Raw genomic sequence first — 54,958 nt, 5'->3', positions numbered from 1 at the left:
GAAGCAGCCCGCATCATTTCTCAAGCTAAGCAAGATGCAGATCAACAAGTAACTCGTGCTCGCGAAGTGTTACGTGCTGAAGTTGCCGTGTTGGCTGTTAAAGGTGCAGAGCAAATTTTGCGTCGTGAAGTTGATGCAAAAGCCCATGGCACATTGCTTGATCAACTAAAGGCAGAACTTTGATATGGCTGAATTAGCCACTATTGCACGCCCTTACGCTGAGGCGCTTTTCCAAAGCGCTAAGCCTGCTGAGCTTGCTACTTGTTTAGAGCAGTTAAATGAATTGGCGCAGCTAGCTGCATTGCCAGAAGTTGCTGCTTTATCAAACAATCCAAAAGTATCTGCAGATGATTTAAGCAAATTGCTTTCCGGCATGGTGAAGACAAAGCTGGACGGCAAAATCGCAAGCTTTTTAAGTCTTGTAAATCAAAACCATCGCTTATCTGCCATTCCTGAAATTGCACGTCAATTTGAGGCAATGAAGAATCAGAGCGAAGGTGCAGCAGAAGTAATGATTACTAGCGCATTCCCATTAGAGGGTTCTGCGTTAAACGATTTGTTGTCAAGTTTGAAGAAGCGCTTTGGGGGTAAAGAATTGCGCCCAACTATTCAAGTAGATCCTGCGTTGATTGGCGGAGTTCGCATTCAAGTTGGAGATGAAGTGTTGGATAGTTCAGTTAAGGCACAGTTAGCTCAAATGCAAGCAAGTCTTGGCGCATAAGTTATCCCTATTAAGAACATACGAAATAAGACCCAGGAGTAAGTAATGCAACTCAACCCTTCCGAGATCAGTGAACTGATCAAAAGCCGAATTAGCGAAATGGGTGTTGATTCCCAACTTCGCAACGAAGGCACTGTAATTTCAGTGACCGACGGTATTTGCCGCGTACATGGCTTGTCTGGTGTTATGCAGGGCGAAATGTTGGAATTCCCTAACAACACAATCGGCCTCGCGTTGAACCTTGAGCGTGATTCAGTTGGTGCTGTGGTGTTGGGTGAGTACACCCACATTAAAGAAGGCGACCCAGTTAAATGTACGGGCCGCATTTTGGAAGTTCCAGTTGGCCCAGAGTTGCTCGGTCGCGTTGTAAACGCACTTGGTCAACCGATTGATGGCAAAGGCCCAATCAACACTAAGTTGACTGACTTTATTGAAAAAGTTGCTCCAGGCGTTATCGCTCGTCAATCCGTTAGCCAGCCAGTTCAAACCGGTTTGAAGGCGATTGATGCAATGGTTCCAATCGGCCGCGGTCAGCGCGAGTTGATCATTGGTGACCGTCAAACAGGTAAGACAGCAGTTGCGGTTGACGCGATCATTAACCAAAAAGGTAAAGGCGTTTATTGCGTTTACGTTGCGATCGGTCAAAAAGCTTCTACTATTGCTAACGTTGTGCGCAAGCTCACAGAGCTAGGCGCAATGGAATACACCGTTGTTGTTGCTGCAAGTGCTTCTGAGTCTGCAGCGATGCAGTACCTCTCAGCATATGCTGGTTGCACAATGGGCGAATACTTCCGCGACCGTGGTGAAGATGCCTTGATCGTTTATGACGATTTAACAAAACAAGCCGTTGCATACCGTCAGATTTCTTTGCTCTTGCGTCGCCCACCAGGCCGCGAAGCTTACCCTGGCGACGTGTTCTACCTCCACTCACGTTTGTTAGAGCGCGCTGCTCGTGTAAACGCTGAATACGTAGAGAAATTTACAAATGGTTCAGTAAAAGGTAAGACAGGTTCTTTGACCGCATTGCCAATTATTGAAACTCAAGCTGGTGACGTTTCTGCATTCGTTCCAACCAACGTAATTTCGATTACTGACGGTCAGATCTTCTTGGAAACTGACTTGTTTAACGCGGGTGTACGTCCTGCGATTAACGCCGGTATTTCTGTGTCACGTGTTGGTGGTGCGGCTCAAACTAAAGTCATTAAGAAATTGTCTGGCGGTATTCGTACTGACTTGGCGCAGTATCGTGAATTGGCAGCGTTTGCTCAGTTCGCTTCTGACCTTGACGAAGCAACTCGTAAGCAGTTAGAGCGCGGTCGTCGTGTTACAGAATTGTGTAAGCAAGCTCAGTACAAGCCTTTGCAGGTTTGGGAAATGGCTGCTTCACTCTACGCTGTGAATAACGGCTACTTTGATGACCTCGAAGTAAAGAACGTATTGCCATTCGAAAAAGGTTTGCAAGATCATTTGAAATCTAAATACGCTGATTTAGTTGGCCGTATCGAAGATACAAAAGATTTGAGCAAAGATGACGAAGCTGCTTTGCGCGCTGCTATTGAGGATTACAAGCGTTCAGCCTCTTTCTAAGAGGGCTCGCATAAATCATGGCAAGCACAAAAGAGATACGATCTAAGATCAAGAGCGTGCAAAACACGCGCAAGATCACGAAGGCAATGGAAATGGTCGCCGCATCCAAGATGCGTCGCGCCCAAGAGCGCATGCGTAATGCGCGTCCATATGCTGAAAAAATTCGTGAGATTGTTGCCAATCTTTCTAAAGCAAATCCAGAGTTCCGCCCAGCATATATGGCAACTCGTGAAGTGAAGAAAATTGGCACGATCTTGGTTACAACAGACAAAGGTTTGTGCGGCGGTTTGAATACCAACGTATTGCGTCTGATTGCAAACCAAGTGCGCGATATGGAAGGTAGCAATGTTGGTATTGAATACACTGCCATCGGCTCAAAAGGCCTCCAGTTTTTAAATCGCTCTAAAGCAAAACTCATTTCTCAAACAATTCAGATTGGCGACACGCCACATATGGATGTTTTGATTGGTGCAATTACTGCCCAATTGGAAGCGTTTGAGCGCGGCGAGATTGATGCTGTTTATTTGGCATACACCCGCTTTGTTAACGCAATGAAACAAGAGCCTGTTTTAGAAAAACTCTTACCTTTGGAGCCAGCTGCATTAACTCCAGAAGAGAAGGCAGGAAATTCTTGGGATTACATCTACGAGCCAGATGCAGAGTCGATTTTGAATGGCTTGCTCAAGCGTTACGTAGAGGCAATGATTTATCAAGCTGTTGCTGAGAATATGGCTTCAGAACAATCTGCGCGTATGGTCTCTATGAAGGCCGCTTCAGATAATGCGAAGAATGTGATCGGTGAATTGCAATTGGAATACAACAAGACACGACAGGCTGCTATTACTAAAGAGTTGTCAGAGATTGTTGGCGGAGCGGCTGCGGTTTAAGCGGTCAGCGTTTAGGAATACGAAAGAATTCAGGAATTAAAAGCGGAGAAATGCGATGAGTAACGGAAATATCGTGCAGTGTATCGGTCCAGTGGTGGACATTCAGTTCCCACGCGACAAAATGCCAAACATTTATGATGCGTTGACATTAGTTGATAGCGGCGAAAAATCATTTGCTGAAAAAGGTTTGACCTTTGAGGTGCAGCAACAGATTGGCGACGGCGTAGTTCGCGCGATTGCCATGGGTGCTAGTGATGGTTTGCGTCGCGGCATGGAAGTGAAATCTACTGGTGGTCCAATTTCTGTTCCTGTTGGTCCAGCAACATTGGGACGCATCATGGACGTTTTAGGCCGCCCAATTGATGATGCAGGTCCGATTGCTACTGAAGAGCGTCGCGCTATTCACCAGCCAGCACCAAAGTTTGATGAACTCTCGCCTTCTGTTGACTTGTTAGAAACCGGTATTAAGGTTATTGACTTAGTTTGCCCGTTTGCTAAAGGCGGTAAGGTTGGCTTGTTCGGTGGTGCGGGTGTTGGTAAGACCGTGAACATGATGGAATTGATTAACAACATCGCTAAGCAACACTCAGGTTTGTCTGTGTTTGCTGGTGTTGGTGAGCGTACTCGTGAAGGTAATGACTTCTACCACGAGATGAAAGAATCTAACGTTATCGACAAAGTGGCGATGGTGTTTGGTCAGATGAACGAGCCTCCTGGCAACCGTTTGCGCGTAGCGTTGACTGGTTTGACAATGGCTGAAGCTTTCCGTGATGAAGGCCGTGACATTTTGTTCTTCGTTGACAATATTTATCGCTACACACTCGCAGGTACTGAGGTATCAGCGTTGTTGGGTCGTATGCCTTCAGCTGTGGGTTATCAACCTACTTTGGCTGAAGAAATGGGTAAGTTGCAAGAGCGTATTACTTCAACTAAGACTGGTTCTGTTACATCCATTCAGGCCGTTTACGTTCCTGCGGATGACTTGACCGATCCGTCACCAGCTACAACCTTCTTACACTTAGACTCCACAGTTGTGTTGTCACGTGACATTGCTGCTTTGGGTATTTACCCAGCGGTTGATCCATTGGACTCAACTAGCCGCCAGCTTGATCCACAAGTGGTTGGTCAAGAGCATTATGAAGTTGCTCGTGAAGTTCAAATGACATTGCAACGCTACAAAGAGTTGCGCGACATTATTGCTATTTTGGGTATGGACGAGCTGTCACCAGAAGACAAATTAGCTGTGTCACGTGCACGTAAGATTCAACGTTTCTTGTCCCAGCCTTTCCACGTTGCTGAAGTGTTTACTGGTTCACCAGGCAAATACGTTCCATTGAAAGAAACTATCCGTGGTTTCAAAATGATTTGCAGCGGTGAATTGGATCACTTGCCTGAGCAAGCGTTCTACATGGTGGGTTCAATTGATGAAGCCATCGAGAAAGCTAAGAAGCTTTAATCGAACTCATCTAGGGAAATTATGTCAACCATACGCGTCGATGTAGTAAGTGCTGAGCAATCTATTTTCAGCGGTGAAGCCAAGTTTGTTGCGCTTCCTGGTGAGAATGGTGAGCTCGGTATTTTGCGCGGCCACACTCCTTTGATTACACGCATTCGTCCAGGTTCAGTTCGCATTGAAAAAGCTGACGGTGATGAAGAGTTTGTATTCGTTGCGGGTGGCTATTTAGAAGTTCAGCCGGATCATGTCACTGTATTGGCAGACACTGCTATTCGCGGTCATGATTTAGATGAAGCAAAAGCTAACGAAGCGAAGAAGCGCGCTGAAGAAGCAATGCAAAATCGTGGCACTGACTTTGATCTGGCATTGGCTCAATCAGAGTTTGCAATGGCAGCAGCACAGCTTGCAGCTATTGCTCGTTTCCGTCGTAAAAAGTAAGAGCCGGTCATCTCCTTGTTGTTAAATGATCGGTTTTTAAAAGCCTGCTTGGGCGAAGCGGTTGATCAAACACCGCTTTGGCTCATGCGCCAGGCGGGCCGCTATCTACCTGAGTACAACGCTACTCGTGCAAGAGCTGGAAGTTTTCTCGGCCTCGCTAAAAATCCTGCATACGCAACTGAAGTAACGCTCCAGCCATTGGATCGCTACCCATTGGATGCGGCAATTTTGTTCTCCGATATTTTGACTATTCCAGATGCAATGGGATTGGGCTTGAAATTTACTGCAGGTGAAGGTCCTAGCTTTGATCATCCACTTCGCACAGAAGAGGCTGTTAAGAAATTACGTGTTGCAGATATGGATCAGCTCAAATATGTTTTTGATGCCGTATCTGAAATTCGTAAAGCTTTGATTCAGGATGGCAAGCAGCGCGTTCCTTTAATTGGTTTCTCTGGAAGCCCGTGGACATTAGCTTGTTACATGATTGATGGTTCGGGCTCCGACGATTTCCGTCACGCCAAGACGATGATGTTTAGTCGCCCTGATTTGCTTGAACATATTCTGGAAATTAATGTGCAGTCTGTTGCCGCATATTTAATTGAGCAGGTAAAGGCTGGCGCGCAAGCGCTAATGATTTTTGATACTTGGGGAGGTTTACTTCCTGATGGATGGTATCAGCGCATGTCTTTGGCGGCGATGCAAAAAGTGATTGCACTATTGCCGCGCGAACATGAGGGACGCAAGATCCCAATCATCATGTTTACTAAAGGCGGCGGAATTTGGTTGAATGATATGGCGCAAGTTGGGGCAGATGTCATTGCGATTGACTGGACTATGCGCTTAAGCCGTGCCCGTAAGCAGCTTTTAGAGATTAACAAGCCACTATCTTTACAGGGTAACTTAGACCCGCTGATCTTGTTTTCGGAGCCAAAGCAGATCGCATCCGCTGCTGCTGGGCTCTTAGATGATCTGGCTGGCGCCCCAGCTTTAAAGCCGGGCTTACATTCGCTAGATGGCCATATCTTTAATCTTGGTCACGGCATAAATCAATTCACGCCCCCTGAGAGCGTAGCCGCCCTCTCTGAAACTGTAATATCGCGGTCAAAAGCCCTGCGGGCAACAAAATAAGCACAAGTAATTACTAACTTTAGCCAGTATTTAGGCGAAAGTTATGCACAGAAATGTGCAGAATCATAAATACAGTGAGATTCGTGATAATTATGAACTTTCACCTTTAGTAATCAATGTAACTTATTGATCTATATAGATAATAAATATAATGCTGATTTTCTATGCAAAATAGCATTCCTATAAAATAAGCATATAAATCTAAAACAGCGAATGATATCCACAGACTTATCCACAGGATAAGGCGGAAAAATTAAGTAAATGATGCCCAAGCCCATCGTTGTACAGGTAGTAATAGATAAGCCATTGGCTCAGGGCTTTGACTATCTGTGGGATGCTGAAAAATTAGGCAAATTACCAGAGGTTGGCAATGTAGTAGAGGTGTCTTTTGCTAGATCTAAGGTGGTTGCCATTGTGATTAAAGTGAGCGATCACTCCGAATATGAGTTAGCTAAACTCAAACCCGTTGAGCGCCTAGCGCCACTCCCGGCTTTTGATCCAGCCCTCTTGCGGCTAATGAATTTTGCAAGCCAATATTACGTCCATGCTTTAGGAGAAACCATATTGCCCGTTATTCCACAGATGTGGAAAAAAGCTGATGAATGGGAAAAGATTCCAGAGAAACTGGAGTCGGCAGAAAAGAAAAGCAAAAAAAGGATAGAAGTAAAGCCAGAAGGATTAATCACTCTGGATCAACTGAACGACGAGCAAAAAAAGGCGTTACAAGAATTATTAGTTGGCAGTTCAAAAGAAAATCAATTTAGAGCAATCTTGTTGCAGGGGCAAACGGGTAGCGGTAAGACAGCAGTTTTTTTGAATTGGCTGGCAAGTATTCTGAAAGATGAAAGCGCTCAGGTCTTATTGCTAGTGCCAGAAATCAATTTAACGCCGCAATTAGAGAGGCGCGTGAATGCCTACTTCCCAGATAAAACAATGGCTGTACTGCATAGCGGTGTCAGTGAAAAGAAAAGGGGCATTGCTTGGTATGAGGCAATGACAGGCAAAGCGCAAATTATTTTAGGAACGAGATTGGCGGCTTTAACGCCAATGCCAAACTTACGCGCTATTGTGGTGGATGAAGAGCATGACACATCGTACAAACAACAAGACGGGACGCGTTACTCCGCAAGGGATTTGGCAATCTGGCGCGCTCACGATCAGAAAATTCCTATTCTCTTATCTTCGGCTACGCCATCGTTAGAGACTTGGCTGGCGGCTAAATCTGGTCGCTATGAATATATTCGACTCGATGAACGAGCGCAGGGCGCAAGCTTGCCAAGCGTACATCTCATCAACACACGAGATCCACAAAATCAATTTAGCCCAGGTGATGTAGGCGTTCCAAAAGAAAAAAGCCTCATCACCAAAACACTTGCAAATGCCATTAGCAAGTCACTTGCAGAAAAAAAGCAATGTCTGATTTTAATTAATCGACGCGGCTATGCTCCTGTGCTTAGTTGCTCGGCATGCAATTGGTTGTCAAAATGTACCCAGTGCTCTACCTATACCGTAATGCATAAGGCTGGAGCATTAGGAAGGCGGTCGGTGTTGAGTTGCCATCACTGTGGCTTGGTAAAACCAATTCCTCAGTTTTGCCCAGACTGTGGCAATGCTGATTTAAAAACTTTAGGCCATGGCACACAAAAGCTAGAAGATGCTATTGAAGAAATGTGGCCACAAGCAAGGGTGCTGCGGGTTGATACGGACTCAAGCAGAAAGAGCAAGGGAGCGGAAGCGCTCTTTCAGGAAATACATGATGGGAATGTAGATATTGTCGTTGGTACTCAAATGATTGCTAAGGGGCATGACTATCAAAACATCGGATTAGTTGCAGTCTTAGATGCAGATAGTCGGCTTTACTCAGCCGACTTCAGGGCAGCTGAAAGATTATTTGCACAGTTGGTACAGGTGGCTGGACGCGCTGGAAGGTCTGGTACTAGCGGTCAAGCTGGTGGCGAAATTTATATTGAGACTCAATATCCAGAATCACCAGTTTTTCAGTACTTGCTTAGACATGACGTAGATGGATTTTTAGCATTTACTGCGGGAGAGCGTGAAGAGGCAAAATTACCGCCCTACTCATATCAAGCCCTTATTCATGCAGAAGGTAAAAGCCTAGATAAGGCAATTCAGTTTTTGAATGAGCTAAAAACGCGCATGAAAAGCGGGGGCATAATTACTAGAGAATTGAAGGTCTATGACCCTGTGCCCAAGCCAGTCATGCGGGTGGCGGGCTCAGAGCGCGCCCAACTACTGATTGAGTCAGGTAATCGTAAGGCCCTACAAGAAGCGCTTGAAATGATTGACCAAGAATTACGTCAAGATTCCACTGGAAGAATTAGTAAAACATCACGCATTCGTTGGTTGGTCGAGCGGGACCCAATTTCTATTTAAGCGCCTGGTCCAGATTCATATTGCGCAAGAGACATTAAAGCATTGAGATCTGCAGCTAGAGATGCAGTTGATGTCGGTTTAATTTTAAAAAGCCAAACTGCATAGGGATTTGCATTTACTGCCTCAGGACTTGCATCCATCTCTTCATTGAGAGCAACGATCTCACCATTAATGGGCGCATGAATATCGCTTGCCGCTTTAACGGACTCAATTGCAGCAATAGCCTCACCCTGCTTTACTAGCTGCCCAACTTTCGGCGCCTGAAAAAACATCACATCACCCAAAGCTTCTTGCGCGTGATTGCTAATGCCGACCCACACCAGTCCATCATCTTCGATGCTGGCCCACTCATGCGTTTCTGCGAATTTAAATGTGTCTGGAGTTTTCATTGTGTATCCTGTGAGATATATTCTAGCGTCTTTGCCATAAGCTAGTGGCCAATCAATTTAAGTGTTTTTATTTATGCCGATCAAATTAGGAATTGTTCCCGTTACCCCATTTGAGCAAAACTGTTCTATCTTGGTTTGCCAAGAAACTGGGGATGCGGCAGTGGTTGATCCTGGTGGAGATATCGAGAAGATTTTGGCTGGTGTTAAACAACTAGGCGGTACAGTTAAAAAGATTTTATTAACCCATGGGCACCTGGATCATTGCGCTGCAGCCAAAGACTTATCAGATCAACTGGGCGTGCCTATTGAGGGTCCGCAAATCGATGAGCAATTTTGGTTGGATCAATTGCCCGAGCAAACTATACGTTTTGGATTTGGTCATGCAAAAGCATTTGTGCCTACTCGCTGGTTAGAGGATGGCGATCACGTACAAGTTGGTAATGTTGATTTAGAAGTTTTGCATTGTCCTGGCCATACACCGGGACATGTTGTCTTCTTTGATAAAGAAGATCGTTTGGCTTTAGTGGGCGATGTCCTTTTTGCGGGCTCAATTGGAAGAACGGATTTTCCGCGCGGTAATCATGCCGACTTAATTAATGCCATTAAGACAAAATTATGGCCGCTAGGTGATGACGTGCAATTTGTTCCGGGACACGGGCCTATGTCGACATTTGGCAAAGAGCGCCAAACAAATCCCTACGTAGGGGATTAATCAAACCTGAAGTGGTGGGGCCTAATTAGGAATTAGGCTTTTGCTGAGCCGGTGCGGTGTGTTCGGTTATACAAACAGCTAGCGCAAATCCAGCGTTGCTTACGATTGCTTGTCGGAATCCAGGTGCCGCCTTCCAGGCGCTTTTCGCGACTGCATGAAGAGCAAAACTTAAGGCTCTGTGAGGTTTCTTGGGTAGCAGCTGGAGTCGAGGTAGTCATGGGCAATCCGGGTAAGCCAAATCTTGTACAGAGGATCTATTTTACCCGTTTTGTCCCGCTGGGGCTGGGCTTAGGACGACTCTGACGGAATCAGCAGTTTTATTGCCATCAAAATCCAGCCAAGCCTTGTTTTCGAAGTCATAGAGCTTGCATTTGCGCGCGGTATCGAAATACCAGGCCCAGGAGAACTTTTGCACAAAAATACGCTCCGGAAGGATAGTTTCGAGGGTATTTTGGGCTTCTTGCAGGCGATATAGGGGTACGCTCATATCCACGTGATGGGCTGTGTGCTCCATGATGTGGTGCATTAAAGAGCCCCAAATCCAGTTAAAGGTCAAGTGAACTGTGGTTGAAACAAATGGCTGGGCGCGTAACCACTCGGACTTCTTGTCGTACCAAGAAACATTTGGATGGGTATGGTGAACGTAGACTACAAAGCCAATCATGCCGTTCCAGAATAGGAATGGGATGGCGAAGCCAGTAATTAATCCAAGCCAGACAGATTGCCCTGTAGCAATCGCACCAGCAATCAGGCAGCCAATCCAAATAATGGCAAAGCCAGTCACCAACAAGTTGTCTTTTAGGAAGATTGGGCGATCGCCAGGTTTGTTCTTCGCATTAGGGAAGTACTCACGTCTCCACCAGATTTCAATAAGGTAGTAGAAAACCGGACCCCAACCACTTCGATAAAGACGCTCTAAGGCTTTGCGCCATGCTGGCAGAGCATCAAATTCCGCCTTGGACAGGGGAGCCCAAACAAAGTCAAAGCCTTTAAGGTTGGTTTGGCCATGATGAACCACGTTGTGGCCTACATCCCATAGGCTATATGGAGTTAGGGATGGCAAGAATGCGATGCGACCCAAAACTTTATTCAGTTCACGGTGAGGTGTATAGCTTTGGTGGCACGCATCATGACCAAGAATAAAGATGCGACCTGTAACAAAACCAGCAACTACGCCCAAGATGATCTTGATGAGAATGCTTTCAACAAAAATAGTTCCAGCAATACAGGCAAGCCACAAAACGGCATCAAGCACTAAAAGCGCGATGGCTTTTGCGGTTTCTCCTTCAGCCATTGGGATCAGCCAGCTGCGAATGACTTTTCGATGCGGCAATGGAAGGTCTGGAGCCAAAGGATTGGCAATAGATGGCTCAGAGAGTGCGGAATTTAGATGATTTGACATGATAAGAATCAATAAGTTAGGTGCAAATGATAGTCTTTTTCACGAATTTACGCATGATGTAGGTCAAAAAACCCCCTGTTTTGGTGCGCCCGGCAGGAATCGAACCTGCGACCCTTGGCTTCGGAGGCCAATACTCTATCCACTGAGCTACGGGCGCCAGTAGGAAATTCGCTAACTACGCTATTGTAAGTGCCTATATCCCCCGCAGTCTCGTTATAATCACGGCAAAGTAACCCTTAAACCCGTCAAACGATAAAAGTCCTATGAGCGAAGCGCACGGCAGCCTAATTAAGTCCCCCAAACAACTCATCATCATGGTGTTTCTCAGCTTTTTTGTACCCTTGATTGTTATTTTGTTGTTAATGGTGTTTGTAAATAATGGCAAGCGCACAGATGCTGCCGCATCAGCTGAGCAACTCATTAAGCCGGTGGCTCAGTTGAATGTTCAAGAGAGCCCAGCGCCCAGCGATGCGCAAGCTGCCAAGTAAATATTTGGCATAACTTTGAACCTGGCTATACGCCAGGTTTTTTATTGCTCCTCGTTTTGCTCTTTTGCATCTAGCGCTATTTGATAGGCCTCTTTTTTGCTGAGTCCAAGTGCTTGAGCAAGTACGGCGGCAATTTCTTTGCTGCCCAAGTAGGGGCTCAATGCATTAGCCCACAGCAACAAGGTTGCATGCTCTGGAGCCTCGTCAGCATTAGCTTGGCGACCAGCTACCAAAATAATAAATTCACCTTTGAGACTCTCCGCCCTCTCAAGCCACTCTGGAATATCGGCAGCCGTCAGCGTTACTAGTTGCTCAAATTTTTTAGTGAGCTCTCTACCAACCAGAACTTGTCGCTCTGACTCAAGCTCCTTGTTAAGTGTTGCGAGCGTCTCACGTATCTGATGGGGTGATTCAAAAAAGATACTCGTTTTTGAATTACTGCGAATATCTTGAATCAGCGCGTGACGTTCCTTGGCCTTATTTGGCCAAAAGCCAAGAAACTGAAAGCGCCCCTCTGATGGCAACATCACTGAGCCGCTAGCAGAAATGGCGGAAGACACTGCGCTAGCGCCAGGAATGGGAATAATGCGAAAGCCTGCTTTTTGAACGGCGTTGACTAGTCGTGCGCCCGGATCGGAAACGCCTGGCGTGCCTGCATCTGAGATATAGGCCCAGCGTTCGTTTTGGGAGAGATGCTGAATGATGTTTTGTGCGCCTGCAATTTCATTGTGCTCATGCAAGGCGACACATTTTTTATGAATTCCAAAGTGTTGAAGCAGGGGCGCGCTATGTCTAGTGTCTTCACAGGCTATCCCATCTACGCTGTTGAGGACATGCAGCGCGCGCAAGGTGATATCCCCCATATTGCCAATTGGGGTGGCAACCATATATAGGGCTCCAGTAGGCAGATCCTGCTGTTTCAAAAAGTCAAAGGAGCTTAATTCCATGGGGGCAATCTTTTGTGAAAGAGATGTTAATAAGCAAGAGAATACGTCCCTTTTGAATTCATGGACAGCGCAGCCATTCCGTCTGTAGTTTGGCGCATAATAATGCGATGGATAAAGATACCCTCGAACGTTTGCGCGCTCGCGCATCCCAACATTTCTTGGATAGCATTGCTGTAAAGCAAGAGGCTGAAAAAATATTGCCTGAGCAAGTTGCTCGTGGCATCGTTGCTATGACGGATTGTTTGCGCTCTGGTGGAAAAGTGATGGCCTGCGGCAATGGCGGATCTGCTGCTGATGCACAACATTTTGCCGCCGAGCTTATTGGACGTTTTGAAAGAGAGCGCCAAGAGTTGGCTGCAATTGCATTAACAACAGATACCTCAATCTTGACTGCCGTGGGAAATGACTACAGCTATGACGAGATCTTTAGCAAGCAAGTGCGGGGCCTTGGAAAAAAAGGCGACATCTTGATTGGCATCTCCACTTCAGGAAATTCAAAAAATGTGGTGAAGGCAATCGAAGCTGCAAAAAAAATGGGGATCAAAATTATTGCTCTCACCGGTAATGGCGGCGGAAAAATTGCAAGCCTTCTAGACGCAGATGACATTCATCTATGCGCACCCTCCACTCGCACTGCTCGCATTCAAGAAACGCATTTAGTTTTGCTTCATGCCCTATGTGATGGTGTGGATCATCTTTTGCTTGATTAATAGCCTTACTAATTAGAAAGTTCGTATATGCGAAATGCACTCACCACCAAACTATTTGCTGCGATTTTGATTTCATCATCGTTATCAGGCTGCGGAGTGTTGGCCGTTGGTGGCGTTGTGGCGGGCACAAGCATAATGGCCGATCGTCGCACACCAGCCGTACAGTCTATCGACAAGGGTATTGAGCTCGAAGCTGGAAATGCTCTCGCCAAGCGCTATGGCGATAATGCACACATTAACGTGACATCATTTAACCAAAAAGTACTGTTAACTGGTGAAGTGAAGGACGCTGACATTAAAGGCCAGGCTGGCGCCTATGTAAAAGCAAATAAGAATGTTCGCTCTGTATTTAATGAATTAGTTGTTGGGCCAAACAGCACTTACACTGCTCGCGCCAATGATTCTTATCTTGAATCTAAAATCAAAACACAAATGATTTTTACAGACAAGTTGCCATCCAATTCGATGGCAATTGTTGCCGAAGGTAGCAGCGTTTACTTGATGGGAATTCTGACTCAAAATGAAGCGGCGATTGCTAAGAAAGTGGCGAGCAATGCTGACGGCGTAAAAGATGTTTACGCCTACTTCGATATTATTTCCGAGGCAGAAAAAATACGGCTAGAAAAAGAAGGCAAGGCAGACGAATCGCAGCCGAACACAATGCCTAAGCAGTAAATTTATTTGATGGGAAGCGAGCAATGAATTTTTTTGCACAACAACTGAAATATTTTTTGCTTGTCGCCCTCTTCTCACTTTGCTCCTTAAGCGCGCGGGCTGCTATTGATGATGCAAAGGCTGCCGCTCTTGCAAAACAAAATGCTTGCCTGGGGTGCCATGCTGTTGATAAGAAAGTTGTGGGGCCTAGCTTTCAAGCTGTTGCAAAAAAATATGCAACGGATCCTGCCGCAAGCGTATTTCTAAAAAATAAAATTTTAAAAGGTGGTGCTGGGTCTTGGGGGGTTGTACCAATGCCAGCAAACGCAAAGTTAAGCGACGAAGACGTGTCTTTACTTACAGGCTGGATTTTGCGCGGAGCGCCTAGTACAAATTAAGTTGGACGAACGACTGGTTTGCCAAGCAACCAAGACCACGCATCGCTTGAGCGCTTGAAGTTTTCTTTAAGCGCATAGTCAAAGTCAGCCCATTGTTCATTGGCTGCTTCCTCCACAATCGTGGCAGGATTTGCGGGCGGCAATTTTAAGTACGCATCCGCATCACCATAAGCGTATTCAACACGCATGCCAGCCCTTTGGGCTAGATGCATCATGGCTCTATTGTTTGCCAAGCAATGAACAAATAGGGTTTCAATGCGAGTATTGCGTGAGTGCACTGAAGCGCGCGCTAATAGAGCCGTACCAATGCCCTGCCCACGGCCATCAGGAAGTACGGAAACCCCAAATTCGGCAGCCAGTGGCTGACCCTTAGTTTTTGGCAAATATGCCAAGTGCGCCATACCAATAAGCTTTAGTTGGGAGTCAAAGCTGCCAAAAACCTTATCCCTATTGAAATCTAGGCCTTCTACATAGTGATGAATGACCTCATCTGGTGTTTGTGTGCCAAAACGCAGACGACGATCTTCATCATTTAAGAGTAAAAGGTGGCTCAGGATCTCGTCCCTATGCCCGGCATGCAATTCACGTACAGGGACAGCCAGGCTGGCCATATATGGCTTGCTAGGTAAGTGACTATTCGCTAATTTATTGTGCATAGCAATATATTAGCAGAAATTAGAAGAATTTACAGGGTTTTCCCTAGGTTTATAACTAGGGCGGAAGAAAAGCAACACATGGGGGCTTAAAAAGCAGAATGTAGCGCCTAAATTTCTGACTTATCCATAAAAACCCCTAAAATTTGAAAAAAAGTTAAAAATATTTTCAAACTACATCCTATTGTTTTTAAAGGGTTTATTTGAAACGTAAGAAAAAAATTAGCTTTTTAAGAGAAAAAGACTACGAAAGGTGTTGACAGACCCAAATGAGTAGGATAAAGTCTCATCTCTCTGCTGAATGTTTTTAAGAAATACGAAACAAGTCAGCCCTCTTTAAAAATTAGTCAACCGATAATTGTGGGTACTAAGTGAAAGCATCAAGTCCTTCGGGACAGATGTAAATAAATAGTACTCATAGACAGTAAAAAGATTTGGTTTTATTACCAAGTCAATTTCTTGAATGAGTGCGACGATCCGCAAGGATCACAGGAATTGAACTGAAGAGTTTGATCCTGGCTCAGATTGAACGCTGGCGGCATGCCTTACACATGCAAGTCGAACGGCAGCACGGGTGCTTGCACCTGGTGGCGAGTGGCGAACGGGTGAGTAATACATCGGAACGTACCTTATCGTGGGGGATAACGCAGCGAAAGCTGTGCTAATACCGCATACGCCCTGAGGGGGAAAGCGGGGGATCGAAAGACCTCGCGCGATTAGAGCGGCCGATGCCTGATTAGCTTGTTGGTGGGGTAAAAGCCCACCAAGGCGACGATCAGTAGCTGGTCTGAGAGGACGATCAGCCACACTGGGACTGAGACACGGCCCAGACTCCTACGGGAGGCAGCAGTGGGGAATTTTGGACAATGGGGGAAACCCTGATCCAGCAATGCCGCGTGAGTGAAGAAGGCCTTCGGGTTGTAAAGCTCTTTTGTCAGGGAAGAAACACCGGCTCTAACACAGTCCGGGAATGACGGTACCTGAAGAATAAGCACCGGCTAACTACGTGCCAGCAGCCGCGGTAATACGTAGGGTGCGAGCGTTAATCGGAATTACTGGGCGTAAAGCGTGCGCAGGCGGTTATACAAGACAGGCGTGAAATCCCCGGGCTTAACCTGGGAATGGCGCCTGTGACTGTATAGCTAGAGTGTGTCAGAGGGGGGTAGAATTCCACGTGTAGCAGTGAAATGCGTAGATATGTGGAGGAATACCAATGGCGAAGGCAGCCCCCTGGGATAACACTGACGCTCATGCACGAAAGCGTGGGGAGCAAACAGGATTAGATACCCTGGTAGTCCACGCCCTAAACGATGCTGACTAGTTGTTCGGGATTTACATCCTGAGTAACGTAGCTAACGCGTGAAGTCAGCCGCCTGGGGAGTACGGTCGCAAGATTAAAACTCAAAGGAATTGACGGGGACCCGCACAAGCGGTGGATGATGTGGATTAATTCGATGCAACGCGAAAAACCTTACCTACCCTTGACATGTCACTAACGAAGTAGAGATACATTAGGTGCTCGTAAGAGAAAGTGAACACAGGTGCTGCATGGCTGTCGTCAGCTCGTGTCGTGAGATGTTGGGTTAAGTCCCGCAACGAGCGCAACCCTTGTCTTTAGTTGCTACGCAAGAGCACTCTAAAGAGACTGCCGGTGACAAACCGGAGGAAGGTGGGGATGACGTCAAGTCCTCATGGCCCTTATGGGTAGGGCTTCACACGTCATACAATGGTGCATACAGAGGGTTGCCAACCCGCGAGGGGGAGCTAATCTCAGAAAATGCATCGTAGTCCGGATCGTAGTCTGCAACTCGACTACGTGAAGCTGGAATCGCTAGTAATCGCGGATCAGAATGTCGCGGTGAATACGTTCCCGGGTCTTGTACACACCGCCCGTCATACCATGGGAGTGGGTTTTGCCAGAAGCCGTTAGCCTAACCGCAAGGAGGGCGACTGCCACGGCAGGGTTCATGACTGGGGTAAAGTCGTAACAAGGTAGCCGTATCGGAAGGTGCGGCTGGATCACCTCCTTTCTAGAGAAAGATGCTGGAGCTATAGTGCCCACACTTATCGGTTGACAATAAAAGCCACGGGTCTGTAGCTCAGCTGGTTAGAGCACTGTGTTGATAACGCAGGGGTCGTAGGTTCAAGTCCTACCAGACCCACCACCAGCCAGAAACAAGACTTAGTGGGACGTTGGGGGATTAGCTCAGCTGGGAGAGCACCTGCTTTGCAAGCAGGGGGTCGTCGGTTCGATCCCGTCATCCTCCACCATCATCTAAATGTCAAAACTAAGCGAATATTTAATCGTTTAGTTTTGCCATTTATGGCTGTTCTTTAAAAATTTGAGTAAGCAAAGTGTCAAATGTTTCTTTGAGAGGACATTTGACAATGTAATAAGGGTAAAGATTGAATCATCAATCAGTAATACAAACGAGTTTTACCAAGTTCTTAACAAAGTACTTACAGTTTGGATTACGGCAAACATGTCAGAAGTAGAAGTAAACCTGTAACAGGTGCTAGCAATGGTGCTCGTTATAGGATCAAGTGAATAAGTGCACATGATGGATGCCTTGGCGATTACAGGCGACGAAAGACGTTATAACCTGCGATAAGCCCCGGGGAGCTGGTAAATAAGCTTTGATCCGGGGATTTCTGAATGGGGAAACCCACCACTTTTGTGGTATCCATACCTGAATACATAGGGTATGAGAAGCGAACCTTGTGAACTGAAACATCTAAGTAGCAAGAGGAAAAGACATCAACCGAGATTCCCAGAGTAGTGGCGAGCGAAATGGGAACAGCCTTCTAGTGATAGCTCAGTAATTAACAGAACGGAATGGAAAGTCCGACAATAAAGGGTGATAGTCCCGTATGTGAAAATTATTGGGTGGTACTAGGCTAGAGACAAGTAGGGCGGGACACGTGAAATCCTGTCTGAATATGGGGGGACCATCCTCCAAGGCTAAATACTCGTAATCGACCGATAGTGAACAAGTACCGTGAGGGAAAGGCGAAAAGAACCCCGGGAGGGGAGTGAAATAGATCCTGAAATTGTGTGCATACAAACAGTAGGAGCCTCGTAAGGGGTGACTGCGTACCTTTTGTATAATGGGTCAGCGACTTACATTCAGTAGCAAGCTTAACCGAATAGGGAAGGCGTAGCGAAAGCGAGTCCGAATAGGGCGCTAGTTGCTGGGTGTAGACCCGAAACCAGTTGATCTATCCATGGCCAGGTTGAAGGTGCGGTAACACGTACTGGAGGACCGAACCCACTAACGTTGAAAAGTTAGGGGATGAGCTGTGGATAGGGGTGAAAGGCTAAACAAAACTGGAAATAGCTGGTTCTCTCCGAAAACTATTTAGGTAGTGCCTCGTGTATCACTGTAGGGGGTAGAGCACTGTCATGGTAGTGGGGTCCATTGCGGATTACTGCGCCATAGCAAACTCCGAATACCTACAAGTGCAAGCACGGGAGACAGACATCGGGTGCTAACGTCCGGTGTCAAGAGGGAAACAACCCAGACCGCCAGCTAAGGTCCCTAATATATGCTAAGTGGGAAACGAAGTGGGAAGGCTAAAACAGTCAGGAGGTTGGCTTAGAAGCAGCCATCCTTTAAAGAAAGCGTAATAGCTCACTGATCGAGTCGTCCTGCGCGGAAGATGTAACGGGGCTAAGCATATAACCGAAGCTGCGGATCACAGTAATGTGATGGTAGGAGAGCGTTCTGTAAGCCTGTGAAGGTGTCTTGTAAAGGATGCTGGAGGTATCAGAAGTGCGAATGCTGACATGAGTAGCGATAAAGGGGGTGAAAAGCCCCCTCGCCGTAAGCCCAAGGTTTCCTGTTCAACGTTCATCGGAACAGGGTGAGTCGGCCCCTAAGGCGAGGCAGAGATGCGTAGCTGATGGGAACAAGGTTAATATTCCTTGACCATTGTTAGATGCGATGGGGGGACGGATCGCGGAAAGTTGTCCGGGTGTTGGAAGTCCCGGTTCTTGCGTTGGAGATGGCTATTAGGTAAATCCGGTAGCGTAATTCAAGGGCGTGAGACGAGCGAATTTATTCGCGAAGCAATTGGAAGTGGTTCCAAGAAAAGCCTCTAAGCTTCAGTCTAACAAGACCGTACCGCAAACCGACACAGGTGGGCGAGATGAGTATTCTAAGGCGCTTGAGAGAACTCAGGAGAAGGAACTCGGCAAATTTGTACCGTAACTTCGGGATAAGGTACGCCCTGGTAGTTTGACCCTGTACAAGGGGAGGACGAAAGGGTTGCAATAAAAAGGTGGCTGCGACTGTTTAATAAAAACACAGCACTCTGCAAACACGAAAGTGGACGTATAGGGTGTGACGCCTGCCCGGTGCTGGAAGATTAAATGATGGGGTGCAAGCTCTTGATTGAAGTCCCAGTAAACGGCGGCCGTAACTATAACGGTCCTAAGGTAGCGAAATTCCTTGTCGGGTAAGTTCCGACCTGCACGAATGGCGTAACGATGGCCACACTGTCTCCTCCTGAGACTCAGCGAAGTTGAAATGTTTGTGATGATGCAATCTACCCGTGGCTAGACGGAAAGACCCCATGAACCTTTACTGTAGCTTTGCATTGGACTTTGAACCGGTCTGTGTAGGATAGGTGGGAGGCGTTGAAAGCGGGATGCTAGTTCCGCTGGAGCCAACCTTGAAATACCACCCTGGTTTGTTTGAGGTTCTAACCTTGGCCCATTATCTGGGTCGGGAACAGTGCATGGTAGGCAGTTTGACTGGGGCGGTCTCCTCCCAAAGTGTAACGGAGGAGTACGAAGGTACGCTTGGTACGGTCGGACATCGTACCTAAAGTGCAATGGCAAAAGCGTGCTTAACTGCGAGACCGACAAGTCGAGCAGGTGCGAAAGCAGGTCATAGTGATCCGGTGGTTCTGTATGGAAGGGCCATCGCTCAACGGATAAAAGGTACTCTGGGGATAACAGGCTGATACCGCCCAAGAGTTCATATCGACGGCGGTGTTTGGCACCTCGATGTCGGCTCATCTCATCCTGGGGCTGTAGCCGGTCCCAAGGGTATGGCTGTTCGCCATTTAAAGAGGTACGTGAGCTGGGTTTAAAACGTCGTGAGACAGTTTGGTCCCTATCTGCCATGGGCGTTGGAGATTTGACGGGGGCTGCTCCTAGTACGAGAGGACCGGAGTGGACGTACCGCTGGTGTACCTGTTGTTTCGCCAGAAGCATCGCAGGGTAGCTATGTACGGAAGAGATAACCGCTGAAAGCATCTAAGCGGGAAACTTGCCTGAAGATGAGATCTCCCGTAGGTTTAACCTACATAAAGGGTCGTTGAAGACCACAACGTTGATAGGTCAGGTGTGGAAGCGCAGTAATGCGTTAAGCTAACTGATACTAATTGCCCGTTAGGCTTGATCCTATAACCAGCACTATTGTGTTGGATGTTTGCCAGATTTAATCTGCATCCTTAATTACATGCTTACTCAAATAGAGTTGTTGATGAATTATCAGCAACTCGACCCTCTACGCCCGGTGACCATAGCAAGTTGGAACCACTCCTTCCCATCCCGAACAGGACAGTGAAACGACTTTACGCCGATGATAGTGCGGATTACCCGTGTGAAAGTAGGTAACTGCCGGGCACCAATGCGACGCCCAGACCCTCTTAGGTCTGGGCGTTTTTACTTGTGCAAAGCGTTTTGAGGTTTTAGAGATTGACAGAAACTCCATTTGGAGTCAGAATATTGGGTTCGCGGAGGGGTGTCCGAGCGGCTAAAGGAGGCAGACTGTAAATCTGTTGGCTATGCCTACGTAGGTTCGAATCCTACCCCCTCCACCAGATGTGCGGGATTAGTTTAATGGTAAAACAGCAGATTTCCAATCTTCGGTCAAGAGTTCGATTCTCTTATCCCGCTCCAGTATTAACAGTATTTGTATTTGCCCATGTGGCTCAGTGGTAGAGCACTCCCTTGGTAAGGGAGAGGTCGGCAGTTCGATCCTGCCCATGGGCACCATGGCTTAGTAGTAAGAATTTTAATTTCGTGTGTTGGTTTAAGAGTTAACTAAAGGCAGACAAAAAAATGGCAAAAGAAAAGTTTGAGCGGACAAAACCGCACGTAAACGTTGGCACAATCGGTCACGTTGACCATGGTAAAACCACATTGACAGCAGCTATTGCAACTGTGCTTTCAAAAGCATTCGGTGGCGAAGCTAAAGCATACGATCAGATCGATGCTGCTCCAGAAGAAAAAGCACGCGGTATTACTATTAATACAGCACACGTTGAGTACGAGACTGCTAATCGTCACTACGCTCACGTTGATTGCCCAGGACATGCTGACTACGTTAAGAACATGATTACTGGTGCTGCTCAGATGGACGGCGCTATTTTGGTTTGCTCAGCAGCTGACGGCCCAATGCCACAAACTCGTGAGCACATCCTCTTGGCACGCCAAGTTGGTGTTCCATACATCATCGTATTTTTGAACAAGTGCGACATGGTTGATGACGCTGAGTTGTTAGAACTCGTAGAAATGGAAGTTCGTGAGCTTCTATCTAAGTACGACTTCCCAGGCGATGACACACCAATCGTTCAAGGTTCTGCTAAGTTAGCTCTTGAAGGCGACGAAGGCCCATTGGGTAAAGAAGCCATCATGAAGTTGGCCGAAGCACTTGACTCCTACATCCCAACTCCAGAGCGTGCTGTTGACGGTGCGTTCTTGATGCCAGTAGAGGACGTGTTCTCTATCTCCGGTCGCGGTACTGTTGTTACAGGCCGTATCGAGCGCGGTATCGTTAAAGTTGGTGAAGAGATTGAAATCATTGGTATCAAGCCAACACTCAAGACAACTTGTACTGGTGTTGAAATGTTCCGCAAATTGCTCGACCAAGGTCAAGCAGGCGATAACGTTGGTATCTTGTTACGCGGTACAAAACGTGAAGAAGTTGAGCGCGGCCAAGTATTGGCTAAGCCAGGTTCAATCACCCCACATACTCACTTTACAGCCGAGGTTTACATCTTGGGTAAAGATGAAGGTGGTCGTCATACTCCATTCTTTAACAACTATCGTCCACAGTTTTACTTCCGTACAACGGACGTAACTGGTTCAATCGAGTTGCCAAAAGACAAAGAAATGGTTATGCCTGGTGATAACGTCACGATTACCGTAAAACTCATCGCTCCTATCGCGATGGAAGAAGGTTTACGTTTTGCGATCCGTGAAGGTGGCCGTACTGTTGGCGCCGGCGTGGTTGCAAAGATTTTGGCTTAATAGTTTTAATAAAGGGGTGTAGCTCAATTGGCAGAGCGTTGGTCTCCAAAACCAAAGGTTGGGGGTTCGATGCCCTCCGCCCCTGCCACGATTTGAACTGAAAGTAATATGTCTCAACATACAGCAGGTCACTCTGAAGAAAAGAGCAGCTGGGTCTCCGGACTCGCTGCTTTAATCGTCGTTGCAGCGTTAGTTCTTTACTACACGCTGGCAGATCAATCTTTATTGATCCGTTTAGCTGTTTTGTTTGGCGGCATTGCTGCTGCAGTTTTGATTGTGGCTCTTTCACCTGATGGGCGTCGTTTTATCGCCTACGCAAAAGATTCTTGGTATGAAGTAAAAAAGGTTGTTTGGCCGACTCGTAAAGAGACGACTCAAATGACTCTAGTCGTATTTGGCTTTGTTCTGATCATGTCCCTCTTTTTATGGATTGCAGACAAATTAATTGAATGGCTAGTTTTTTCAGTCTTCCTAGGCTGGAAGTGAGTAAAAAATGATTGATTCTGAATTGGCCTCAAATCCACAAGCTACTGGCAATATGCGCTGGTACGTTATTCATGCGTATTCAGGCATGGAGAAAAGCGTTAAAAGAGGCTTGGAAGAGCGTATTGCACGCTCTGGAATGCCAGAAAAATTTGGCCGCATCTTGGTTCCCTCCGAAGAGGTTGTAGAAATCAAGTCTGGCGCCAAATCTGTATCTGAGCGTCGTTTCTTCCCAGGATATGTCCTGATTGAGATGGAAATGACCGATGAGAGCTGGCATTTGGTGAAAAACACACCAAAAGTGACTGGATTCGTTGGTGGCGTTCGTAACCGCCCAAGCCCGATTTCAACAGCAGAAGTATCCAAAATCATGGATCAAATGCAGGCTGGGGTTGATAAGCCGAAGCCTAAGACCTTATTTGAGGTTGGTGAGATTGTGCGCGTTAAAGAAGGCCCATTTGTTGACTTCAACGGAAATATTGAGGAAGTCAATTATGAGAAGTCAAGATTGCGCGTTTCTGTTACAATTTTTGGCCGCGGTACCCCAGTTGAGCTGGAGTTCGGCCAGGTAGAAAAGATGTAAAAACACCCAATTTAAGGGGGTTTTGTAGCAAAAAGTAGTAGTTTTAAGTGGTTAGCAATAACCGAGGAGCGGATCTAGAAAGCCAAAAACTAGTGAAGCGTTTACTCAACAGCGGTCTTTCCTAATGAGGTTAGGCGCGCTTTTAGGAGCAATCAATGGCAAAGAAGATCATTGGCTTTATCAAGCTGCAGATCCCTGCAGGTAAAGCAAATCCATCACCTCCCGTAGGTCCAGCATTGGGTCAACGCGGCCTCAATATTATGGAATTCTGTAAGGCGTTTAATGCTCAAACTCAGAGCATGGAACCTGGCCTTCCAATTCCAGTCGTGATTACAGCGTTTGCTGATAAGAGCTTCACTTTCATCATGAAGACTCCTCCAGCAACCATCATGATTAAGAAGGCTGCAAAGATCGAAAAAGGATCACCACGTCCGCATACCGATAAGGTAGGAAAAATTACACGTGCTCAAGCAGAAGAAATTGCTAAAGCAAAAATGCCAGATTTGACAGCTGCTGATATGGATGCTGCTGTAAGAACAATCGCTGGTAGCGCCCGCTCAATGGGCATCACAGTGGAAGGTCTCTAATCATGACTAAGTTATCTAAGCGTTTAAAAGCAATCGAATCTAAAGTAGATCGCAATAAGTTTTATGCATTAGAAGATGCATTGAACCTCGTTAAAGAGTGTGCAACTGCAAAGTTTGATGAGTCTATCGACGTGGCAGTTCAGTTGGGTATTGATGCTAAGAAATCTGACCAAGTTGTGCGTGGCGCAGTTGTGCTCCCAGCTGGTACAGGTAAGCATGTTCGTGTAGCGGTATTTGCACAAGGCGAAAAAGCTGAACAAGCTAAAGCTGCTGGTGCTGAGATCGTTGGCATGGAAGACCTTGCTGACCAAATTAAAGGTGGCAAAATCGATTTCGATATCTTGATCGCATCTCCAGACACAATGAAGATTGTTGGTACTTTAGGTCAAGTATTGGGCCCACGTGGTTTGATGCCGAATCCAAAAGTTGGAACTGTTACTCCTGACGTTGCTACTGCAGTTAAGAATGCAAAAGCAGGTCAAGTGCAATTCCGTGTGGACAAAGCCGGTATCGTGCATGCAAGCATTGGCCGTCGTTCATTCGAGCCAGCTGCATTGAAATCAAACTTGCTCGCATTGCTTGAGGCTTTGAATAAAGCTAAGCCACCTGCATCTAAGGGTGTTTATTTAAAGAAGGTTGCCGTAAGCAGCACCATGGGTGCTGGCGTACGTGTAGACCAAGCATCGATACAGGCTGCTCAGTAATTAGCCTGTAGCAAAAAGAACTTTGGGTCGACTCCTACTCTTTGAGTGAGAGTCGAACATCAAAGACCGTTGGTGAATTATTTGCTTACTCAGAACTAATTCTTAATCGTTACGAAAGTAATAGCCAGCGCAGATGGCGACCCTGAAAAGATTTCACAAGATTCTCTTGTGACAAATGATCAGACGCTGGTGTGTAACCCCAACTGGGAACAGTTGGTTTTTTAGGAGTTAAACCGTGCCTTTGAATGTACAAGACAAAAAAGCGATTGTTGCTGATGTCGGCGCTCAATTGGCTGGAGCTCAAACAGTCGTGCTCGCTGAATACCGCGGTATTCCAGTAGAGCAGTTGACAAAGCTACGTGCTAGCGCACGTGACCAAGGTGTATATCTTCGCGTTTTGAAGAACACATTGGCACGCCGTGCTGCACAAGGCACACAGTTTGAGCCTCTTGCTGATTCGATGGTTGGCCCCTTGATCTACGGCATCTCTGCTGATCCGATTGCTTCGGCAAAAGTATTGCAGAACTTTGCTAAGACTCAAGACAAGCTAGTCATTACTGCTGGCTTATATAACGGCAAGTTGTTAGATGTTGCGGGCGTTAAAGCTCTTGCAACAATTCCAAGCCGCGACGAGTTGTTATCTCAGTTGTTAGGTGTGATGTTGGCACCAGTATCTGCGATGGCTCGCGTATTGGGCGCAGTAGCAGCGCAAAAATCAGCCGGAGCACCTGCTCCAGTTGCAGCACCTGTAGCAGAAGTTACTGAAGTGGCAGCAGCACCAGCAGTAGTTGCTGAAGCCGCCGCTCCAGAAGCAAGTGCTGAGCCTGCAGCCGCAGCCCCAGAAGCTGGAACAGAAGCACCGCAAACCCCTGCCGCTGAATAAGCGCAGATTAACTATTAAGTATTAGGAGCTAAAAATGGCGATTACCAAAGAAGAAATCATTGATGCAGTAGGCAGCATGTCCGTAATGGATTTGAACGACTTGGTTAAGGCGTTCGAAGAGAAGTTTGGCGTTTCAGCTGCAGCGATGGCTGTTGCTGGTCCTGCTGGCGGTGGCGCAGCTGCTGCTGGTGAAGAGCAAACAGAATTCACTGTTAACTTGCTCGAGGCTGGTGCAAACAAAGTTTCAGTAATTAAGGCTGTTCGCGAAATCACTGGCCTTGGCTTGAAAGAAGCTAAAGACTTAGTTGATGGCGCACCAAAGCCAATCAAAGAAGCTGTTGATAAGAAGACAGCTGAAGAAGCTAAGAAGAAGCTTGAAGAAGCTGGCGCTAAAGCAGAACTCAAGTAATACAAACTCAGTTAGTGCCCCTCAAAAAGGGGTGCTAGCCCTGTTGGGTTTGACCATTAGTGGTCAAACCCGATTTCATTTCTGATTGAAATCGGGTTTGCCTTCTGATACGACTGCAGAATGCAAGTTTGGTCGGACACTGGATCTTTCGATTTAGTGTTGTCCGCCAGTGATTGGTAGTGGCCAATCGCCAAATCTTTGTACAGTCGCTGAATTCGGAGATGAAATGAACTACAGCTTCACCGAACGCAAGCGAGTCCGTAAAAGCTTTGCTAAGCGAGTAAATAATCATCAGGTTCCATACCTGATCGCAACGCAGCTGGAATCCTACGCTAAATTTTTACAGGCTGAAAAGCCAGCAATGTCTCGTCTTACAGAGGGACTTCAAGCTGCCTTTACATCAGCATTCCCAATTGTGTCCAACAATGGCTACGCACGTATGGAATACGTGTCATACCAGTTGTCACAGCCACCGTTTGACGTTAAAGAATGTCAACAGCGTGGTTACACATACCACTCAGCCTTACGTGCAAAAGTTCGCTTGATTATTTATGATCGCGAAGCGCCTACTAAGGTTAAAGAGGTAAAAGAGAGCGAAGTCTACATGGGTGAAATTCCACTCATGACTGATAACGGCTCTTTTGTGATCAACGGTACTGAGCGCGTGATCGTTTCTCAGTTGCACCGTTCCCCAGGCGTGTTCTTTGAACACGATAAGGGCAAGACACACAGCTCAGGTAAGTTGCTGTTCTCAGCACGCATCATTCCTTACCGTGGTTCATGGCTCGATTTCGAGTTTGATCCAAAAGATATTCTCTATTTCCGCGTTGACCGTCGTCGCAAGATGCCTGTCACCATTTTGCTCAAAGCAATTGGTTTAAACAACGAACAGATCCTTGCAAACTTCTTTAACTTTGATCATTTCTCATTGAGCGCAAATGGCGCCTCTATGGAATTTGTGCCAGAGCGTTTGCGTGGTCAGTTAGCTAGTTTTGATGTGCTTGATAAGAATGGCGTTGTTGTCATTCAAAAAGACAAGCGTATCAATGCAAAACATATTCGTGAACTCGAAGCCGCTAAGACTAAAAACATCGTTGTTCCAGATGACTATTTAGTTGGTCGCGTAGTTGCACGCAACATCATTGATCCAGACTCTGGTGAAATCTTGGCGTACGCTAATGATGAAATCACTGAGGAGTTGTTGGCTACATTGCGCGATGCAGGCATCAAGCAATTGGAAACCATTTACACCAATGATTTAGATTCTGGTGCGTTCATTTCACAGACATTGCGTACTGATGAAACTGCCGATCAAATGGCTGCTCGTATTGCCATCTATCGCATGATGCGTCCTGGTGAGCCTCCAACAGAAGATGCTGTTGAAGCTTTGTTCCAGCGCTTGTTCTACAACGAAGATAGCTACGATTTATCCCGCGTTGGTCGTATGAAAGTAAATAGCCGTCTCGGTCGTTCAGAGATGGAAGGCAAAATGGTTTTGTCGGATGAAGATATCCTCGACACCATTAAGTCACTCGTTGACTTGCGTAACGGCAAAGGCGAAGTCGATGACATCGATCACTTAGGTAATCGTCGTGTACGTTGCGTAGGTGAGTTGGCAGAGAATCAATTCCGTGCAGGTTTATCACGTGTTGAGCGTGCGGTTAAAGAACGTCTCGGCCAAGCCGAAACAGAAAACCTCATGCCGCATGATTTGATTAACAGCAAGCCAATCTCTTCAGCGATTCGTGAATTCTTCGGTTCTTCACAGTTGTCCCAGTTTATGGACCAAACAAACCCATTGTCAGAGATCACGCACAAGCGTCGTATTTCTGCATTGGGACCTGGTGGTTTGACACGTGAGCGCGCAGGTTTCGAAGTGCGTGACGTGCATCCAACCCACTACGGTCGTGTTTGCCCAATTGAAACTCCAGAAGGACCAAACATTGGTCTGATCAACTCACTCGCGTTATTTGCGCGCTTGAATGAACATGGTTTCTTAGAAACGCCATATCGTAAAGTTGCTAATAGCAAAGTGAGCGATGAAGTAATTTATCTCTCCGCTATTGAAGAGGCAAAGTACATCATTGCTCAGGCTAACGCAACAATCGACAAAACTGGTAAGTTGGCCGACGAATTGGTTTCAGCGCGTCAAGCTGGCGAAACCATCATGGTAAGCCCAGAGCGCATTGATTTCATCGACGTTGCTCCAAGTCAAATTGTTTCTGCTGCCGCGTCGCTCGTTCCGTTCTTGGAGCACGATGATGCGAACCGTGCGTTGATGGGTGCGAATATGTCACGTCAAGCGGTTCCTTGCTTGCGTCCTGATAAGCCATTGGTTGGAACTGGTTTAGAGCGTATTGTTGCGGTTGACTCCGGTACGGTTATTTTGGCTTCCCGTGGCGGTATTGTTGATTACGTTGATGCAAATCGTATCGTGATTCGTGTGAACGATGATGAGACTGCGGCTGGTGAAGTTGGTGTGGATATTTATAACCTCATCAAGTACACCCGTTCAAATCAAAATACCAATATCAACCAACGTCCAATCGTTCAGGCTGGTGATCGCGTAGTGCGTGGCGACGTAGTTGCTGATGGTGCTTCTACCGATTTAGGTGAATTGGCTTTGGGTCAAAACATGACCGTGGCATTTATGCCATGGAACGGTTACAACTTCGAAGATTCAATCTTGATCTCCGAGAAGGTGGTTGCCGAAGACCGTTACACCTCTATTCATATTGAGGAGTTGTCGGTTGTTGCGCGTGATACCAAGTTGGGCTCAGAAGAAATTACACGCGATATTTCCAACTTGGCTGAGTCACAACTCTCCCGTTTGGATGAGAGCGGTATTGTTTACATCGGTGCTGAAGTAGAAGCTGGCGACGTTTTAGTCGGTAAGGTAACTCCAAAGGGCGAGACCACTCTCACTCCAGAAGAGAAATTGCTACGTGCGATCTTCGGTGAAAAAGCATCTGACGTTAAAGATACTTCTTTGCGCGTTCCATCTGGAATGATCGGTACCGTTATTGACGTTCAAGTCTTCACCCGTGAAGGCATTGAGCGCGATGCACGCGCACAAGCCATTATTCAAGAAGAATTACAACGTTATCGTTTGGACTTAAACGACCAGCTGCGTATTGTTGAAGGCGATGCCTTCATGCGTTTAGAAAAACTGTTGATTGGCAAGGTTGCCAATGGTGGTCCTCAGAAATTAGCTAAAGGCACTAAGATCGACAAGGAATACCTTGCCAGCTTAGATAAATATCATTGGTTCGATGTTCGTCCAGCGGATGATGAAGTTGCTACACAAGTTGAGGCAATCAAATCGTCTATCGAAGCGAAGCGTAAGCAGTTTGATGAGGCCTTCGAAGAGAAGCGCACCAAGCTTACCCAAGGCGATGATTTGCAGGCTGGCGTAACGAAGATGGTTAAGGTCTACCTAGCTGTGAAGCGTCGCTTGCAGCCTGGTGACAAGATGGCCGGTCGTCACGGTAACAAGGGTGTGGTTTCTAAAATCGCCCCAGCAGAAGACATGCCATTTATGGCTGACGGACGCCCCGTTGATATCGTCTTGAACCCATTGGGCGTTCCTTCCCGTATGAACGTAGGTCAGATCTTGGAAACCCATTTAGGTTGGGCGGCTCAAGGTATTGGTAAGCGCATTGATGAGATGGTTCGTCAACAAGCTAAACAAGCTGAACTCCGTAAGTTCATGAAGCAGCTTTACAACGAAACCGGTCGTATCGAAGATATCGATAACTTCACTGATGAGCAGATCACAGTTTTGGCTGAGAATTTACGCCAAGGATTGCCATTCGCTACTCCAGTGTTTGACGGTGCAACCGAAGCTGAAATCGGACGCATGCTCGAGTTGGCATATCCAGAAGAAGTTGCTGCTTCTTTGAAGATGACGCCTTCACGTCAGCAAATGATTTTGTGCGACGGCCGTACTGGCGATCAGTTTGAGCGTCCTGTAACTGTTGGTGTAATGCACGTCTTGAAACTCCACCATTTGGTCGACGACAAGATGCACGCACGTTCAACCGGACCTTACTCGTTAGTAACGCAACAGCCACTGGGCGGTAAAGCTCAGTTTGGTGGTCAGCGCTTTGGTGAGATGGAAGTTTGGGCCCTCGAAGCATACGGTGCGTCATATGTCTTGCAGGAAATGCTGACAGTGAAGTCCGATGACGTCGCAGGCCGTACCAAGGTTTACGAAAACATCGTCAAGGGCGAGCACACAATTGATGCTGGCATGCCCGAATCCTTCAACGTGTTGGTAAAAGAAATCCGCTCGTTGGGTATTGACATTGACATGGAGCGCAACTGATATGAAAGCATTGCTCGATTTATTTAAGCAAACGCAGGGTGATGAGCAGTTTGATGTCATCAAGATTGGTCTTGCATCCCCTGAGAAAATTCGCTCATGGTCTTTTGGTGAAGTACGCAAACCAGAAACTATCAACTACCGGACTTTTAAGCCCGAGCGTGATGGTTTGTTCTGCGCCAAGATTTTTGGACCAACCAAAGACTACGAGTGCTTATGCGGTAAGTACAAGCGTTTAAAGTTCCGTGGCGTTATCTGTGAGAAGTGTGGCGTTGAAGTTACGCTTGCTAAGGTACGTCGTGAGCGCATGGGCCACATTGAGTTGGCAGCCCCTGTAGCGCACATCTGGTTCTTGAAGTCATTGCCGTCCCGTTTGGGTATGGTTCTCGATATGACATTGCGTGATATCGAGCGCGTTCTTTACTTTGAAGCATATGTAGTTGTAGATCCTGGCATGACTCCTGAAGGCGCAATGAAGCGCGGTCAGATCATGTCTGAAGACGAGTACATTGCCAAGACTGAAGAGTATGGTGACGGTGCGTTTACTGCCATCATGGGCGCTGAAGGTATTCGTGATCTCTTGCGTTCGATTGATATCGATCGCGAAGTTGAGACTATTCGTGCTGACTTGAAAGCTACTGGTAGCGATGCCAAGATCAAGAAATACGCTAAGCGCTTAAAAGTGCTCGAAGCGTTCCAGACTTCAGGCATTAAGCCTGACTGGATGATCATGGAAGTATTGCCAGTATTGCCACCTGAATTGCGCCCATTGGTGCCGTTGGATGGCGGTCGCTTTGCTACCTCTGATTTGAACGACCTCTATCGTCGCGTGATTAACCGTAACAACCGTCTCAAGCGTTTGTTAGAGTTGCGCGCACCAGAGATCATCGTTCGCAACGAAAAACGTATGTTGCAAGAAGCGGTTGATTCATTGCTCGACAACGGTCGTCGCGGTAAGGCCATGACTGGCGCTAACAAGCGTCCTCTCAAGTCCTTGGCTGAGATGATTAAAGGTAAGAGCGGTCGTTTCCGTCAAAACTTGTTGGGTAAACGTGTTGACTACTCTGGTCGTTCAGTCATCGTGGTTGGCCCGACGTTGAAATTACATCAGTGCGGCTTGCCAAAATTGATGGCTTTGGAATTGTTCAAGCCATTTATTTTCAACAAGCTCGAGACTTTGGGAATTGCAACCACTATTAAGGCTGCGAAGAAAGAAGTTGAAAGTCAGACTCCAATCGTTTGGGACATTCTCGAAGAAGTGATTCGTGAACATCCAATCATGTTGAACCGTGCGCCTACATTGCACCGTCTTGGTATTCAGGCTTTCGAGCCAATGCTGATTGAAGGTAAAGCAATCCAATTGCACCCATTAGTCTGCGCGGCATTTAACGCCGACTTTGACGGTGACCAAATGGCGGTTCACGTTCCTTTGTCGCTCGAAGCGCAAATGGAAGCACGTACATTGATGTTGGCTTCGAACAACGTATTGTTCCCAGCTAACGGCGAACCATCTATCGTTCCTTCACAGGACGTGGTGTTGGGTCTGTACTACGCTACTCGTGACAAGATTAACGGTAAAGGCGAAGGCATGGTCTTCGCTAATATCGCTGAAGTAATTCGTGCACACGAAGCTGGCCAGGTTGAATTGGCCTCACGCGTTGCGGTGCGTATTACTGAGTTTGAGATCGTGGACAAGAAAGCAGAGGGCGACGCCCGTTTTGCTGAAAAGACTAAGATCTATCAAACTTCAGTTGGCCGTGCAATCTTGTCAGAAATCTTGCCTAAGGGCATGACTTTTGAGGAAATCAATAAGCCTCTGAAGAAAAAAGAAATCTCACGTCTGATTAACACTTCATTCCGTAAGTGCGGCCTCCGTGAAACAGTTATTTTTGCTGACCGACTCTTGCAGTCTGGTTTCCGCTTGGCAACAAATGCTGGTATCTCGGTTGCAATCGACGATATGCTGATTCCAACCTCTAAAGAGCGCATCATCACTGAAGCAACCAACAAGGTTAAAGAGTATGACAAGCAGTTCATGTCAGGCCTCGTAACCAATCAAGAGCGTTATAACAACGTGGTTGATATTTGGGGTGCAGCTGGCGACCAAGTTGGTAAAGCGATGATGGATGAGTTGTCACACGTTGACGTACTCGACCGCAACAGTAAAACTGTGCGTCAAGAATCCTTTAACTCTATCTACATGATGGCGGATTCTGGTGCGCGTGGATCTGCAGCGCAGATTCGTCAGTTGGCCGGTATGCGTGGTTTGATGGCGAAGCCTGATGGCTCCATCATTGAAACCCCAATTACAGCGAACTTCCGTGAAGGTTTGAACGTGTTGCAGTACTTCATCTCAACACACGGTGCTCGTAAAGGTTTGGCCGATACAGCATTGAAGACAGCGAACTCAGGTTACTTGACACGTCGTTTGTGCGACGTAACTCAAGACCTCGTTGTAATCGAAGATGATTGCGGCGCAACTTCCGGCGTAACAATGAAAGCCCTCGTAGAGGGTGGCGAAATTATCGAAGCATTGCGCGATCGTATTTTGGGTCGTGTATGTATCGGTGACATCGTTCATCCAGATACACAAGAGGTGATCGTTCCTAACGACACATTGCTCGATGAAGATCACGTTGATCAAATCGTTGCCTTGGGTATCGACGAGGTTAAAGTTCGTACAGTGTTGTCATGCTTAACTCGCTTTGGCTTGTGCGCGAAGTGCTACGGACGTGATTTAGGTCGCGGTGGTTTGGTCAACGTTGGTGAGGCGGTTGGTGTTATCGCTGCTCAGTCCATTGGTGAGCCAGGCACACAGTTGACTATGCGTACCTTCCACATTGGTGGCGCGGCATCACGTGCATTGGTTGCAAGCAACATCGAAGCGAAGTCTAACGGTGCTTTGAAGTTCTCCGGCACGATGCGTGTTGTGAAGAATGCCAAGGGCGAGCAGATCGTGATTTCACGTTCTGGCGAAGTCTTGATCGTTGATGATAACGGCCGTGAGCGTGAGCGTCATAAAGTGCCATACGGTGCGACTCTCTTGGTGAAAGAAGACGCAGCAGTGAAGTCTGGCGCAAGCTTGGCAACTTGGGATCCGTTAACACGTCCAATCATTTCTGAGTACGCTGGTATTGCTCGCTTCGACAACGTTGAAGAAGGCGTTACTGTAGCTAAGCAGGTTGACGAAGTAACCGGCCTCTCCACTTTGGTGGTGATTGACGGTAAGCGTCGTAGTGCTGCTAGCAAAGGCGTTCGTCCAATGATCAACTTAGTTGATGACAAGGGCGGCGAAGTGATGATTGCGGGTACAGATCACCCAGTAAACATCGGTTTGCAAGTTGGCGCTTTGATCACCGTTAAAGATGGTCAAAAAGTTGAAGTTGGTGAAGTATTGGCACGTATTCCAATCGAATCACAGAAGACTCGCGACATTACCGGTGGTTTGCCACGCGTTGCTGAATTGTTCGAAGCACGTTCACCAAAAGATGCTGCTGTATTAGCTAAAGTAACTGGAACTGTTTCCTTCGGTAAAGAAACCAAAGGCAAGCAACGTTTAGTTATTACTGATATGGATGGCGAAGCTAATGAATTCTTGATTCCTAAAGAGAAACAAGTTCTCGTTCATGACGGCCAAGTTGTGAATAAGGGCGAGATGATTGTGGAAGGCCCTGCCGATCCGCATGACATCTTGACACTCAGAGGTATTGAAGAGTTGGCGATCTACATCGTGGACGAAGTTCAAGACGTTTACCGTTTGCAAGGCGTGAAGATTAATGACAAGCACATTGAAGTAATCGTGCGTCAAATGTTGCGTCGTGTGCAAATTACTGATGGTGGCGATACTGCCTACATCACTGGTGAGCAAGTTGAGCGTTCTAAGTTATATGACGCAAACGATGCTGTGATTGCACAAGGTAAGCGCCCAGCTCAGTTCGAGAATGTGTTGCTTGGTATTACTAAGGCATCCTTGTCGACAGACAGCTTCATTTCAGCGGCTTCTTTCCAAGAAACCACCCGTGTATTGACCGAAGCTGCAATTATGGGCAAGACCGATACACTCCGTGGCCTCAAGGAAAACGTCATTATTGGTCGCTTGATCCCTGCTGGTACCGGCTTGTCTTACCGCCGTGCACGCAAGGTCAGAGAGCAATTCGAGCGTGATCGCGCTCAAATGATTGCCGCCGAAGAGGATGCAATGGCTGATATGCCTGTAGAAATAGAGGCTGAAGTGATTGCTCCTGCTGGGGAGGCTGATCCAAGCTAATTTGGTATTCCTGGCCAGAAATGGCCAGTTTTTTCCCTCGAGGTTGACGGAAAGGGCTGGCCAGGCTAGAATGCTGAGTTCTACTGATTCAGAAGAGGGTCGTTTTGACCTAGGATTTCTCTAAGTCATTGATTTTCTTGAAGAAAGCAACAAAGAAGTACTAACCGAGCTATTTTATGCCAACAATTAATCAATTATTACGTAAGCCAAGAACACGGCTGACCGTTAAAAGCAAGAGCCCTGCGCTGCAAAACAGCCCGCAGCGCCGTGGTGTATGTACACGTGTGTACACAACCACTCCTAAGAAGCCTAACTCTGCGCTACGTAAAGTAGCTAAAGTTCGCTTAACTAATGGTTTTGAAGTCATTTCATACATTGGTGGTGAAGGCCATAACCTCCAGGAACACTCAGTAGTATTGATCCGCGGTGGTCGTGTAAAGGATTTACCAGGTGTTCGTTACCACATCGTTCGTGGCTCACTTGACTTGCAAGGTGTTAAAGACCGTAAGCAGTCACGTTCCAAGTACGGTGCTAAGCGCGCTAAGAAAGCTGCTTAATAGCAACTTAAAGTATTTGCAGTAAGTCTTCGTTTGTCAGACTTTAAAGACAAGTAAGTGGCCGTTCCGTCTAGAGATTTCTTTGGATAGTAGGACGGCCGGAGCGGGTGATCCATGTGGGCCACCCCTAACTGAACTGAAGGAGTAGTTATGCCACGTCGTCGTGAAGTTCCCAAACGGGAAATCTTGCCTGATCCAAAATTCGGCAATGTAGAAGTAGCAAAATTCATGAACGTCCTCATGTTGGACGGCAAGAAATCGGTTGCAGAGCGTATCGTTTACGGTGCCTTTGATCACATCGAGAAAAAAGCAAATAAAGAACCACTCGAAGTTTTCTCAACAGCTATGGGCAACGTTAAGCCAATGGTTGAGGTGAAGAGCCGTCGTGTTGGTGGCGCTAACTACCAGGTTCCTGTTGAAGTTCGCCCATCACGCCGTTCTGCTTTGGCAATGCGCTGGGTGCGCGAAGCCGCTAAAAAGCGCGGTGAAAAATCTATGGCTCAACGTTTGGCCAACGAATTATTAGAAGCTGCAGAAGGTCGCGGCGGAGCAATGAAGAAGCGTGAAGAAGTTCACCGTATGGCAGAAGCTAACAAAGCTTTCTCACATTTCCGCTTCTAATCGCACAGTAAAGAAAAGGTACCAACAGTGGCACGTAAAACCCCTATCGACAAATACCGCAATATCGGTATTTCTGCGCATATTGACGCAGGTAAGACAACAACAACAGAACGCGTTTTGTTCTACACCGGTGTTAATCACAAAATTGGTGAAGTACATGATGGCGCTGCAACCATGGACTGGATGGAGCAAGAGCAAGAGCGTGGTATCACGATTACTTCTGCTGCTACTACAACGTTCTGGAAGGGTATGGCTGGTAATTTCCCAGAGCACCGTATCAACATTATTGATACCCCAGGACACGTAGACTTCACTATTGAAGTTGAGCGTTCAATGCGCGTTTTGGATGGCGCTTGCATGGTTTACTGTGCAGTCGGTGGTGTACAGCCACAATCTGAAACTGTTTGGCGTCAAGCTAACAAGTACCAAGTTCCACGTTTAGCATTCGTAAACAAGATGGACCGTACTGGTGCTAACTTCTTCAAGGTCTACGACCAAATGAAGATGCGTCTTAAAGCAAATCCTATCTTGATCCAGATTCCAATCGGCGCTGAAGAAAACTTCAAAGGTGTTGTGGACTTGGTGAAGATGAAGGCCATCTATTGGGATGAGGCTTCACAAGGCACTAAATTTACATACGAAGATATCCCTGCTGAATTGCAAGCTTCTGCTGAAGAGTGGCGCGAGAAAATGCTCGAAGCTGCTGCAGAGAGTTCAGAAGAGTTGATGGAAAAGTATCTCGGCGGCGAAGGCTTGACCGAGGAAGAAATCAAGGCAGCATTGCGTCAACGTACTATCGCTAATGAAATCGTTCCAATGCTGTGCGGAACAGCTTTCAAAAACAAAGGCGTTCAGGCGATGTTGGATGCGGTTGTTGAATTGTTGCCTTCACCATTAGACGTTCCACCAGTTCCATGTGAATTGGAAGATGGCACACCGACAACACGTGAAGCTTCTGATAGTGCAAAGTTCTCAGCGTTGGCATTTAAGATCATGACTGACCCATTCGTTGGCCAGCTCATCTTCTTCCGTGTTTACTCAGGTGTAATGAAATCTGGCGACACAATCTACAACCCAATCAAGGGCAAAAAAGAGCGTGTTGGTCGTTTGTTGCAAATGCATGCAAACGAACGTGAAGAAATCAAAGAAGTATTCGCTGGCGATATCGCAGCTGCAGTTGGTCTAAAAGACGCAACGACAGGCGAAACATTGTGTGATCCAGATAGCATTGTTATTTTGGAGCGCATGGTATTCCCAGAGCCAGTGATCTCTCAAGCTGTAGAGCCAAAGACAAAAGCTGACCAAGAAAAAATGGGTCTTGCTTTGAATCGCTTGGCACAAGAAGATCCTTCTTTCCGCGTAAAGACAGACGAAGAATCTGGCCAAACTATTATTTCTGGAATGGGCGAGCTCCATTTGGAAATTTTGGTTGATCGTATGCGTCGTGAGTTTGGTGTTGAGGCAACTGTTGGTAAGCCACAAGTTGCTTATCGCGAAACAATTCGCAAGGTTTGCGAAGAGATTGAAGGTAAATTCGTTAAGCAGTCTGGTGGTCGTGGTCAGTATGGTCACGTGGTATTGAAGTTAGAGCCACAAGCCCCAGGTAAAGGTTTTGAATTCGTTGATGCTATTAAAGGCGGTGTTGTTCCACGTGAATACATTCCTGCGGTAGAAAAAGGAATTATCGAAACATTGAACTCCGGTATTTTGGCTGGCTATCCAGTCGTAGATATCAAAGCAACATTGTTCTTCGGTTCATACCATGACGTTGACTCCAACGAAAACGCATTTAAGATGGCGGGCTCGATGGCATTCAAAGACGGTATGCGCAAAGCATCACCAGTATTGCTTGAGCCAATGATGGCTGTTGAAGTTGAAACACCAGAAGATTTCATGGGTAACGTAATGGGTGACCTCTCATCACGTCGCGGTATTTTGCAAGGTATGGATGACATTCCAGGGGGCGGTAAGATCGTTCGCGCTGAAGTGCCATTGGCAGAGATGTTTGGGTACTCAACTGGCTTGCGCTCGTTGACCCAAGGTCGCGCTACCTACACCATGGAATTTAAGCATTATTCCGAAGCACCTAAGAACGTTGCTGAAGCAGTTATGGCTGCTAAAGCGAAGTAATTTATCCACATTATTTTGAATATTGACTAGCTAAGAAGGCAGACAAAAAAATGGCAAAAGAAAAGTTTGAGCGGACAAAACCGCACGTAAACGTTGGCACAATCGGTCACGTTGACCATGGTAAAACCACATTGACAGCAGCTATTGCAACTGTGCTTTCAAAAGCATTCGGTGGCGAAGCTAAAGCATACGATCAGATCGATGCTGCTCCAGAAGAAAAAGCACGCGGTATTACTATTAATACAGCACACGTTGAGTACGAGACTGCTAATCGTCACTACGCTCACGTTGATTGCCCAGGACATGCTGACTACGTTAAGAACATGATTACTGGTGCTGCTCAGATGGACGGCGCTATTTTGGTTTGCTCAGCAGCTGACGGCCCAATGCCACAAACTCGTGAGCACATCCTCTTGGCACGCCAAGTTGGTGTTCCATACATCATCGTATTTTTGAACAAGTGCGACATGGTTGATGACGCTGAGTTGTTAGAACTCGTAGAAATGGAAGTTCGTGAGCTTCTATCTAAGTACGACTTCCCAGGCGATGACACACCAATCGTTCAAGGTTCTGCTAAGTTAGCTCTTGAAGGCGACGAAGGCCCATTGGGTAAAGAAGCCATCATGAAGTTGGCCGAAGCACTTGACTCCTACATCCCAACTCCAGAGCGTGCTGTTGACGGTGCGTTCTTGATGCCAGTAGAGGACGTGTTCTCTATCTCCGGTCGCGGTACTGTTGTTACAGGCCGTATCGAGCGCGGTATCGTTAAAGTTGGTGAAGAGATTGAAATCATTGGTATCAAGCCAACACTCAAGACAACTTGTACTGGTGTTGAAATGTTCCGCAAATTGCTCGACCAAGGTCAAGCAGGCGATAACGTTGGTATCTTGTTACGCGGTACAAAACGTGAAGAAGTTGAGCGCGGCCAAGTATTGGCTAAGCCAGGTTCAATCACCCCACATACTCACTTTACAGCCGAGGTTTACATCTTGGGTAAAGATGAAGGTGGTCGTCATACTCCATTCTTTAACAACTATCGTCCACAGTTTTACTTCCGTACAACGGACGTAACTGGTTCAATCGAGTTGCCAAAAGACAAAGAAATGGTTATGCCTGGTGATAACGTCACGATTACCGTAAAACTCATCGCTCCTATCGCGATGGAAGAAGGTTTACGTTTTGCGATCCGTGAAGGTGGCCGTACTGTTGGCGCCGGCGTGGTTGCAAAGATTTTGGCTTAATAGCAGTAAATTATTTAGCGGTTTGCTAACCGGTGACATCAGTGCTGCTGATGTCACCGAGCTCTTTAGAAATATAACGCGGCAGCACCGCAACGCTCTTTGGAATTAATATGCAAAACCAAAAAATTCGTATTCGTCTTAAAGCATTTGATTACCGTTTGATCGACCAGTCTGCAGCTGAAATCGTTGATACAGCTAAGCGTACTGGTGCAGTTGTTAAGGGTCCAGTACCCTTGCCAACACGTATCGAGCGCTTTGACATTCTGCGTTCACCACACGTTAACAAGACATCACGTGACCAGTTAGAGATTCGTACCCATCTGCGTTTGATGGATATCGTTGATCCTACAGAGAAAACAGTAGATGCCTTGATGAAATTAGACCTCCCAGCAGGTGTGGACGTCGAAATTAAGTTGCAGTAATTCAGTATTTCCAGTCTTAGCGCTTGCCAAGACTGACCTTTCGGGATAGAATCTAAGGCTTCGCTCAATTATTTGGGCGGATTTTAAGGTTTTATCAGCATTAAAAACGTTGTAAGTTATTGATTTAGAAGTACTTTTACTTGTAAATCACTTAAATTAATTTTGCCGACCAATCGAAGTCGGCGTGGAGCATGAATATGAGCTTAGGCTTAATCGGTCGCAAGATCGGCATGACCCGTCTATTTACGGACGAAGGGGAAGCAATTCCTGTCACCGTAATTGACGTGAGCGACAACAGAATCGCTCAAATCAAGACCCAGGCAACTGATGGCTATGATGCTATCCAGTTGGCACATGGCACACGTAGAGCTACTCGCGTTACCAAAGCAATGGCAGGTCACTTCGCTAAAGCGGGTGTGATGGCTGGTAACGGTCTCAACGAATTTCATTTAGATGCAGCAAAAATCGCAGAAATGACACCAGGACAAGTAATTCCTGCTGACACTGCATTTGCTGCTGGCCAAAAAGTGGACGTACAAGGTGTAACGATTGGTAAAGGCTATGCCGGTACTATCAAGCGCCATCACTTCGCTTCAGGTCGCGCGTCACACGGTAACTCACGTTCACATAACGTGCCAGGTTCTATCGGTATGGCGCAAGATCCAGGTCGTGTTTTCCCAGGTAAGCGCATGACAGGCCACCTTGGTGACGAAACACGCACTGTACAAAATTTAGTCATCGCACGCATTGATGCAGAACGTAATCTCATCATGGTTAAAGGCGCTATTCCAGGTGCCCCAGGCGGTAAAGTTATTGTTACTCCAGCGGTGAAGACACCGTTGAAGAAGAAATAAGGAGAGCGAATATGGAACTTAAGCTTCTCCAAGATAACGGAACTTTGGGCGCAGGCGTTCAAGCCTCACCAGAAGTATTCGAGCGCGAATATAACGAAGCATTGGTACACCAAGTTGTTGTGGCTTACCAAGCAAATGCACGTAGCGGTAACCGTGCACAAAAAGACCGTGAGCAAGTTAAGCACACAACCAAAAAACCTTGGCGTCAAAAAGGTACTGGTCGTGCACGTGCTGGTATGAGCTCTTCCCCGCTGTGGCGTGGAGGTGGTCGTATATTCCCGAATTCACCTGAAGAAAATTTCAGCCAAAAAGTAAACAAGAAAATGTACCGCGCTGGTATGAGATCAATTTTGTCTCAGTTAGCACGCGAAGGTCGTTTGAATGTTGTTGACCAATTTAATCTTGATGCTCCAAAGACTAAAGTTTTAGCTGACAAAGTTAAAGCAATGGGCTTGGATTCAGTCTTGATCATCGTTGATCAGGTTAGCGAGAATTTGTACTTGGCATCACGCAACTTGCATAAGGTTGCTGTATGTGAGCCACAGCACGCTGATCCATTAGCTTTAGTTCAATACAAAAAAGTATTGGTAAGCAAAGCAGCGATCGCAAAAATTGAGGAGTTGCTGAAATGAGCCAAGTCCGTAAAAACGATCACAGCTTGATGAAGGTTCTGCTTGGACCGGTTATCTCTGAAAAAGCAACTATGGTTGCAGAGAAAAACGAACAAGTAGTATTCCAAGTTACACGTGATGCTAATAAGAGCGATGTGAAACAAGCGGTTGAGTTGCTCTTCAAAGTGCAAGTTGACTCTGTTCAAATCGTGAATCAAAAAGGTAAGCCAAAGCGCTATGGCCGTTTTGAAGGTCGTCGTGACCACACTAAGAAGGCCTACGTTAGCTTGAAGCCAGGTCAAGAAATTAACTTTGAAGCGGAGGCGAATTAATCATGCCTTTGATGAAGACAAAACCGACCTCACCAGGTCGTCGCTCAATGGTCAAGGTGGTCAATCCTGACCTCCATAAAGGTAAACCTTTTGCACCATTGCTCGAGCCACAGTTTCAAAAAGCGGGCCGTAACAACAACGGTCACATCACTACCCGTCATAAAGGTGGTGGTCATAAGCATCACTATCGTGTTGTTGATTTCAAACGCAACGACAAAGATGGTATTCCAGCAAAAGTTGAACGCTTGGAATACGATCCAAACCGCAGTGCAAATATTGCATTGATCGTGTTTGCTGATGGTGAGCGTCGCTATATTCTTGCTGCAAAAGGCATGACTGTTGGTCAGGCGTTGATGAGTGGCTCTGAAGCCCCAATCAAGTCTGGTAACAACTTGCCAATTCGCAACATTCCAGTTGGTAGCACGATTCACTGTGTAGAAATGTTGCCAGGCAAAGGTGCTCAAATCGCACGTTCTGCTGGCGGCTCTGCAGTGTTATTGGCTCGTGAAGGTGTATACGCTCAGGTGCGCTTGCGCTCTGGTGAAGTACGTCGTATTTTGATCGATTGCCGTGCCACTATTGGTGAAGTTGGTAATGAAGAGCATAGCTTGCGCGTTATCGGTAAAGCTGGTGCAAATCGCTGGCGTGGTATTCGCCCAACCGTTCGCGGTGTGGCAATGAACCCAGTAGATCACCCACACGGTGGTGGTGAAGGTAGAACTGGCGAAGGCCGTGTACCTGTCTCCCCATGGGGCACACCAACCAAAGGTTATCGTACACGTCGCAATAAGCGTACAACTTCGATGATCGTTCAACGTCGTCAAAAACGTTAAGCGATAAGGATAAATAGATATGACACGTTCAGCTAAAAAAGGCCCATTTTGCGACGCCAGCTTAGTAAAAAAAGTTGAAGTTGCACAAGCCAACAAAGACAAAAAGCCGATCAAAACTTGGTCACGCCGTTCAACAATCCTCCCAGACTTTATTGGTCTGACGATTGCTGTACATAACGGTCGTCAACACGTTCCGGTATATGTATCAGAAAACATGGTGGGTCATAAGTTAGGCGAATTTGCCTTGACCCGTACTTTCAAAGGTCACGCTGCTGACAAGAAAGTAACGAAGAAGTAAGGGGATGATGATGGAAGTTAAAGCTATTCACAAGGGCGCCCGCATTTCTGCGCAAAAGACACGTTTGGTCGCTGACCAAATCCGTGGTTTGCCAATTGCTCGCGCTATGAACATTTTGAATTTCAGCCCCAAGAAAGCTGCCTTCATTGTGAAGAAAGTTGTTGAGTCCGCAATGGCCAACGCTGAACACAATAAGGGTGCTGATATTGATGAGCTCAAGGTTTCAACAATTATTGTTGATAAGGGTACTTCCTTGAAGCGCTTCACAGCACGTGCTAAGGGTCGCGGTAATCAAATCGAAAAACAAACATGTCACATCACCGTGACCTTGAGTAACTAAGGGAAGATATGGGACAAAAGATAAACCCAACCGGATTCCGACTCTCGGTAACGAAGAACTGGACATCAAAGTGGTATGCAAACAATACTGATTTTGCGAAGATGCTCAAAGAGGACGTAGATGTCCGCATCTATCTCAAGAAGAAGTTGAAGAATGCATCAGTAAGTAAAGTGATTATTGAGCGTCCTGCAAAGAACGCACGCATCACAATTTACAGCTCACGCCCAGGTGTTGTGATCGGTAAAAAAGGTGAAGATATTGAAGTTCTCCGTCGTGAACTCCAGAAGCGTATGGGCGTTCCAGTCCATGTGAATATCGAAGAAATTCGTAAGCCTGAAGTTGATGCTCAATTGATCGCTGACTCTATTACTCAACAGTTAGAGAAGCGCATCATGTTCCGTCGTGCAATGAAGCGTGCAATGCAAAATGCAATGCGCCTTGGTGCACAAGGAATCAAGATCATGTCTTCTGGTCGTTTGAACGGTGCGGAAATTGCTCGTCGCGAATGGTACCGTGAAGGTCGTGTTCCACTTCATACATTGAAGGCTGATATTGATTACGCAACTTCAGAAGCGGAAACAACATACGGCATCATCGGTGTAAAAGTTTGGGTATACAAGGGCGATACATTAGGTCGCGGTGCTGATGCTGTAGCAGTAACAGCAGAGCCAGCAGCTGAAGAGAAAAAGCCACGTCGCGCACCAGCTAAAACAACCGCACGCAAACCAGCAGCTGACAGCAAGCCATTAGTTGCTGCTAAGCCAGCAGTAAAGCGTGCACCGAAAGCCGTTGAAGCCGCAAGTGCTGAAGCGCAGAAGTCAGGAGAGTAAGCATGCTACAACCAAAGCGTCGTAAGTATCGCAAGGAACAAAAGGGACGTAACACTGGCGTGGCAACACGCGGTAGTTCAGTAGCCTTTGGTGACTTTGGATTGAAAGCTATTGGCCGTGGTCGTTTGACTGCACGTCAGATTGAATCTGCACGTCGCGCAATGACACGTCACATTAAGCGTGGTGGTCGTATCTGGATTCGTATTTTCCCAGACAAGCCAATTTCACAAAAGCCAGCTGAAGTACGTATGGGTAACGGTAAAGGTAATCCAGAGTACTACGTAGCAGAAATTCAACCAGGCAAGATTTTGTACGAGATGGATGGTGTGGATGAAGGTTTGGCGCGCGAGGCTTTCAAGCTTGCTGCTGCTAAATTGCCATTGCAAACCACTTTCGTGATTCGCCACTTAGGTTGATCGGGATAGAGATTATGAAAAAGACAGAATTAGCATCCAAAGATCTGGTTGCCTTGAATGCAGAATTAACAGAGCTCTTGAAGACTAGCTTCAAGCTCCGTATGCAAAAGGGTACTCAGCAACTCACAAATACCAGCCAATTGGGTAAAACTAAGCGTGAAATTGCTCGCGTGAAGACTTTTATTACTCAAAAAACTGCACAGAAATAAGGAAAAAGGGATATGACAGAATTATCTAAACCCTTGCGCCGCACCCTTGTGGGTCGTGTCGTTAGCGACAAAATGCAAAAAACTGTGACTGTGCTAGTTGAGCGCCAAGTAAAACATGCGCTTTATGGCAAATATGTTGGACAGTCCAAAAAATACCATGCTCATGACGAAGCTGGCCAATACAAGATGGGTGATACCGTTGAAATTGCTGAATCTAAGCCAATTTCACGCACTAAATCTTGGGTTGTAACCCGTTTAGTTCAGGAATCCAAAGGTATCTAAAGAAATATTAGGGATTTTGGCGAACTTTCTTGCCAAATCCCTGTTTTGCGTAGTATGATAGAAGGCTTCTCTGGTTTTATTGGGAGAAGCAGTGTTTTTTCATTAATTCCGGGTTTTAACTTTCGTTAAAGCCCATAGACGGAACCAAGACTGTTTGCCTTTGGCTAACAAGTTGGGGATTAAAAAATGATTCAGACCGAAAGTAGATTACAGGTCGCCGATAACACAGGCGCCAGTGAAGTTTTGTGCATCAAGGTATTGGGCGGCTCTAAGCGTCGTTACGCCAGTATCGGTGATGTCATTAAAGTGACTGTAAAGTCCGCTGCTCCACGTGGCCGTGTAAAAAAAGGTGACATTTATAACGCCGTAGTAGTGAGAACTGCTAAGGGTGTACGCCGTCCAGACGGCTCATTGATTAAGTTCGATGGAAACGCTGCGGTATTGCTCAACGCTAAGTTAGAGCCAATCGGCACACGTATCTTTGGACCAGTTACGCGCGAATTGCGTACTGAGAAGTTCATGAAGATCGTTTCTCTCGCCCCCGAAGTTATTTAAGAGGCTGATATGAAAAAGATTCGTAAAGGTGATTCAGTAGTTCTGTTGACTGGCCGCGATAAGGGCAAGCAAGGAACAGTTACAGCCGTTCTCGAGAACAAATTAGTAATCGAAGGCGTAAATATTTACAAAAAGAGCGTTAAGCCAAATCCAGCAGCCGGTGTTACTGGCGGCATGATTGACAAGACGATGCCTGTTCACATTTCTAATGTGGCTGTGGTTGACGGTAACGGCAAACCATCACGTGTTGGTATCAAACTCGTGGACGGTAAAAAGCAACGTTTCCTCAAAACCACTGGCGCAACTTTAAGCGCATAAGGGGCACGGAGAAATTATGAGCACACGTTTTCAAGAACACTATCAAGCTAAAGTTGTTGCTGATTTGATCGCCAAGTTTGGTTACAAGTCAGTAATGGAAGTTCCACGTATCACTAAGGTAACCCTAAACATGGGCCTCGGCGATGCAGTGAACGACAAGAAAATTATCGAAAATGCAGTTGGTGATTTGACTAAAGTAGCAGGTCAAAAGCCAGTTGTGACAAAAGCGAAAAAAGCGATTGCTGGTTTCAAAATTCGTCAAGGCTACCCAATCGGCGCCATGGTGACATTGCGTGGTGCACGCATGTACGAATTTTTAGATCGTTTCGTGACTGTTGCTTTGCCACGTGTACGTGACTTCCGCGGAATTTCCGGTAAGGCATTTGACGGCCGCGGTAACTACAACATCGGCGTTAAAGAGCAAATCATTTTCCCTGAAATCGAATACGACAAAATTGATGCCCTCCGTGGTCTCAATATCAGTATTACGACGACCGCTAAGACTGACGAAGAAGCAAAAGCTTTGTTAGCAGCGTTCAAATTCCCTTTCCGCAATTAAGAGGCTAACGTGGCAAAACTATCCCTAATTGAGCGCGAGAATAAGCGCGCTAAAACTGTAGAGAAGTACGCTGTAAAGCGTGCTGAACTCAAGGCAATCATTGCTGATCAATCACGCAGCGATGAAGAGCGCTATGAAGCTCGCTTGAAGCTACAGGCACTTCCACGTAACGCAAGCCCGATTCGTCAAAGAAATCGTTGTTCATTAACCGGTCGTCCACGCGGTGTATTCAGCAAGTTTGGTTTAGCGCGTAGCAAGATTCGTGAAATCGCCTTTCGTGGCGAAATCCCCGGTTTAACCAAGGCCAGCTGGTAAGCGGCGAAAGAATTAGGAGAACTCATGAGTATCAGCGATCCAATCGCCGACATGTTGACAAGGATCCGCAATGCGCAAGCAGTGCAGAAACCCGTAGTCTTGATGCCGTCGTCAAAAGTTAAAGTAGCTATTGCAAAAGTCTTGCAGGATGAAGGTTATATCGATAGTTTTGAAATCAAAGGTGAAGCAGCTAAGCCAGTGCTACACATTGAACTCAAATACTATGCAGGCCGCCCTGTTATTGAGCGTATTGACCGTGTTTCTACACCAAGTCTACGTATCTACAAAGGCCGCCACGACATTCCTGAAGTGATGAATGGCTTGGGCATTGCAATTATTTCAACCCCACAAGGCGTAATGACAGACCGCAAAGCCCGTGCAAACGGCGTTGGTGGCGAAGTTATTTGCTACGTCGCGTAAGGAGAGAAATATGTCCCGCGTTGGTAAATCACCTATTCCAGTCCCTAAGGGCGCTGAAATCAGCATTAACGGTGCAAACATTACTGTTAAGGGCCCATTGGGAACTTTGACACATAACTTGCATCCTTCTGTTGGTTTGAAACAAGAAGATGGCGTATTGACAGTTGTTTTAAATAACGACACACCAGAAGCTGGTGCACAGTCTGGTACAGCCCGCGCTTTAGTAAACAACATGGTTGTTGGCGTAACTACTGGCTTTGAGCGCAAACTCAGCTTGGTAGGCGTTGGTTACCGTGCTGCTGCTCAAGGCGAAACATTGAAGTTGCAGTTAGGTTTCTCACACGACATTATTTACAACCTGCCAAAGGGTGTAAAAGCTGAGACTCCAACTCAAACTGAAATCATTATTAAAGGTTCCAATAAGCAGCAAGTTGGCCAGGTTGCCGCTGAAGTTCGCGCATACCGTTCACCAGAGCCATACAAAGGCAAGGGCGTTCGCTACGTGGATGAGGTTGTACACCTGAAAGAAACTAAGAAGAAGTAAGCGAGATTAAAAAATGAATAAAGACGAATCCAGACAAAGACGCGCTAGGCAGACTCGTATTCGCATTGCTGAAGCATTGGCAAATCGCTTAACAGTTATCCGTAGCAACTCACACATTTCTGCACAGGTATACAGCCCATGTGGAACCAAAGTTGTAGCAGCTGCTTCAACAATGGAAAAAGATTTGCGCCAAGCAATCAAAAACGGCGGCAACGCTGATGCGGCAAAACAAATCGGCAAAATAGTTGCTGAGCGTGCTGTTAAAGCAGGCGTTGTTGATGTTGCTTTTGATCGTTCCGGTCATCGTTACCACGGCCGTATTAAGGCCTTAGCTGAAGCTGCGCGTGAAGCCGGCCTGAAGTTCTAATAGGGTTTAGGAAAAAACATGGCAAAAATGCAAAACAAGATGCAAAACGAAGAGCGTGATGACGGTCTTCGCGAGAAGATGATTGCTGTTAATCGTGTAACTAAAGTGGTTAAGGGTGGTCGTATTCTCGGCTTCGCTGCACTCACTGTAGTTGGCGATGGCGATGGTCGTATCGGCATGGGCAAAGGCAAATCAAAAGAAGTTCCAGTTGCTGTTCAAAAGGCAATGGACGAAGCACGTCGCAAGATGATCAAAGTTTCCTTACGTAAAGGTACTTTGCAACACACTGTGATTGGTAAGCATGGCGCGTCACGCGTGATGATTTCTCCAGCCAAAGACGGTACTGGCGTTATCGCTGGTGGCCCAATGCGCGCAATCTTCGATGTAATGGGTGTAACTAACGTTGTTGCTAAGTCACTTGGCTCAACAAACCCTTACAACATGGTTCGTGCAACGATTGATGGCTTGAGCAAGATGAGCACTCCTTCTGAAATTGCTGCTAAGCGCGGTAAGTCAGTTGAAGAGATTCTCGGCTAAGACCAAAAGATTAGGAATCTATAAATGACAACATCTAACTCCAAAGTCAAACTGCAATTAGTACGCAGCTTGATCGGCACACGCGAAAGCCACCGTGCAACTGTTCGTGGTTTAGGCCTCGGACGTATCAATTCTGTTTCAGAATTGGAAGACACTCCAGCAGTTCGCGGAATGATTAATAAAGTTTCTTATCTAGTTAAAGTCATTGGCTAATAACTAGCAAGTAAATAGGCGAAGAATATGCAACTCAATACACTCAAACCCGCAGAGGGATCCAAGAAAAATCGTCGTCGCGTAGGTCGCGGCATCGGTTCAGGTCTTGGTAAAACTGCAGGCCGCGGTCACAAAGGTCAAAAATCACGTTCCGGCGGATTCCACAAGGTTGGATTCGAGGGCGGTCAGATGCCTATGTATCGTCGTTTGCCAAAACGCGGTTTCGTGTCTTTGACACGTCGTCACGTTGGTCAAATCACTTTGAATGACTTAGCAAAAATCAACTTGCCAGAAGTGGACTTGTTGGTTTTGAGAGCTCATGGTTTTGCTGGTGAGCAAATCAATGCAGTCAAAGTAATTAAGACTGGTGAACTGTCAATTGCTGTAACCCTCAAAGGTATTACAGCAACTGCAGGTGCGAAAGCGGCTATTGAAGCAGCTGGCGGCAAATTGGTTGACTTGGTTTAATTAGTTTTTAGTAAACGATGGCACTCGCTCCTACCAACACAGCAAATATTGCTCAATCAGGAAACAAGTTTGGCGAATTACGCCAACGCTTGATATTCCTGGTTTTGGCATTGCTCGTGTTCCGTTTGGGCGCACATATTCCTGTTCCAGGTATTGATCCTGACCAATTGGCTCAATTGTTCTCCGGTCAAAAAGATGGCATCTTGGGTATGTTCAACCTGTTCTCAGGTGGTGCTTTATCACGCTTTACAGTTTTTGCTTTAGGAATCATGCCGTACATCTCTGCGTCGATCATCATGCAGCTAATGACGATTGTTGTTCCTTCTTTGGAGTCTTTGAAAAAAGAAGGCCAAGCAGGACAGCGCAAGATTACTCAATACACTCGTTATGGCACCGTGTTCTTGGCGACATTCCAGGCATTGGGCATCTCAGTTGCGTTGCAAGCTCAACCAGGTTTGGTTATTAATCCTGGTTTGATGTTTGAACTCAATACTGTAGTTACTTTAGTTACTGGCACGATGTTCCTGATGTGGCTCGGAGAGCAGATCACTGAGCGCGGTCTTGGCAACGGTATCTCTATTATTATTTTCGGCGGCATTGTTTCTGGCTTGCCAACTGCAATCGGTAGCTTGCTTGAATTAGTGCGCACCGGTTCCATGAATATCCTATCCGCATTACTCATCGTAGTGATTTGTATTGCGGTAACTTATTTTGTTGTATTTGTAGAGCGTGGTCAGCGCCGTATTTTGGTGAACTACGCTAAGCGTCAAGTTGGCAACAAGGTATACGGCGGCCAGTCTTCATACTTCCCATTGAAGTTGAACATGGCTGGTGTTATCCCTCCAATTTTTGCTTCATCTATCATTTTGTTCCCTGCAACGATTGCTGGCTGGTTTACATCAGGTGAGCCAACCAATATGTTCAGCAAAATTATTAAAGACTTGGCAGCAACATTAGCTCCAGGCCAACCTGTCTACACAATTTTGTATGCAGCTGCGATTATTTTCTTCTGTTTCTTCTACACAGCTTTGGTTTTCAACAGCCGTGAAACAGCAGATAACTTGAAGAAGAGCGGTGCCTTTGTCCCAGGTATTCGTCCTGGTGATCAGACTGGTCGTTATATCGACAAGATCTTGGTTCGTTTGACATTGGCTGGTGCAATTTATATGGTTTTGGTTTGCTTGTTGCCAGAATTCTTAGTGTTGAAGTACAACGTGCCATTCTATTTTGGCGGTACTTCATTGTTGATTATTGTCGTTGTTGCAATGGATTTCATGGCTCAAGTTCAGTCATTCGTAATGCAACAACAATATGGTTCTTTGATGAAAAAAGCTAACTTTAAGATGGGCGCTTAACTGAATGTCTAAAGACGATGTAATTCAGATGGCGGGAGAAATTATTGAGAATTTGCCGAACGCAATGTTTCGCGTGAAGCTAGAGAACGGACATGTGGTTCTAGGGCACATTTCTGGAAAGATGAGGATGCATTACATCCGCATTTTGCCAGGAGATAAGGTGACGGTGGAGATGACTCCTTACGACCTGACGCGCGCAAGAATCATTTTCCGAGCGAAGTAAAGATTAAGTAGTACATATTTTTTTAGAGGTGAGTTATGAAAGTTTTGGCATCCGTTAAGTGTATTTGCAGAAATTGCAAGATCATTAAGCGCAAACGCGTTGTGCGTGTGATCTGTTCTTCAGACGCACGTCATAAGCAGCGTCAAGGCTGATCTGGTTAATTAAGAGGAAATCTCATGGCACGTATCGCTGGGGTAAATATCCCAAATCATCAACATACTGTTATCGGTTTAACAGCAATTTTTGGCATCGGCACAACACGTGCTCGCAAAATTTGTGAAACCACAGGTGTTGCTATCGACAAAAAAGTTAAAGATCTTACTGACGGTGACTTGGAAAAGTTGCGTGATGAAGTAGGTAAGTTCATCACTGAAGGTGACCTTCGTCGTGAAGTAACGATGAGCATCAAGCGTTTGATGGACTTAGGCTGCTATCGTGGCGTTCGTCATCGTAAGGGCTTGCCTGTACGTGGTCAACGTACTAAGACTAACGCGCGTACCCGCAAGGGCCCACGTAAGTCTGGCGTGCAACTCAAGAAATAATCAAGAAAGTTTATTGACATGGCAAAACAACAATCCGCTTCTGCAGCTTCACAGCGCGCACGCAAGAAGGTTAAAAAGAACGTTGCTGACGGTATTGCACACGTTCATGCTTCTTTTAATAACACCATTATTACGATCACTGATCGCCAAGGTAATGCGCTTTCATGGGCAACATCTGGTGGCCAGGGCTTCAAGGGCTCACGTAAATCAACACCTTTTGCTGCTCAGGTAGCTGCTGAAGTTGCTGGTAAGACAGCCATTGAATGCGGTATCAAGAATTTGGAAGTTCAGATCAAGGGCCCAGGCCCAGGTCGTGAATCAGCAGTTCGTGCATTGAACTCATTGGGCATCAAGATCACTGAGATTCAAGACGTAACTCCAGTTCCACATAATGGTTGCCGTCCTCCTAAGCGTCGTCGTATCTAAGCTTGGAAGTTGGCAGTACAACAGTTTTAGTAGTTTTTTATTAAAGCCCACTGTTCGCCTGATTTAAAAGGCGAACTCACCGCCGGTCGTAAGACTGCGGCAAAGAAAGGAAAGCATCGTGGCACGTTACTTAGGGCCTAAGGCCAAATTAGCACGTCGGGAAGGTACCGACTTATTTTTAAAGAGCGCACGTCGCGCCCTGTCAGACAAGTGCAAGTTAGATACTAAGCCTGGTCAACATGGCCGTACATCTGGCTCAAGAACATCTGATTACGGTAATCAATTGCGTGAAAAGCAAAAGGTTAAGCGTATCTATGGCGTATTAGAGCGTCAATTCCGTCGTTACTTCGCAGAAGCTGAGCGTCGTAAGGGCAACACTGGTGAAACATTGCTCCAGTTGCTTGAGTCACGTTTAGACAACGTGGTTTATCGCATGGGCTTTGGTTCTACTCGTGCTGAAGCGCGTCAATTGGTTTCTCATTGCGCAATTTTGCTCAATGGCAGCCCTGTAAACATTCCATCAATTCAGGTTAAGCCTGGTGATGTAGTGGCGATTCGTGAAAAAGCGAAGAAGCAAGCGCGTATTACAGAATCACTCAATTTGGTTGGGCAAATGGCAGCTGTTACTTGGGTTTCAGTTGACGCAGCCAAGCTCGAGGGAACGTTTAAGCAAGTGCCTGACCGTGAAGATATTAGCGGTGAAATTAATGAAAGTTTGATCGTTGAATTGTATTCACGCTAATTAGGCACTCTCAAGGAAAAATATGCAAACAAATTTGCTCAAGCCAAAAATTATTTCTGTTGAAGCGCTTACTGCCAACCAAGCTAAGGTTGTGATGGAGCCGTTCGAGCGTGGCTATGGCCACACACTTGGCAATGCATTACGTCGTGTTTTGTTGTCCTCGATGGTTGGTTATGCACCAACTGAAGTAGCAATTGCTGGTGTTGTTCATGAATATTCCACATTAGATGGCGTTCAAGAGGATGTAGTAAACCTTTTGTTGAACCTCAAAGGGATCGTATTTAAGTTGCAGTCACGTGATGAAGTTACTATCAATTTGCGTAAGGAAGGCCCAGGCGTTGTTACTGCAAAAGATATCGACTTGCCACATGATGTAGAAATCATTAATCCTGATCACGTTATCGCTCACTTGTCAGCTGGTGGCAAGTTGGATATGCAGATCAAGGTTGAAAAAGGCCGTGGCTATGTACCAGGCAATATGCGTCAATACCATGACGAAGCTACCAAGATCATTGGTCGTATCGTATTGGATGCCTCATTTAGCCCAGTAAGCCGTGTTAGCTATGCTGTTGAGTCTGCTCGTGTTGAGCAACGTACCGACCTTGATCGTCTCGTAATGACAATCGAAACAAATGGTGTGTTGTCTCCTGAAGAGGCGATTCGTCAAGCCGCTACCATTTTGGTTGATCAGTTAGTTGTATTCGCAGCCCTCGAAAGCAGCGAAGTTTCTGGTGATCTCGCACCAAGTCGCTCATCAATGGTTGATCCAATGTTGATGCGTCCGGTTGATGATCTCGAACTCACAGTGCGCTCTGCAAACTGCTTGAAGGCTGAGAATATTTACTACATCGGTGACTTGATTCAACGTACAGAGAATGAATTGTTGAAGACGCCTAATTTAGGTCGTAAGTCTTTGAATGAAATCAAAGATGTATTGGCGGCTCGTGGCTTAAGTCTTGGCATGAAACTCGAAAGCTGGCCTCCAGCTAACCTCGAGAAATAATTAGAAAGGAAGCATCATGCGTCACGGAAACGGCTTACGCAAATTAAACAGAACATCATCACATCGCTTAGCGATGCTGCGCAACATGTCCAATTCTCTTTTGGAGCACGAAGTGATTAAAACCACTTTGCCAAAAGCAAAAGAATTGCGCATGGTTGTTGAGCCTTTGATTACCTTGGGTAAAAAAGATAACTTAGCAAACCGTCGCTTAGCATTCAATCGCACACGCGATCGCGATATCGTGACCAAACTCTTCACAGAGCTCGGCCCACGTTACGCAACTCGTCCAGGCGGCTACCTTCGTATTTTGAAGTTTGGCTTCCGTCATGGTGACAATGCACCTATGGCTTTGGTTGAGTTGGTAGATCGTCCAGAAGTTGAAGAAACAGCAGTAGCTGAAGAGGCTTAAGCCCTTTAGTAAGATTAAAAGCCAGGCTTCGGTCTGGCTTTTTTCATTTATACGGTTATAAATACAGGATGGCCCTAGAAAAATCTACCGAATTGCTGATTGTTGTCACCAGCTTTGCATCATTTGAAGATGCAAAGAAAATGGCGCATCAATTGATTGAAAGTCGGCTAGCTGCTTGTGTACAAATTCAGGAGGGTGTGTATTCCATCTATCGCTGGGAAGGCAAGATTTGCGAAGCAAGTGAAGTTCTATTGTCAGCAAAGACGGTTGCAGATAAATGGGTAGATATTTCTAATTTCATCAAAAGTCATCACCCTTATGATTTGCCGGAGGTGATTGCCTATGCCCCTGAAAAATATGAAGCGCCGTATGGCAAGTGGGTTCAGGCCGAGGTAAAGTAAGTCCCATGAGATTGATTAATAAATTCATCCCAGTTCTGGCTGCAATCCTATTCTTTGTTGGTAATGCTATTGCAGCCCCAGAATTCCTACCGCCTGAGAAAGCATTTCAGGCTGAAGCAACGTGGGTGGTAAATACGAATGACATTGAGCTGGAAATTTTTCCAGCTAAGGGTTATTACATCTATCAAGAATCCCTGCATTTCAAGATGGGCTCCGAGCCCAATAAATTAGCGCTTGTAAAGGCATCGCTGCCTGCCGGAATTGAAAAGTATGACGAAACTTTTCAAAAGAAAATGCAGGTTTATAAGCAGGCATTTCTACTTACGCTAGATAAAAAAGCGGAAGTGGGAAAGCCTTTATATCTAGAATTGGAGTTACAAGGTTGCGCTGAAGCAGGAATTTGTTATCCGCCAATGACTCTCAAGTTCCTACTTGCGGGCCCTGGGGTAAAGGCCGGGCCGATACCAGAATTATTGGAAGGCGTTGAAGCGGGTAATACCCCCAAAAAAGAATTGAGCCTAATAGATGTATGGCGTGAGCGTGATGACGTTAATGCCATTAGTCGCTTTTTAGAAAGCACCCCAACAGGATATCTTTTCTTGGCTTTCTTCATTCTGGGTCTGGCATTAGCTTTCACTCCCTGTGTACTTCCGATGCTACCGATTCTCTCGAGCGTGGTATTTGGAACGCAGGGTAAACAATCCATCAGTAAGGGCCGCGCCAGCTTATTGGCGGTGGCCTATGTGCTCGGTATGGCCTGCGTATATGCTTTGGCTGGAGTCTTGATGGCTGCCTTAGGTGGAAGCGTCCAAAGAGCTCTACAGAGCCCTATAGCGCTGATTGGGTTTGCATTGCTTCTACTGGCCTTATCAGGCAGTCTTTTTGGTCTATATGAGCTCAGAATGCCCCAATCTTGGCAGCAAAAGGTGGATCAATTGGCGGGGCGTCATAAAGGAGGCAGTTTTGCAGGTGCCTTTGCTTTGGGCGGAATTTCTACATTAGTTGCCAGCCCTTGTATTACCGCCCCTTTAGCTGGGGTACTCGCTTTTATTGCCCAAACAGGCTCAATGAGTTTGGGGGCAGGCCTCCTCTTTGTGATGGCTTTGGGTATGGGTTT

61 protein-coding genes, 7 tRNA genes, 3 rRNA genes and 1 pseudogene (2 of these 72 cut by a window edge) are annotated in these 54,958 nt (G+C 46.4%); 66 read left to right on the top strand and 6 right to left on the bottom strand.

Annotated features, from left to right (window positions below; translation table 11 throughout):
* The 8 genes from ICN30_RS03360 to priA form a co-directional block, all read left to right on the top strand.
* Positions 1–183 carry the end of a F0F1 ATP synthase subunit B gene (locus tag ICN30_RS03360; protein WP_215334139.1) on the top strand. It extends 288 nt beyond the left edge of the window, so the window shows 183 of its 471 coding nt (coding positions 289–471); its start codon lies beyond the left edge, outside the window; its stop codon occupies positions 181–183.
* Between the two features lies 1 nt (position 184).
* The gene (locus tag ICN30_RS03355) at positions 185–721 is read left to right on the top strand and encodes a F0F1 ATP synthase subunit delta (protein ID WP_015420204.1); all 537 of its coding nucleotides are present in this window, start codon (positions 185–187) and stop codon (positions 719–721) included.
* Positions 722–766: 45 nt separating this feature from the next.
* On the top strand, positions 767–2,308 hold the full coding sequence (atpA, locus tag ICN30_RS03350; RefSeq protein WP_216136752.1) for a F0F1 ATP synthase subunit alpha: 1,542 nt from the start codon (positions 767–769) through the stop codon (positions 2,306–2,308).
* A gap of 17 nt (positions 2,309–2,325) precedes the next feature.
* Entirely contained in the window at positions 2,326–3,195 is an 870-nt protein-coding gene (atpG, locus tag ICN30_RS03345; protein ID WP_215376411.1) for a F0F1 ATP synthase subunit gamma, read from the top strand.
* Positions 3,196–3,250: 55 nt separating this feature from the next.
* The gene (atpD, locus tag ICN30_RS03340) at positions 3,251–4,651 is read left to right on the top strand and encodes a F0F1 ATP synthase subunit beta (RefSeq protein WP_015420207.1); all 1,401 of its coding nucleotides are present in this window, start codon (positions 3,251–3,253) and stop codon (positions 4,649–4,651) included.
* 21 nt (positions 4,652–4,672) lie between these two features.
* The gene (locus tag ICN30_RS03335) at positions 4,673–5,089 is read left to right on the top strand and encodes a F0F1 ATP synthase subunit epsilon (protein ID WP_015420208.1); all 417 of its coding nucleotides are present in this window, start codon (positions 4,673–4,675) and stop codon (positions 5,087–5,089) included.
* A gap of 9 nt (positions 5,090–5,098) precedes the next feature.
* A complete protein-coding gene (gene hemE, locus ICN30_RS03330) occupies positions 5,099–6,217 on the top strand; it encodes a uroporphyrinogen decarboxylase (RefSeq protein WP_216273256.1) in 1,119 nt (372 codons plus the stop codon).
* A 261-nt stretch (positions 6,218–6,478) separates the two neighbouring features.
* Entirely contained in the window at positions 6,479–8,611 is a 2,133-nt protein-coding gene (gene priA, locus ICN30_RS03325; RefSeq protein WP_255533077.1) for a primosomal protein N', read from the top strand.
* Here priA and gcvH read toward each other — a convergent pair.
* A complete protein-coding gene (gcvH, locus tag ICN30_RS03320; RefSeq protein ID WP_216273191.1) occupies positions 8,608–9,000 on the bottom strand; it encodes a glycine cleavage system protein GcvH in 393 nt (130 codons plus the stop codon). The genes priA and gcvH overlap by 4 nt on opposite strands.
* Positions 9,001–9,073: 73 nt before the next feature.
* On the opposite strand from gcvH, the gene ICN30_RS03315 reads away from it, so the two are divergent.
* The gene (locus ICN30_RS03315) at positions 9,074–9,712 is read left to right on the top strand and encodes an MBL fold metallo-hydrolase (RefSeq protein ID WP_216863381.1); all 639 of its coding nucleotides are present in this window, start codon (positions 9,074–9,076) and stop codon (positions 9,710–9,712) included.
* Positions 9,713–9,744: 32 nt separating this feature from the next.
* Here the strand turns inward: ICN30_RS03315 and ICN30_RS03310 are convergent, their stop codons facing one another.
* From ICN30_RS03310 to ICN30_RS03300, 3 genes are all read right to left on the bottom strand, one after another.
* Positions 9,745–9,930 carry a hypothetical protein gene (locus ICN30_RS03310; RefSeq protein WP_112202563.1) on the bottom strand — a complete coding sequence of 62 codons (186 nt, stop codon included), beginning with the start codon at positions 9,928–9,930 and terminating at the stop codon, positions 9,745–9,747.
* 41 nt (positions 9,931–9,971) lie between these two features.
* Positions 9,972–11,114, bottom strand: a complete 1,143-nt coding sequence (locus ICN30_RS03305; protein ID WP_255533076.1) for a fatty acid desaturase — start codon at positions 11,112–11,114, stop codon at positions 9,972–9,974.
* Between the two features lie 81 nt (positions 11,115–11,195).
* Positions 11,196–11,271 (bottom strand) — tRNA-Arg (locus tag ICN30_RS03300).
* A gap of 106 nt (positions 11,272–11,377) precedes the next feature.
* Here ICN30_RS03300 and ICN30_RS03295 point away from each other — a divergent pair.
* A complete protein-coding gene (locus tag ICN30_RS03295; RefSeq protein WP_255533075.1) occupies positions 11,378–11,602 on the top strand; it encodes a hypothetical protein in 225 nt (74 codons plus the stop codon).
* A gap of 41 nt (positions 11,603–11,643) precedes the next feature.
* Here ICN30_RS03295 and rsmI read toward each other — a convergent pair whose 3' ends face one another.
* Complete coding sequence (gene rsmI, locus ICN30_RS03290) at positions 11,644–12,549, bottom strand: 16S rRNA (cytidine(1402)-2'-O)-methyltransferase (protein ID WP_216273189.1); 906 nt, start codon at positions 12,547–12,549, stop codon at positions 11,644–11,646.
* Between the two features lie 107 nt (positions 12,550–12,656).
* Between rsmI and ICN30_RS03285 the strand changes: the two genes are divergently transcribed.
* Genes ICN30_RS03285 through ICN30_RS03275 form a run of 3 tightly spaced genes read left to right on the top strand, consistent with a single transcriptional unit; the run spans position 12,657 to position 14,311 of the window.
* Positions 12,657–13,259 carry a phosphoheptose isomerase gene (locus ICN30_RS03285; RefSeq protein WP_216178748.1) on the top strand — a complete coding sequence of 201 codons (603 nt, stop codon included), beginning with the start codon at positions 12,657–12,659 and terminating at the stop codon, positions 13,257–13,259.
* Between the two features lie 27 nt (positions 13,260–13,286).
* On the top strand, positions 13,287–13,934 hold the full coding sequence (locus ICN30_RS03280) for a BON domain-containing protein (protein ID WP_216273187.1): 648 nt from the start codon (positions 13,287–13,289) through the stop codon (positions 13,932–13,934).
* A gap of 23 nt (positions 13,935–13,957) precedes the next feature.
* The gene (locus ICN30_RS03275; RefSeq protein WP_216273185.1) at positions 13,958–14,311 is read left to right on the top strand and encodes a c-type cytochrome; all 354 of its coding nucleotides are present in this window, start codon (positions 13,958–13,960) and stop codon (positions 14,309–14,311) included.
* On the opposite strand, the gene ICN30_RS03270 is transcribed toward ICN30_RS03275, so the two are convergent.
* Positions 14,308–14,967, bottom strand: coding sequence for a GNAT family N-acetyltransferase (locus ICN30_RS03270; RefSeq protein ID WP_216273183.1), 660 nt, complete (start codon positions 14,965–14,967; stop codon positions 14,308–14,310). The two genes, ICN30_RS03275 and ICN30_RS03270, sit on opposite strands and share 4 nt — an antisense overlap.
* A 494-nt stretch (positions 14,968–15,461) precedes the next feature.
* On the opposite strand from ICN30_RS03270, the gene ICN30_RS03265 reads away from it, so the two are divergent.
* The 53 genes and pseudogenes from ICN30_RS03265 to dsbD form a co-directional block, all read left to right on the top strand.
* Positions 15,462–16,994, top strand: a 16S ribosomal RNA gene (locus tag ICN30_RS03265).
* A 58-nt stretch (positions 16,995–17,052) separates the two neighbouring features.
* A tRNA-Ile gene (locus tag ICN30_RS03260) sits at positions 17,053–17,129 on the top strand.
* Positions 17,130–17,159: 30 nt separating this feature from the next.
* Positions 17,160–17,235 (top strand) — tRNA-Ala (locus ICN30_RS03255).
* A gap of 267 nt (positions 17,236–17,502) precedes the next feature.
* Positions 17,503–20,376, top strand: a 23S ribosomal RNA gene (locus ICN30_RS03250).
* A gap of 109 nt (positions 20,377–20,485) precedes the next feature.
* A 5S ribosomal RNA gene (rrf, locus tag ICN30_RS03245) occupies positions 20,486–20,599 on the top strand.
* The 16S, 23S and 5S rRNA genes sit together here with 5 tRNA genes alongside, the layout of an rRNA operon.
* Before the next feature lie 112 nt (positions 20,600–20,711).
* Positions 20,712–20,796, top strand: a tRNA-Tyr gene (locus tag ICN30_RS03240).
* Positions 20,797–20,801: 5 nt separating this feature from the next.
* A tRNA-Gly gene (locus tag ICN30_RS03235) sits at positions 20,802–20,875 on the top strand.
* Positions 20,876–20,896: 21 nt separating this feature from the next.
* Positions 20,897–20,971: transfer RNA gene (locus ICN30_RS03230), tRNA-Thr, on the top strand.
* 66 nt (positions 20,972–21,037) lie between these two features.
* A complete protein-coding gene (gene tuf / locus ICN30_RS03225; RefSeq protein ID WP_215302340.1) occupies positions 21,038–22,228 on the top strand; it encodes an elongation factor Tu in 1,191 nt (396 codons plus the stop codon).
* 12 nt (positions 22,229–22,240) lie between these two features.
* A tRNA-Trp gene (locus tag ICN30_RS03220) sits at positions 22,241–22,316 on the top strand.
* A gap of 20 nt (positions 22,317–22,336) precedes the next feature.
* The gene (secE, locus tag ICN30_RS03215; protein WP_216273180.1) at positions 22,337–22,714 is read left to right on the top strand and encodes a preprotein translocase subunit SecE; all 378 of its coding nucleotides are present in this window, start codon (positions 22,337–22,339) and stop codon (positions 22,712–22,714) included.
* Between the two features lie 7 nt (positions 22,715–22,721).
* Positions 22,722–23,294 carry a transcription termination/antitermination protein NusG gene (gene nusG / locus ICN30_RS03210; protein WP_216273179.1) on the top strand — a complete coding sequence of 191 codons (573 nt, stop codon included), beginning with the start codon at positions 22,722–22,724 and terminating at the stop codon, positions 23,292–23,294.
* A 155-nt stretch (positions 23,295–23,449) separates the two neighbouring features.
* Complete coding sequence (rplK, locus tag ICN30_RS03205; RefSeq protein ID WP_011901890.1) at positions 23,450–23,881, top strand: 50S ribosomal protein L11; 432 nt, start codon at positions 23,450–23,452, stop codon at positions 23,879–23,881.
* Positions 23,882–23,883: 2 nt separating this feature from the next.
* Positions 23,884–24,585, top strand: coding sequence for a 50S ribosomal protein L1 (gene rplA, locus ICN30_RS03200; RefSeq protein WP_015420223.1), 702 nt, complete (start codon positions 23,884–23,886; stop codon positions 24,583–24,585).
* Positions 24,586–24,820: 235 nt separating this feature from the next.
* A pseudogene (rplJ, locus tag ICN30_RS03195) lies at positions 24,821–25,339 on the top strand (50S ribosomal protein L10); the annotation flags it as partial.
* Between the two features lie 163 nt (positions 25,340–25,502).
* On the top strand, positions 25,503–25,877 hold the full coding sequence (gene rplL, locus ICN30_RS03190) for a 50S ribosomal protein L7/L12 (RefSeq protein ID WP_114654227.1): 375 nt from the start codon (positions 25,503–25,505) through the stop codon (positions 25,875–25,877).
* A gap of 226 nt (positions 25,878–26,103) precedes the next feature.
* Positions 26,104–30,204 (top strand): DNA-directed RNA polymerase subunit beta, encoded by a 4,101-nt coding sequence (rpoB, locus tag ICN30_RS03185; RefSeq protein ID WP_216273176.1) that lies wholly within the window; start codon positions 26,104–26,106, stop codon positions 30,202–30,204.
* Between the two features lies 1 nt (position 30,205).
* Complete coding sequence (rpoC, locus tag ICN30_RS03180) at positions 30,206–34,468, top strand: DNA-directed RNA polymerase subunit beta' (protein ID WP_216229551.1); 4,263 nt, start codon at positions 30,206–30,208, stop codon at positions 34,466–34,468.
* Positions 34,469–34,644: 176 nt separating this feature from the next.
* Entirely contained in the window at positions 34,645–35,025 is a 381-nt protein-coding gene (gene rpsL / locus ICN30_RS03175) for a 30S ribosomal protein S12 (RefSeq protein ID WP_041484791.1), read from the top strand.
* 150 nt (positions 35,026–35,175) lie between these two features.
* A complete protein-coding gene (gene rpsG, locus ICN30_RS03170; protein ID WP_015420229.1) occupies positions 35,176–35,646 on the top strand; it encodes a 30S ribosomal protein S7 in 471 nt (156 codons plus the stop codon).
* A 27-nt stretch (positions 35,647–35,673) separates the two neighbouring features.
* The gene (fusA, locus tag ICN30_RS03165; protein WP_216273175.1) at positions 35,674–37,776 is read left to right on the top strand and encodes an elongation factor G; all 2,103 of its coding nucleotides are present in this window, start codon (positions 35,674–35,676) and stop codon (positions 37,774–37,776) included.
* A gap of 50 nt (positions 37,777–37,826) precedes the next feature.
* On the top strand, positions 37,827–39,017 hold the full coding sequence (gene tuf / locus ICN30_RS03160) for an elongation factor Tu (RefSeq protein ID WP_215302340.1): 1,191 nt from the start codon (positions 37,827–37,829) through the stop codon (positions 39,015–39,017).
* 110 nt (positions 39,018–39,127) lie between these two features.
* Positions 39,128–39,439 carry a 30S ribosomal protein S10 gene (rpsJ, locus tag ICN30_RS03155; RefSeq protein WP_011901899.1) on the top strand — a complete coding sequence of 104 codons (312 nt, stop codon included), beginning with the start codon at positions 39,128–39,130 and terminating at the stop codon, positions 39,437–39,439.
* 197 nt (positions 39,440–39,636) lie between these two features.
* On the top strand, positions 39,637–40,293 hold the full coding sequence (gene rplC, locus ICN30_RS03150; RefSeq protein ID WP_046329376.1) for a 50S ribosomal protein L3: 657 nt from the start codon (positions 39,637–39,639) through the stop codon (positions 40,291–40,293).
* 11 nt (positions 40,294–40,304) lie between these two features.
* Positions 40,305–40,925, top strand: coding sequence for a 50S ribosomal protein L4 (rplD, locus tag ICN30_RS03145; protein ID WP_015420233.1), 621 nt, complete (start codon positions 40,305–40,307; stop codon positions 40,923–40,925).
* Positions 40,922–41,236, top strand: coding sequence for a 50S ribosomal protein L23 (gene rplW, locus ICN30_RS03140; protein ID WP_076024545.1), 315 nt, complete (start codon positions 40,922–40,924; stop codon positions 41,234–41,236). The genes rplD and rplW overlap by 4 nt, the downstream gene beginning before the upstream one ends.
* A gap of 2 nt (positions 41,237–41,238) precedes the next feature.
* Positions 41,239–42,069 carry a 50S ribosomal protein L2 gene (gene rplB / locus ICN30_RS03135; RefSeq protein WP_216178758.1) on the top strand — a complete coding sequence of 277 codons (831 nt, stop codon included), beginning with the start codon at positions 41,239–41,241 and terminating at the stop codon, positions 42,067–42,069.
* Between the two features lie 19 nt (positions 42,070–42,088).
* Positions 42,089–42,367 (top strand): 30S ribosomal protein S19, encoded by a 279-nt coding sequence (gene rpsS / locus ICN30_RS03130; protein WP_011901904.1) that lies wholly within the window; start codon positions 42,089–42,091, stop codon positions 42,365–42,367.
* Between the two features lie 7 nt (positions 42,368–42,374).
* A complete protein-coding gene (gene rplV, locus ICN30_RS03125) occupies positions 42,375–42,707 on the top strand; it encodes a 50S ribosomal protein L22 (RefSeq protein WP_215300499.1) in 333 nt (110 codons plus the stop codon).
* Between the two features lie 8 nt (positions 42,708–42,715).
* A complete protein-coding gene (rpsC, locus tag ICN30_RS03120; RefSeq protein ID WP_216273174.1) occupies positions 42,716–43,537 on the top strand; it encodes a 30S ribosomal protein S3 in 822 nt (273 codons plus the stop codon).
* A gap of 2 nt (positions 43,538–43,539) precedes the next feature.
* Entirely contained in the window at positions 43,540–43,953 is a 414-nt protein-coding gene (gene rplP, locus ICN30_RS03115; protein ID WP_015420238.1) for a 50S ribosomal protein L16, read from the top strand.
* 14 nt (positions 43,954–43,967) lie between these two features.
* Complete coding sequence (gene rpmC / locus ICN30_RS03110; RefSeq protein WP_015420239.1) at positions 43,968–44,162, top strand: 50S ribosomal protein L29; 195 nt, start codon at positions 43,968–43,970, stop codon at positions 44,160–44,162.
* Between the two features lie 12 nt (positions 44,163–44,174).
* Positions 44,175–44,444, top strand: coding sequence for a 30S ribosomal protein S17 (gene rpsQ, locus ICN30_RS03105; protein ID WP_076024550.1), 270 nt, complete (start codon positions 44,175–44,177; stop codon positions 44,442–44,444).
* Between the two features lie 186 nt (positions 44,445–44,630).
* Positions 44,631–44,999, top strand: a complete 369-nt coding sequence (rplN, locus tag ICN30_RS03100) for a 50S ribosomal protein L14 (RefSeq protein WP_015420241.1) — start codon at positions 44,631–44,633, stop codon at positions 44,997–44,999.
* A gap of 9 nt (positions 45,000–45,008) precedes the next feature.
* Positions 45,009–45,317 (top strand): 50S ribosomal protein L24, encoded by a 309-nt coding sequence (rplX, locus tag ICN30_RS03095; protein WP_011901911.1) that lies wholly within the window; start codon positions 45,009–45,011, stop codon positions 45,315–45,317.
* Positions 45,318–45,333: 16 nt separating this feature from the next.
* The gene (rplE, locus tag ICN30_RS03090) at positions 45,334–45,876 is read left to right on the top strand and encodes a 50S ribosomal protein L5 (protein ID WP_046329383.1); all 543 of its coding nucleotides are present in this window, start codon (positions 45,334–45,336) and stop codon (positions 45,874–45,876) included.
* A 9-nt stretch (positions 45,877–45,885) separates the two neighbouring features.
* Positions 45,886–46,191: a 30S ribosomal protein S14 gene (rpsN, locus tag ICN30_RS03085; protein ID WP_015420244.1), complete on the top strand. Its 306-nt coding sequence runs from the start codon at positions 45,886–45,888 to the stop codon at positions 46,189–46,191.
* 24 nt (positions 46,192–46,215) lie between these two features.
* Positions 46,216–46,611: a 30S ribosomal protein S8 gene (gene rpsH / locus ICN30_RS03080; protein ID WP_015420245.1), complete on the top strand. Its 396-nt coding sequence runs from the start codon at positions 46,216–46,218 to the stop codon at positions 46,609–46,611.
* 10 nt (positions 46,612–46,621) lie between these two features.
* Positions 46,622–47,155: a 50S ribosomal protein L6 gene (gene rplF / locus ICN30_RS03075; protein ID WP_062307051.1), complete on the top strand. Its 534-nt coding sequence runs from the start codon at positions 46,622–46,624 to the stop codon at positions 47,153–47,155.
* Positions 47,156–47,168: 13 nt separating this feature from the next.
* Positions 47,169–47,522, top strand: a complete 354-nt coding sequence (rplR, locus tag ICN30_RS03070; protein ID WP_216273173.1) for a 50S ribosomal protein L18 — start codon at positions 47,169–47,171, stop codon at positions 47,520–47,522.
* A gap of 18 nt (positions 47,523–47,540) precedes the next feature.
* Entirely contained in the window at positions 47,541–48,059 is a 519-nt protein-coding gene (gene rpsE / locus ICN30_RS03065) for a 30S ribosomal protein S5 (protein WP_100379470.1), read from the top strand.
* 24 nt (positions 48,060–48,083) lie between these two features.
* Positions 48,084–48,272 carry a 50S ribosomal protein L30 gene (rpmD, locus tag ICN30_RS03060; RefSeq protein WP_015420249.1) on the top strand — a complete coding sequence of 63 codons (189 nt, stop codon included), beginning with the start codon at positions 48,084–48,086 and terminating at the stop codon, positions 48,270–48,272.
* A 27-nt stretch (positions 48,273–48,299) separates the two neighbouring features.
* Positions 48,300–48,740: a 50S ribosomal protein L15 gene (rplO, locus tag ICN30_RS03055; protein WP_015420250.1), complete on the top strand. Its 441-nt coding sequence runs from the start codon at positions 48,300–48,302 to the stop codon at positions 48,738–48,740.
* 17 nt (positions 48,741–48,757) lie between these two features.
* Positions 48,758–50,095 (top strand): preprotein translocase subunit SecY, encoded by a 1,338-nt coding sequence (secY, locus tag ICN30_RS03050; protein ID WP_216273172.1) that lies wholly within the window; start codon positions 48,758–48,760, stop codon positions 50,093–50,095.
* 4 nt (positions 50,096–50,099) lie between these two features.
* Entirely contained in the window at positions 50,100–50,318 is a 219-nt protein-coding gene (infA, locus tag ICN30_RS03045; RefSeq protein ID WP_015420252.1) for a translation initiation factor IF-1, read from the top strand.
* Positions 50,319–50,353: 35 nt separating this feature from the next.
* Positions 50,354–50,470 carry a 50S ribosomal protein L36 gene (gene rpmJ, locus ICN30_RS03040; protein ID WP_012357167.1) on the top strand — a complete coding sequence of 39 codons (117 nt, stop codon included), beginning with the start codon at positions 50,354–50,356 and terminating at the stop codon, positions 50,468–50,470.
* 24 nt (positions 50,471–50,494) lie between these two features.
* Complete coding sequence (gene rpsM, locus ICN30_RS03035; RefSeq protein WP_015420253.1) at positions 50,495–50,860, top strand: 30S ribosomal protein S13; 366 nt, start codon at positions 50,495–50,497, stop codon at positions 50,858–50,860.
* Positions 50,861–50,878: 18 nt separating this feature from the next.
* Complete coding sequence (gene rpsK / locus ICN30_RS03030; RefSeq protein WP_015420254.1) at positions 50,879–51,286, top strand: 30S ribosomal protein S11; 408 nt, start codon at positions 50,879–50,881, stop codon at positions 51,284–51,286.
* A gap of 118 nt (positions 51,287–51,404) precedes the next feature.
* Positions 51,405–52,028 carry a 30S ribosomal protein S4 gene (gene rpsD, locus ICN30_RS03025; protein ID WP_011901924.1) on the top strand — a complete coding sequence of 208 codons (624 nt, stop codon included), beginning with the start codon at positions 51,405–51,407 and terminating at the stop codon, positions 52,026–52,028.
* A gap of 22 nt (positions 52,029–52,050) precedes the next feature.
* Positions 52,051–53,031: a DNA-directed RNA polymerase subunit alpha gene (gene rpoA / locus ICN30_RS03020; protein ID WP_015420255.1), complete on the top strand. Its 981-nt coding sequence runs from the start codon at positions 52,051–52,053 to the stop codon at positions 53,029–53,031.
* Between the two features lie 16 nt (positions 53,032–53,047).
* On the top strand, positions 53,048–53,440 hold the full coding sequence (rplQ, locus tag ICN30_RS03015; RefSeq protein ID WP_015420256.1) for a 50S ribosomal protein L17: 393 nt from the start codon (positions 53,048–53,050) through the stop codon (positions 53,438–53,440).
* 68 nt (positions 53,441–53,508) lie between these two features.
* Positions 53,509–53,841: a divalent-cation tolerance protein CutA gene (gene cutA, locus ICN30_RS03010; RefSeq protein WP_216273171.1), complete on the top strand. Its 333-nt coding sequence runs from the start codon at positions 53,509–53,511 to the stop codon at positions 53,839–53,841.
* Between the two features lie 5 nt (positions 53,842–53,846).
* Positions 53,847–54,958: the 5' portion of a protein-disulfide reductase DsbD gene (gene dsbD / locus ICN30_RS03005; protein WP_216273169.1), read on the top strand. It continues 562 nt past the right edge of the window; 1,112 of the gene's 1,674 nt are visible here — the first part of the coding sequence; its start codon is at positions 53,847–53,849; the stop codon falls past the right edge of the window.

The organism is Polynucleobacter sp. 31A-FELB (genome assembly GCF_018882405.1).
In the GTDB taxonomy this organism is placed as follows: Bacteria; Pseudomonadota; Gammaproteobacteria; order Burkholderiales; family Burkholderiaceae; genus Polynucleobacter.
This window is presented reverse-complemented; position numbering and strand designations above follow the sequence as displayed.

What these genes read in the sequence shown, in the direction of transcription:
- ICN30_RS03355 (WP_015420204.1), top strand. Translation starts at nt 185, where the DNA reads ATGGCTGAATTAGCCACTATTGCACGCCCTTACGCTGAGGCGCTTTTC.
- atpA (WP_216136752.1), top strand. Translation starts at nt 767, where the DNA reads ATGCAACTCAACCCTTCCGAGATCAGTGAACTGATCAAAAGCCGAATT.
- atpG (WP_215376411.1), top strand. Translation starts at nt 2,326, where the DNA reads ATGGCAAGCACAAAAGAGATACGATCTAAGATCAAGAGCGTGCAAAAC.
- atpD (WP_015420207.1), top strand. Translation starts at nt 3,251, where the DNA reads ATGAGTAACGGAAATATCGTGCAGTGTATCGGTCCAGTGGTGGACATT.
- ICN30_RS03335 (WP_015420208.1), top strand. Translation starts at nt 4,673, where the DNA reads ATGTCAACCATACGCGTCGATGTAGTAAGTGCTGAGCAATCTATTTTC.
- priA (WP_255533077.1), top strand. Translation starts at nt 6,479, where the DNA reads ATGATGCCCAAGCCCATCGTTGTACAGGTAGTAATAGATAAGCCATTG.
- gcvH (WP_216273191.1), bottom strand. Translation starts at nt 9,000, where the DNA reads ATGAAAACTCCAGACACATTTAAATTCGCAGAAACGCATGAGTGGGCC.
- ICN30_RS03315 (WP_216863381.1), top strand. Translation starts at nt 9,074, where the DNA reads ATGCCGATCAAATTAGGAATTGTTCCCGTTACCCCATTTGAGCAAAAC.
- ICN30_RS03310 (WP_112202563.1), bottom strand. Translation starts at nt 9,930, where the DNA reads ATGACTACCTCGACTCCAGCTGCTACCCAAGAAACCTCACAGAGCCTT.
- ICN30_RS03305 (WP_255533076.1), bottom strand. Translation starts at nt 11,114, where the DNA reads ATGTCAAATCATCTAAATTCCGCACTCTCTGAGCCATCTATTGCCAAT.
- ICN30_RS03295 (WP_255533075.1), top strand. Translation starts at nt 11,378, where the DNA reads ATGAGCGAAGCGCACGGCAGCCTAATTAAGTCCCCCAAACAACTCATC.
- rsmI (WP_216273189.1), bottom strand. Translation starts at nt 12,549, where the DNA reads ATGGAATTAAGCTCCTTTGACTTTTTGAAACAGCAGGATCTGCCTACT.
- ICN30_RS03285 (WP_216178748.1), top strand. Translation starts at nt 12,657, where the DNA reads ATGGATAAAGATACCCTCGAACGTTTGCGCGCTCGCGCATCCCAACAT.
- ICN30_RS03280 (WP_216273187.1), top strand. Translation starts at nt 13,287, where the DNA reads ATGCGAAATGCACTCACCACCAAACTATTTGCTGCGATTTTGATTTCA.
- ICN30_RS03275 (WP_216273185.1), top strand. Translation starts at nt 13,958, where the DNA reads ATGAATTTTTTTGCACAACAACTGAAATATTTTTTGCTTGTCGCCCTC.
- ICN30_RS03270 (WP_216273183.1), bottom strand. Translation starts at nt 14,967, where the DNA reads ATGCACAATAAATTAGCGAATAGTCACTTACCTAGCAAGCCATATATG.
- tuf (WP_215302340.1), top strand. Translation starts at nt 21,038, where the DNA reads ATGGCAAAAGAAAAGTTTGAGCGGACAAAACCGCACGTAAACGTTGGC.
- secE (WP_216273180.1), top strand. Translation starts at nt 22,337, where the DNA reads ATGTCTCAACATACAGCAGGTCACTCTGAAGAAAAGAGCAGCTGGGTC.
- nusG (WP_216273179.1), top strand. Translation starts at nt 22,722, where the DNA reads ATGATTGATTCTGAATTGGCCTCAAATCCACAAGCTACTGGCAATATG.
- rplK (WP_011901890.1), top strand. Translation starts at nt 23,450, where the DNA reads ATGGCAAAGAAGATCATTGGCTTTATCAAGCTGCAGATCCCTGCAGGT.
- rplA (WP_015420223.1), top strand. Translation starts at nt 23,884, where the DNA reads ATGACTAAGTTATCTAAGCGTTTAAAAGCAATCGAATCTAAAGTAGAT.
- rplL (WP_114654227.1), top strand. Translation starts at nt 25,503, where the DNA reads ATGGCGATTACCAAAGAAGAAATCATTGATGCAGTAGGCAGCATGTCC.
- rpoB (WP_216273176.1), top strand. Translation starts at nt 26,104, where the DNA reads ATGAACTACAGCTTCACCGAACGCAAGCGAGTCCGTAAAAGCTTTGCT.
- rpoC (WP_216229551.1), top strand. Translation starts at nt 30,206, where the DNA reads ATGAAAGCATTGCTCGATTTATTTAAGCAAACGCAGGGTGATGAGCAG.
- rpsL (WP_041484791.1), top strand. Translation starts at nt 34,645, where the DNA reads ATGCCAACAATTAATCAATTATTACGTAAGCCAAGAACACGGCTGACC.
- rpsG (WP_015420229.1), top strand. Translation starts at nt 35,176, where the DNA reads ATGCCACGTCGTCGTGAAGTTCCCAAACGGGAAATCTTGCCTGATCCA.
- tuf (WP_215302340.1), top strand. Translation starts at nt 37,827, where the DNA reads ATGGCAAAAGAAAAGTTTGAGCGGACAAAACCGCACGTAAACGTTGGC.
- rpsJ (WP_011901899.1), top strand. Translation starts at nt 39,128, where the DNA reads ATGCAAAACCAAAAAATTCGTATTCGTCTTAAAGCATTTGATTACCGT.
- rplC (WP_046329376.1), top strand. Translation starts at nt 39,637, where the DNA reads ATGAGCTTAGGCTTAATCGGTCGCAAGATCGGCATGACCCGTCTATTT.
- rplD (WP_015420233.1), top strand. Translation starts at nt 40,305, where the DNA reads ATGGAACTTAAGCTTCTCCAAGATAACGGAACTTTGGGCGCAGGCGTT.
- rplW (WP_076024545.1), top strand. Translation starts at nt 40,922, where the DNA reads ATGAGCCAAGTCCGTAAAAACGATCACAGCTTGATGAAGGTTCTGCTT.
- rplB (WP_216178758.1), top strand. Translation starts at nt 41,239, where the DNA reads ATGCCTTTGATGAAGACAAAACCGACCTCACCAGGTCGTCGCTCAATG.
- rpsS (WP_011901904.1), top strand. Translation starts at nt 42,089, where the DNA reads ATGACACGTTCAGCTAAAAAAGGCCCATTTTGCGACGCCAGCTTAGTA.
- rplV (WP_215300499.1), top strand. Translation starts at nt 42,375, where the DNA reads ATGATGGAAGTTAAAGCTATTCACAAGGGCGCCCGCATTTCTGCGCAA.
- rpsC (WP_216273174.1), top strand. Translation starts at nt 42,716, where the DNA reads ATGGGACAAAAGATAAACCCAACCGGATTCCGACTCTCGGTAACGAAG.
- rplP (WP_015420238.1), top strand. Translation starts at nt 43,540, where the DNA reads ATGCTACAACCAAAGCGTCGTAAGTATCGCAAGGAACAAAAGGGACGT.
- rpmC (WP_015420239.1), top strand. Translation starts at nt 43,968, where the DNA reads ATGAAAAAGACAGAATTAGCATCCAAAGATCTGGTTGCCTTGAATGCA.
- rpsQ (WP_076024550.1), top strand. Translation starts at nt 44,175, where the DNA reads ATGACAGAATTATCTAAACCCTTGCGCCGCACCCTTGTGGGTCGTGTC.
- rplN (WP_015420241.1), top strand. Translation starts at nt 44,631, where the DNA reads ATGATTCAGACCGAAAGTAGATTACAGGTCGCCGATAACACAGGCGCC.
- rplX (WP_011901911.1), top strand. Translation starts at nt 45,009, where the DNA reads ATGAAAAAGATTCGTAAAGGTGATTCAGTAGTTCTGTTGACTGGCCGC.
- rplE (WP_046329383.1), top strand. Translation starts at nt 45,334, where the DNA reads ATGAGCACACGTTTTCAAGAACACTATCAAGCTAAAGTTGTTGCTGAT.
- rpsH (WP_015420245.1), top strand. Translation starts at nt 46,216, where the DNA reads ATGAGTATCAGCGATCCAATCGCCGACATGTTGACAAGGATCCGCAAT.
- rplF (WP_062307051.1), top strand. Translation starts at nt 46,622, where the DNA reads ATGTCCCGCGTTGGTAAATCACCTATTCCAGTCCCTAAGGGCGCTGAA.
- rplR (WP_216273173.1), top strand. Translation starts at nt 47,169, where the DNA reads ATGAATAAAGACGAATCCAGACAAAGACGCGCTAGGCAGACTCGTATT.
- rpsE (WP_100379470.1), top strand. Translation starts at nt 47,541, where the DNA reads ATGGCAAAAATGCAAAACAAGATGCAAAACGAAGAGCGTGATGACGGT.
- rpmD (WP_015420249.1), top strand. Translation starts at nt 48,084, where the DNA reads ATGACAACATCTAACTCCAAAGTCAAACTGCAATTAGTACGCAGCTTG.
- rplO (WP_015420250.1), top strand. Translation starts at nt 48,300, where the DNA reads ATGCAACTCAATACACTCAAACCCGCAGAGGGATCCAAGAAAAATCGT.
- secY (WP_216273172.1), top strand. Translation starts at nt 48,758, where the DNA reads ATGGCACTCGCTCCTACCAACACAGCAAATATTGCTCAATCAGGAAAC.
- infA (WP_015420252.1), top strand. Translation starts at nt 50,100, where the DNA reads ATGTCTAAAGACGATGTAATTCAGATGGCGGGAGAAATTATTGAGAAT.
- rpmJ (WP_012357167.1), top strand. Translation starts at nt 50,354, where the DNA reads ATGAAAGTTTTGGCATCCGTTAAGTGTATTTGCAGAAATTGCAAGATC.
- rpsM (WP_015420253.1), top strand. Translation starts at nt 50,495, where the DNA reads ATGGCACGTATCGCTGGGGTAAATATCCCAAATCATCAACATACTGTT.
- rpsK (WP_015420254.1), top strand. Translation starts at nt 50,879, where the DNA reads ATGGCAAAACAACAATCCGCTTCTGCAGCTTCACAGCGCGCACGCAAG.
- rpoA (WP_015420255.1), top strand. Translation starts at nt 52,051, where the DNA reads ATGCAAACAAATTTGCTCAAGCCAAAAATTATTTCTGTTGAAGCGCTT.
- rplQ (WP_015420256.1), top strand. Translation starts at nt 53,048, where the DNA reads ATGCGTCACGGAAACGGCTTACGCAAATTAAACAGAACATCATCACAT.
- cutA (WP_216273171.1), top strand. Translation starts at nt 53,509, where the DNA reads ATGGCCCTAGAAAAATCTACCGAATTGCTGATTGTTGTCACCAGCTTT.